Source organism: Nocardioides bruguierae (assembly GCF_023554635.1).
Lineage (GTDB): Bacteria > Actinomycetota > Actinomycetes > Propionibacteriales > Nocardioidaceae > Nocardioides > Nocardioides bruguierae.
In genome coordinates this window covers 115344-173014 of the sequence record NZ_JAMJPH010000028.1, presented here as the reverse complement: position 1 = coordinate 173014, position 57671 = coordinate 115344, and the positions used below count along the sequence as shown (strand labels likewise).

Genomic DNA, 57671 nt, shown 5'->3' with positions numbered 1-57671 from the left:
GACAAGTCCAAGTCTTCCCTGTTCAGGAAGTACTCCGGTGCTTCTACACCCGGCTCAGGCCGACGAGCCGTGAACGATCCGGGCTAACTCGTGGACACTTGTCCGTGTCACGTACCAGTGCCCTGGTCACGGAGGGCATATTGCTCTTCGTCCGCCGGCTGAAACTGTAAACCAACAAGGACGACGAAACGATGATCGTACGGTTCCTCGATAGCCCCTATGAACTCGAAGAGTCCGTCGAGGAACCACTGTGGCAACCGTTCGACCGGGTCGACGTGGTCTCCCCGGAGTCGGTGATAGGCGATGTCCCTGACAAAGGCGTCCCTTAGTCGAGTGGGCGAGATGACGAAGAGTCGCGAGCCGCTCTCGCCCCGCTGCTGGAACTGCAGACCACCCACTGCAGCGCGGTACATGCCGTACTTGCCCAACTCCCCCAGGAACTGAGCCCACAGCGTGCCTTCCGGGGCAACGGCGGAATCAGCCTGGACAATGGCCTGCGAAGGCAACTCCTGGCGCTCCTCCACTAGAATTGAACGCCCAAGCAGTAGCTTTTATTACGTGGAAACGCCGTCATGATCCGCACACCGGTCTTGCCGAGGAGCGCGACCACGTAACGAGTCACGGCTTCGCCGTTCGCGTTGGTGAAGTTGAACGGCTTCTCGTAGCAGAATCGGTTAGCGTTCTGAACGGTTCGTAAGGAAGGCTCAGACATCACCCATCGCAATGCCCAATGCATCCAGTTTCCCCACGTGGACCCTTGCCAAGATGCCAGTTTTGCAAACTGGGACTTGTGATATGCGCGTATATGCCGGATTCCGAAAGCCGCCTCCGACAACGGCTCCTCGCTGTCGCGGTCCTTCTTTCCGCAGTACATCCGAGCGTAAGTTCGCTCCATGCGGGAATGCGCCTTTTCCCGCGGATAGTCCTTGACGGTGGCATATCTGCTCTCTCCGTCGGTGCACACCCCGTCCCACCATGTACTGGCAGCACGCGATGCCACATCTGCGGGGAAGTAGACGCGTGCCCCGGACGCATCTAGAACATATGAGCGCGTCCCCGATACCCGGAAACTGGCTGGTAGGGTGACGCCTTCGAGGCTGAACGCGCTTTCGTCTGTCGTGATCGAGTCGGACTCAACAGCGGCGTCCGTGTCGAGAGTTAACGCCGGGCCTTCTGTCGGCGCCGCCGACGAGCCCGCAGCCGCGTGATCAGGGGCTGGAGAAGGTTTAGCAACGGCCGGATAGGTGGTAATCCCTAGGAGAACAAGGCTGAACAACGACACGACAAGGCGCCGAGGCAGCCAGTGGAACTTGGCGATCCCGGGCATGCTGGTTCCCCGCACGGCTAGGTGTTAGAGACTCCCTGAGTTATATGCCTGCTCAACGCTGGCCGTCAAGGTTGAGCGACGGAGTGGATGGGCCATCTCGCGGGGTACGCAACTCGCGACTCATTATCTCCCTCACCGACCACGGCGGCGCACCCTACGCAGCTTCTGCACGGCCCTTGAGGACCATCTCACGAGTGGGCGAGACACTCTCCAAGACCACAGCTCACACGCTGCGTCGCACGGTCGGAACTCTCATCGCCCACGAGGTGGGGCTCGACGCCGCACCGCCGAGCTGGCCCGGCACGGCTGCCCGCTCCGGTTGGTCCGGGACCAGCTCGGCCATTCCTTTGCCCGTCCCGGCGAGGTCGTGGAGCAGCGGCAGGGCAGATCCTCCGACTCGAGGTAGCGGTTGATCGCCGCGGCGTCACCGAGCAGCGCAATGCCGTCCCCGTCGTTGACCAGTGTGATCTCGTGCTCGATGACCGGCCTCCTCGTGACTTGATGGCGTCTCCGAATCGTAGGTGTCCCGCCCGGTTGTCGGGCGTGGCTGCCGGACTTTACCGCCAGAACCAGCCGCCTCGGGGTCGAGCTGGCTCACCGCGAGCCGCCTCGTTGCTGATGGCACCCGAGCTCTCAGGGGACGTACCGTCGAGCCGTGACCGAAGATGCAGAGAGCACGCCACCAAGCCGTCCGCACGGCCCAGCGTGGGACGTCGAGGTGACGATCGACGTCGGAACCCCCACCTACGTCACGCTCGCCGAGCAACTGCACGGCTGGGAGAGCAAGGTCTGGTGGGAGAACCTCGGCGACCTCCTGGGAGGCCGGCCCGGCTGGCACTGCGAGTTCACCAGCGAGGGGCTCCTGTGGTCCTTCGGTCCGCTCGGCTCGTCGTTGTTCAACCTCTCCGCACCTGAGAACCCCGACGACTACTCCTCGGGCGTCTACGAGGTGTTCGACTACGAGGCCGACACCACCCACCGGCTGGCCAGCACAGCCGATCTCCTGACCTGGCTCGAAGGCAACGAACATCGCCACGTTGACCACGTTCGCAGGATGAAGGGGCTCGCGTCGGCATTCGACTGGCGGGTACTCAAGAACCTCGGCGTCGAGCTGCGAGTCACCCACGACGGTTCGTCATACATCGGCACCTTCCCGTCGCTGCCCTTCGAGAGCGCCATGGAGACCGACTTCTTGACCCTTCTGACCCACGCTCGGCAAGCCGTCGCGCGAGCACACGACGCCCCCGAGGCGATCGCCGCCGACATCGACCTCGTCGTACGGCTGGACCCCCGCGCCTCCGCCGCACTATCGACGTAGGGGCGTGCCGACTTCTGGCATGCATCAGTTGCGGTTGAGGCCGTGGCGCCGCGAGTCGAGTGCGTGCTTCTAGATGATGGCGTTGTCGGTGATGAGCGGCCCGGTGTTCGTGATGCTTGTCATGCCTGGATCTGCTGCACGATGAGGGCGACTTCTTGGTCGGCTGCTTCGGTCGATGCCTTCCGGGCTCGAACGTGAAGTGCACCCGCTGGCCCAGACACACCAGGTCGTAGGTTCGACTTCTCCCGGGGGCGCCCGGGTCAGCCACATGCATCCTCGGCTCCTGCAACGATTCGGTGTGCAGAGCACGACCAGCCCTACGTCATGGTACAGCCCGTCGTGCTGCTCGTCGGCGCCCACCGGACCGCGTGGCAACACGGCTCGCTGGTCAGGGCGGGTCGGGAGGCGGGGAGGGGGACCGGACCGAGCGTCGCGCGGGCTCGGGTCGGGAGCCCGGGCGCAGCGACGAGACGAGGTCGTCGGCGTCCTCGGGGTGCACCGGACCGAACCAGGCGTCGTCGGGCTGCACGCAGACCACCGGCCCCCGGTTGCACGGCGAGAGGCAGGCGGTGTGGGTGAGCAGGACGTCGTCGTCCTCGAGGCCGCGGGCGACCATCGCGAGGACGATCGCCTCGGCGGTGCGGTCCGACCCGCGGGCCGTGCATCGCGGGCCGCGGCAGACCAACAGCTGGTGGCGGTGGCGAGGCGGTTCCTGCCAGGCCGGCGAGTCCAGGGCCCCGGCGTCGTCGGCGACGACCCGGCAGGCCCCGTCGGCGACGAGCGCCAGCACGCGCTCGAGCGTGTCGGGGGTCGGGCCCAGCGTGGGCGCAGCCAGGTGGACGACGGGAGCCGACAGCCCGCGGACCGACCGTTCGTCGAGCCACGCTGCGGCCACGCGTCCTGCCCAGGAGACCCCGGGCGCCAGCGACCCGAGCGAGACCCCGACGAGCAGGACGTCGGTGGGAGCGCCGGGGGCGTCGGCGAGGGAGTCCAGGACCATGTGCAGTGAGGGGGTGCCGACCTGCAGGAACGCCACGTGGGCACCGGTCGAGGCGGCCGCCTCGGCCAGCTGGTGGCGCTCCTCGACCTCCCGCACGGACAGTCCGACCAGCACCACGGTCGCGGCACCAGGAGGGGGAGACGTCACCCACCGATCCTGACTCATGACCCGGACGCAGGACCACGAGGGGGACCGGGCACGGCTCGGCGTCCCGGGTCGTGCCCTAGGGTGACGACACACGTCTCGTGGTGATCAGGAACCCGGTGCGACCTCACGGTCCATTCCGGGGCGGTTCCGCCACTGTGAGTCCCCGCCGCGAGGCCGGGACGTAGCCAGACACTGGCCACGGGACCTCCGTCGAGCAGGGGCGAGAACCCCGAGGAGAAACCCATGACCCGTGGCGTCCGGATCGCCCTCCTGTCCACCTCCGACACCGACCTGCTTTCCGCGCGGGCCAGCGATGCCGACTACGTGCTGGCGAACCCCTCGAGGCCCGGCCACCAGTCGATGGCCGAGACCCTCGACGGCTGCGACCTGGTCGTCGGCCGGCTCCTGGGCTCGGCCGAGGACCTCTGCTCCGGCTTCGAGAGGGTCAAGGCGTCCGGCACCCCCGTCGTCGTCCTCGGCGGCGAGCAGCAGCCCAGCGCCGAGCTGATGGAGATCTCCTCGGTTCCCCTGGGCGTCGCCGCGCAGGCCCACCGCTACCTCGCCGAGGGCGGCCCGGAGAACCTGCGTCAGCTGCACGCCTTCCTCTCCGACACCGTCCTGCTCACCGGTGAGGGGTTCGAGCCGCCGGCCGAGGTGCCGCAGTGGGGCTTCGCGGAGCGCCCGGCCGCGGTCGCCGTCCAGGGGGCGCAGGACCTGCCGCGCGTCGGCATCCTCTTCTACCGCGCGCACGAGGTGAGCGGTAACGCCGCGTTCGCGCACGCGCTCGCCGACGCCGTGGACGCGACCGGTCGAGCGGTCGGCGTCCCCGTCTTCGCGGGGTCCCTGCGCTCCGCGCCCGACGCGCTCTACGAGGCGCTCGGCACGCTCGACGCCGTGGTCGTGACCGTGCTCGCGGCCGGCGGCACCACCCCGGCCGAGGCACAGGCCGGGGGCGAGGACGACACGTGGGACGTCGCCCGGATGCGCGCGCTCGACGTCCCGGTGCTGCAGGGGCTCTGCCTGACCTCCAGCCGCGCCGAGTGGCTGGCCAACGACGACGGCGTGACCCCGCTGGACTCCGCCACCCAGGTGGCGATCCCCGAGTTCGACGGCCGGGTCATCACTGCCCCGTTCTCCTTCAAGGAGGTCGACGAGGACGGTCTGCCGCACTACGTCGCCGACCCCGAGCGCTGCGCCCGCGTCGCCGGGATCGCGGCCAACCACGCCCGGCTGCGGCGCCTCGCCCCCGCGCGACGGCGGCTCGGCCTCGTCCTCTCGGCCTACCCGACCAAGCACAGCCGGGTCGGCAACGCGGTCGGGCTCGACACGCCCGTCTCGACGGTCCGGCTGCTCCGCCGGCTCCGCGAGGAGGGCTACGACCTGGGCGCCGACAACGTCGTCACCGACGTCCTCGCCCTCGCCGAGACCGACGGCGACACCGCCGCAGGGGACGCGCTCATCCACGCGCTCATCGACGCCGGCGGCCAGGACGAGGAGTGGCTGACCACCGCCCAGCTCGGCGACGCCCACGTCCGGGTCCCGGGCGAGACGTACCGCCGCTGGGCCGCCGACCTCGACCCCGACCTGCTGGCCGGGATGGAGGCGGCCTGGGGTCCCGCGCCCGGCTCGCTCTTCGTCAACGACGACGGCGAGCTCGTGCTCGCCACCCTGCGCGCGGGCAACGTGGTGCTGCTGATTCAGCCGCCCCGCGGCTTCGGCGAGAACCCAGTCGCGATCTACCACGACCCGGACCTCGCGCCCTCCCACCACTACCTCGGCGCCTACCGCTGGCTCGAGGCCGAGGAGGCCGACGGCGGGTTCGGCGCCCACGCCCTCGTGCACCTCGGCAAGCACGGGTCGCTGGAGTGGCTGCCCGGCAAGAACGCGGCGCTCTCGGCGTCCTGCGCCACCGACGCCGCCCTGGGTGACCTGCCGCTGGTCTACCCGTTCCTCGTCAACGACCCCGGCGAGGGAGCGCAGGCCAAGCGCCGCGCGCACGCCACGATCGTCGACCACCTCGTGCCGCCGATGGCGCGCGCCGAGACCTACGGCGACATCGCCCGGCTGGAGCAGCTCCTGGACGAGCACGCCAACGTCGCCGCCATGGACCCGGCCAAGCTGCCCGCCGTCCGCGGGGAGATCTGGCAGCTCATGCACGCGGCCCAGATGCACCGCGACCTCGGCCTCGACGAGCGTCCGGACGACGAGGAGTTCGACGACTTCCTGCTCCACGTCGACGGCTGGCTCTGCGAGATCAAGGACGCCCAGATCCGCGACGGCCTGCACGTGCTCGGCCAGGCGCCCGACGGCGAGGCGCGGGTCAACCTCGTGCTCGCCATCCTGCGCGCCGCCCAGGTCTTCGGCGGCCGGCAGCACGCGGTACCGGGCCTGCGCGCGGCCCTCGGGCTCAAGGACGACGAGGCGACCGTCGTCGTGGACGAGGCCGAGCAGCGAGCCCGGGCGCTGGTCGAGGCCATGGAGGCGCACGGCTGGGAGCCCGCTGCCGCCGAGGGCCTGCACGACGACCCGGAGGTCGTCCGGGTGCTGCGCTTCGCGGCCACCGAGGTGGTGCCGAGGCTGGCTCGCACGACCGACGAGCTCGACGCCGTCCTGCACGCGCTCGAGGGCGGCTTCGTGCCCGCCGGGCCGTCCGGCTCCCCGTTGCGCGGCCTGGTCAACGTCCTGCCGACGGGGCGCAACTTCTACACGGTCGACCCGCGTGCGGTGCCCTCGCGACTGGCCTGGCAGACCGGCCAGGCGCTGGCCGAGTCGCTCGTCCGTCGTCATGTCGAGGACACCGGGGAGGTGCCGCGCTCGGTCGGCATCTCGGTGTGGGGCACCTCCGCGATGCGCACGTCGGGCGACGACGTGGCCGAGGTGCTCGCGCTGCTCGGCGTGCGCCCGGCCTGGGACGAGGCGTCGCGGCGCGTCACCGACCTCGTGCCCGTGCCGCTCGAGGAGCTCGGCCGCCCGCGCGTGGACGTGACGGTGCGGATCAGCGGGTTCTTCCGCGACGCGTTCCCGCACGTCGTGGCCATGCTGGACGACGCCGTCCGGCTCGTGGCGGGGCTCGAGGAGTCGGACGAGGACAACCCGGTGCGCGCGCACGTCGCCGCCGACCTCGCCGAGCACGGCGACGAACGGCGCGCGACGACCCGGATCTTCGGCTCCAAGCCCGGCTCGTACGGCGCGGGCGTCCTGCAGGTCGTCGAGTCCGGCGGGTGGCGTAGCGACGCCGACCTCGCCGAGGTCTACACGGCCTGGGGCGGCTTCGCCTACGGCCGCGGGCTGGACGGCCGCCCGGCCGCCGACGACATGCGCACGTCCTACCGGCGCATCCAGGTGGCGGCGAAGAACGTCGACACCCGCGAGCACGACATCGCCGACTCCGACGACTACTTCCAGTACCACGGCGGGATGGTCGCCACGGTCCGCGCGCTGACCGGCGCCGATCCCCGGGCCTACGTGGGCGACTCGACCAGTCCGGACGCCGTGCGCACCCGGACGCTGCAGGAGGAGACCAACCGCGTCTTCCGCGCCCGCGTGGTCAACCCGCGCTGGATCGCGGCCATGCAGCGGCACGGCTACAAGGGCGCCTTCGAGCTCGCCGCCACCGTCGACTACCTCTTCGGCTTCGACGCCACCGCCGGCGTCGTGCACGACTGGATGTACGAGGCGCTGGCGCAGGAGTACGTCCTGGACGAGACCAACCAGGCGTTCCTGCGACAGTCCAACCCGTGGGCGCTGCGCGGCATCGTCGAGCGGCTGCACGAGGCCGCCGAACGAGGTCTGTGGACCGAGCCGGACGCCGACCTGCTGGCCGCCATGCAGGCCGTCTACCTGGAGACCGAGGGCGACCTGGAGGACCGGGCGTGACCACCCCGCTCGCGCCTCCCCGCAGGGTCGCGGCGATCGGGATCGGGATGGGGCCGCAGCACCTGACGCCGCAGGCCGTCGCCGCGCTGCGGTCGGTGGACGTCGTCCTGGCCTTCGCCAAGCGCGAGGGCGACCCGCTGCTGGCCGTGCGCCGGGCCATCTGCGCGCGGCACGACGTGTCGCTGGTGGTCCTGGACGACCCCGAGCGCGACCGGAGCCCGGGGCTCGACGGGCCCGGTTACGCCGCCGCCGTGGACGCCTGGCACGCCGCGCGCGCAGCCGCCTGGGACGCCGCGCTCGACGAGCACGCCGGCGACGTCGGCGTCCTCGTCTGGGGCGACCCGAGCCTGTACGACTCCACCCTGCGGCTCCTGGACCGGATGGATCGGCCCGACCGCCCCTTGGCCGTCGAGGTGGTGCCCGGCATCTCCAGCCTGGTGCTGCTGGCCGCGCGACACCGGCTCGTCCTGCACGACGTCGGCGACCCGCTGCACGTCACGACTGCCCGGCGCCTGCCGGAGGCGTTGGCCCAGGGGCAGCGCAACGTCGTGGTGATGCTCAGCCGCACCGTCGACCTGGGCGGGCTCGGCGTCGACGACTGGACGATCTGGTGGGCCGCCAACCTCGGCGCCGACGGGGAGCGAGCCGTGGCCGGCCGGGTCGGCGACGTGCTGCCCGACATCGCCCGCGCCCGGCGGGAGGCCGACGCGGTCGATGGCTGGGTGATGGACCTCTACCTGCTCCGGGGCCCGGCATGAGCGCGACGCCCGGCGCGTGGACCGCGGCGTCCGGCAGGCGTGGGCACACGGTGCTCGCCGTCCCCGTGCCGGCGCTCGACGACTGGGTCCGCCGGCGGACGGCGCACCACGACGCCTCCTTCGTCTCCGTCGACCCGGACTTCTGCCACGCGCACGTGACGGTGCTGGCGCCCTGGGTCGCCGAGCCGGACGAGGAGCGGATGGAGCGTGTCGCCGGCCTCGTCGGCGCGGTGAGCACGTTCGAGCTTGTGCTGGAGCGGGTCGGGGTCTTCCCGGACGGGCTGCTCCACCTCGTCCCCGAGGACGACGGGCCGCTGCGCCGCCTGGGCCGGGTGCTGACGGCGGCGTTCCCCGAGACCCCGCCGTACGGCGGCAGGCACGCCGACCCGGTGCCGCACCTCACGCTGGAGCAGGCGGCCGACGGCGTGGACGCGGAGTGGGTGCGGGCCTCGCTGGGCACGCTGCTGCCGGTGAGGCACACCGTCGACCGGGTCGACCTGCAGTGGTGGGCCAACGACGACTGCCGGCTGCTGCGGACGTTCCCGCTCGCAGCCGTGCCGTCGCCGGCCTCCCCGCGCGGGACGGTGGACGCATGACCGGCCTCCTCGTCGCCGGCACCACCTCGGACGCCGGCAAGAGCACCGTCGTCACCGGGCTCTGCCGCGCGCTGGCCCGCCGCGGGGTGCGGGTGGCGCCCTTCAAGGCGCAGAACATGTCCAACAACTCGATGGTCGTGGACGCGCCCGGTGGCCTCGTCGTCCGGGGTGGGGACGACGACGGGCAGCCGCTCGGCGCCGAGATCGGCCGCGCGCAGTGGACCCAGGCCGTGGCCGCGCGGGCGGTGCCCGAGGTCGCGATGAACCCCGTGCTGCTCAAGCCCGGCGGCGACCGGCGCAGCCACGTCGTGCTCCTGGGGCAGCCTGGGGGAGACGTCGACTCGACCACCTGGGTCGAGGGACGTCGCCACCTGGCCGCCGCCGCCCACGCCGCGTACGCCGACCTCGCCTCCCGCCACGACCTCGTAATCGCCGAGGGTGCGGGCTCGCCCGCCGAGGTCAACCTGCGCTCCGGCGACTACGTGAACATGGGCCTGGCCCGCGCCTTCGACCTGCCGACCGTCGTCGTCGGCGACATCGACCGCGGCGGCGTGCTGGCCGCCTTCGTCGGCACCCGCGAGCTGCTCGACACCGAGGACCGCGCCCTGCTCGCGGGCTGGGTCGTCAACAAGTTCCGCGGGGACCTCGGCCTGCTGCAGCCGGGCCTGGACGTGCTCACCGAGCGCACGGGGCTGCCCGTCCACGGGGTGCTGCCCTGGCACCCGGACGTCTGGCTGGACTCCGAGGACACTCTCGACCTGGAGTCGCGACGGGCGACGGCGGGTGGGCGCCGGCGGGCCGCGGTGATCCGGTTCCCGCGGGTCTCCAACGTCACCGACGCCGACGCGCTCGGCCTCGAGCCCGACCTCGACGTCGTCCTGGCCTCCTCGCCGCGCGACCTGTCGGGCGCCGACCTCGTCGTGCTGCCCGGCACGCGGGCCACCCTCGAGGACCTCGCCTGGCTGCGCTCCCGCGGCCTCGACCGGGCCGTGCGCGAGCACGCCGCCGCGGGACGCCCGGTGCTCGGGATCTGCGGCGGCTGCCAGATGCTCGGCCGGACCATCGAGGACCCTCACGGCGTCGAGGGTGAGGCCGGCGCCCGGGTCGAGGGCCTCGGCCTGCTCGACGTCGTCACCGTCTTCGGCCCGGAGAAGGTGCTGCGGCGGCACGCGCCCGCCGGCTACGAGATCCACCACGGGCGGGTTACGGGCGACGCCTCGCTCGGGGACGACGGTCGACGGGAGTTCGTCTCCGCCTCCGGGCTGGTGACCGGCACGATGGTCCACGGCCGCCTCGAGGACGACGCCCACCGCTCCGCCTACCTCCGCGAGGTGCTCGGCGTGGAGTCGCGCGCGAGCTTCCCGGCAGCCCGGGAGCGGCGGATCGACGTGCTCGCGGACCTCGTCGAGGCCCACCTCGACGTCGACGGCCTGCTCGCGCTCGCCACCGACGGGCTCCGCGGGGCGCGGCCGTGAGGGTGCTGCTCCTCGGTGGCACCGGCGAGGCGCGCGCCCTGGCCGCCGCGCTGGTGGAACGGGGCGTCGACGTCGAGACCTCCCTCGCCGGACGGGTGGCCGACCCGGTCCTGCCCGTCGGCGGCCTGCGCGTCGGCGGCTTCGGCGGGGTGGACGGACTGGCGGCCCACGCGGACGCCTTCGACGCGGTCGTCGACGCCACCCACCCGTTCGCGGAGACGATCAGCGGCAACGCAGCGCGCGCGCTCGCGGAGCCCGGCTCGCCGCCCCTGCTCCGGCTGGCCCGCCCGGGGTGGAGCGAGCCCGCCGGGACGGGCGTGCGGCCGTGGGTGCGGGTGCCCGACCACGAGACGGCGGCGGCCGCCGTCCTGGGGCACGGGGAGCGACCGTTCCTCACGATCGGTCGCCAGCACCTGGCTGCGTTCACCGGTCCGCTGGCGCACCTCCCGGTGCTGGCCCGGGTCGTCGACGCCCCCGAGGTCGCGGTGCCGGGAGCCTGGACGCTGCTGCGCAGCCGCGGCCCCTACGAGCCCGCCGGCGAGCGGACGCTGCTGACGGAGCACCGCGTGGACGTCCTCGTCACGAAGGACTCCGGCGGGCCGCTGACCTGGCCGAAGATGCTGGCCGCGGCCGAGGCCGGCATCGCCTGCGTGGTCGTGGAGCGGCCCGCGCCGCCCGCCGGCGTCACCCTCGTCGAGGACGTCGCCGCAGCCGTGGCCTGGGTGTCGGCCCTGGCCGCGGAGACCGGCGAGGGGACGTCCGGTGCCTGATGGGTCGTGCGGTGGCGAGGCCCCACGCGGTGGCCGCAGCGAGCAGCGCGGCGCCCGCGTCGACCCGGCGCGCGAGGCGGCGGGCCCGGACCAGGTCGGGAGTGGCCGGCGGCGGGCCGTCGCCCAGCAGGTGCCGGTGCTCGGTGCGGGCGTCGTCCCCGGTGCCGTAGACCAGCGTGCCGCCGAGCCGGACGCCGAGCGCGCCCGCGAAGGCCGCCTCCACCGGCCCGGCGTTGGGACTGGGGTGGCCGGACGCGTCCCGCCGCCAGACCGCCGCGGCCTCGCGGGGGCTGCCCGCCTCGGTGGGGGCCAGGGCGGTCGCGAGCGCCGCGGTGACCCGGGCGCCGGGCAGGCCGAGGACGTCGTCGAGCCGGGCCGAGGCCCAGCCGAAGCGTCCGTGCCGGGCGCAGCGGTGGCCGACCATCGCGTCCAGGGTGTTGGCGGTGCGGTGGGCGACCAGGCCCGCGGGCCCGGCGAGAGCGCCCCAGACCAGCGAGCAGACCACCGCGTCCGAGGTGTTCTCGGCGACGGTCTCGACGCCCGCGCGAGCGACGCCGGCCTCGTCGAGGAACCGGGTGTCGCGGCCGACGACGCGGGCGACCTGGGTGCGGGCCGCCGGCAGGTCCCCGGCGACCAGGTGCCGCTCCACGGCCGCGACCTCGCGGTCGAGGCTGGTGCCGCCGAGCACGGTCCAGGTGGTCAGCGCGGTGAACGCGGCCCGGGGCACGGGGTGTCCATGCAGCGCGCGGTCGACCGCCCACGCGGCCGCCGTCGGCACGCCCACGAGCAGCGCGGTGTACGCCGTGCCGACGGCGCGGCTGTCGCGCCAGGCGGTGCGCTCCAGGCCGTTGCCGACGGCGCCGAACCAGGCCACCGGGTGGTGACGCTGCGGGTCGCCGAGGAGACGGTCCGTGGCCACGCCGAGCAGGATGCCGATCGCCCGGGCGCTCATGGGCGCCCTCTCTCGTCGCAGGAGGACGGATGAGCAGCAACCACCACGGCGCCGGCGGCGCCCGCCGCGTCCTGGTCACCGGCGGCGTCCGCTCGGGCAAGTCCCGGCACGCCGAGGAGCTCGTGCGCGGCTGGGCCGGCGACGGCCCGGCCGTCTACGTGGCGCCCGGCCCGACGGCCGCGGAGGACTCCGATCCCGACTGGGCCGCGCGGCTCGACGCGCACCGCCGTCGACGCCCGCCCGCCTGGACGACGGTGGAGACCCGCGACCTCGCGGGCGTGCTGGGTGGTGTGCGGGGTGCCGGCGAGCCGGTGCTCGTCGACTGCCTCGGCACGTGGGTGACCGGCGTCCTGGACGAGGAGCAGGCGTGGGACCGTCCGTCCGCCGCGCTCCTGGCACTGGTCGAGGCGCGCGTGGACGCGACGCTCGCCGCGCTGACGGCGACCGACCGACCGGTGCTGCTGGTGACGAACGAGGTGGGCCTCGGGGTGGTGCCCGAGCACCGGTCCGGCCGGGTCTTCCGGGACCTGCTCGGCACCGTCAACCAACGCCTCGCCACGGCGTGCGAGGAGGTGCACCTGGTGGTCGCCGGGCGCGTCCTGGTGCTCTGAGGCCGTCGGTCCCGGCCGAGCGCTCATGCCACGACCGCCGCGAGACCGACGAGCACGATCGCGCAGGACGCCTCGACGCAGGCGCCCAGGACGTCCCCGGTGATGCCGCCGAGGCGGGCGGTGCAGCGGCGGACCAGCAGGACCGAGGCCCCCGCGGCCACCGCGGTGACCACCAGTGGGCCGAGGGCACCGGACGGCCCGGCCGCGAGCGCGACCAGCGCGAGCAGCAGGGCCCCCAGCGTCCAGGAGCCGACGGCGGCGGCGACCGGCACGGTGCCCGCGACGCCCGCGCCGAGCCCCTCGGGCCGGGCGGACGGGACGGGTCGCGCGCAGCAGGTGGCGAGTGCGCAGCGAGGGACGAGGACGGCCAGGCCGACGAGCAGCCAGCCGTGCTCGGCGCGCGTCAGGGCCGCGACGCCGGCGGCCTGGAGACCGACCACGAGGACGGTGGCGAGGGTGCCCGCCGGTCCCGACGTCCCGGTGCGCATGACCGCCAGCGAGCGCTCGCGGTCGTAGGAGGCGGTGAGGCCGTCGGCCACGTCGGAGAGACCGTCCCAGTGCAGCGCCCGGGTGCCGAGCGCCAGGGCCGCGACGACGAGCAGGCCGATGGCCGGCGTCGGAAGGCCGAGCGCGCCGCCGACGAGGACGACCAGCGCCGCGAGCAGGCCCAGCGGCAGCACCGCGACGGGCGCGAGCAGCATCGCGAGGCCGGCGACGCGCGGGTCGAGCCGGGGGACGAGCGAGGCGCGGCTCGGCGGCGGCACGGGCACCGCGGAGAGGGTGCCGACGGCGAGGAGGAGGGCGTCCCGCACCGACCCCACCCGGGACGGGGTCGCTGCGGGTCTGCCGGTCACGGGAGGACGTCCCCCAGCAGCGCCGTGCCCGCGAGCAGGGCCACCGCGGAGCGGACGACCGGGACGGCCGCCACGGCCCCGCTGCCCTCGCCCAGCCGCAGGCCCAGGTCGAGCAGCGGCTCGAGCCCGAGCTTCTCCAGCGCCATCGACTGGGCCGGCTCCGTGGAGCGGTGACCGGCGGCGAACCATGCGGCCGCCCCCGGTGCGAGCGCGTCGGCGGTGAGGGCGCAGGCCACGGACATCAACCCGTCCAGCAGCACGGGGACGCCGAGGCCGGCCGCCTCGACGAGGAACCCGACGGCCGCCGCCAGGTCCGCGCTGCCGAGGGCGGCGAGGGTGGCGAACGGGTCGTCGTGGACGTCGAGGGTGCGGTCCAGCGCCGCTTGCACGACCGCGGTCTTGCGGGCCAGCCCCTCGTCGTCCACGCCGGTCCCGCGGCCGACGACCTGGTCGGCCGGCAGCCCGAGCCGGGCCGCGACGAGCGCCGCGGCCGGGGTGGTGTTGCCGATGCCCAGGTCGCCCGTCATGAGCAGGCGGCCGCCGGCGGCGACCTCCTCGCGGGCCACGACGCGGCCGGCCTCGAACGCGGCCGTGGCGTCGTCGTGGCTCAGCGCGTCGACCAGGTGGATGGCGCCGCTGCCGCGGGTGACCTTGTGGTCGCGCACCGCAGCGGGGGCGCCGTCGAGGTCGTCGTCCACGCCGACGTCGAGCACCCGGACGCTCACTCCGTGCGCGGCGGCGAGCGTCGAGACGCCGGACCGGCCGGCGACGACCAGGTGGACCATCGCGGGCGTGATCGCGGCGGGGTAGGCAGAGACGCCGTGGGCGCTCACGCCGTGGTCCCCGGCGAGGACGACGAGGCGCACCTCGCCGGGCCCGTCGAGCAGCGGCGGGGGCACCGACCCGAGGGCTGCGGAGGCCCAGACGGCGAGGTCGCCCAGCCGTCCGAGCGCGCCCGCGGGCGTGGCCAGGCCGGCCAGCCGGTCGGCCGCCAGGCCGGCGACCACCGGCTCCGGCGGGGCGACCGGCCCGAGCGGCCCGAGCAGTGCGGGGGAGGCGGTCACAGGCCGGCCGCCAGCTCGCGTCGTGCCGCGGCCCCGGACGCCTGCCGGTGCAGGGCGCCGACGGCGCCGGTGAGGGCCGTGCCGAGCACCGCCCACAGCGTGGCCAGGGTGACGAGCGAGGCGGTGCGGAACTCCCACAGCGTCGAGGCGGGGAAGTCGCCCACCTCGTCCACCGTCGGCATGACGGCGCCGACCGCGACGACGACCGCGAGGTAGCCCAGCGTGCAGGCGACGACGGCCGCGAAGGCGTCGTGCCGGCGAGCCAGGCGCACCGCGAGGACGACGGCGGCGACCGCCGCCACCAGCGAGATGCCGGCGAAGCCGAAGTAGCCGGCCGTCCGGATGCCGATGGTGTCGCCGGACCCGACGGCCGGCGGGTTGGCCGGGTACCTCCAGAACGGGACGAGGGCGAACGCGACGAAGCCGACCAGGCTGACGACCGCGGTGGACTGGGCGGGCGTCAGCGAGCCCGTCCGCCCGGCAGCGGCCGCCGCCGCGATCGCGACGAGGCCGCCGAGGGCGAGACCGGCGCAGACGGTGGCCAGGCCCAGCCCGACGGTGCTCTGGACGGACCGGGGGACGAGGGCGTCCTCGCCGTGGGAGTGCGAGTGCTCCTCGGTCGCGGCCGCGCCGGCCGTCTCCTCGGAGTCGTGGCTGTGCGTGTGCGTGCTCTCGGCGCTGGTCTCGGCGCTGGTCTCGAGTGCGATGGCTCGCTCGACCGAGGGCTCACCGACGGTCCACGCCACCGCGAAGGTGACGAGACCGGCGAGGAGCCCGGCGAGGAGCCCGCGGACCAGGAAGGCGCGGGCGGTCATGTCCGCGCCTCAGTGGCAGGGGTAGCCGAGCAGGTGACGGCCGTCGTGCACGAGCTCGTGCACGAAGGAGCCCGCCGGCAGCGAGACGGCGCCCTGGTCGGCACCGACGAAGAACAGCAGGAGGAGGCCGAGGAGACCGAGGAAGAAGGCCCAGGGGGCGAGCTCGCGGAGCGGGACCGCGACGGTCTCCGGGGCGAGTGCGGGGCCGGCGACGGTGGTGCCGGCGAGAGAGGTCGACTGCGACATGAGTCCTCCTCAGGGATGAGTGCGTCCCTGTTCGATGGGGTGGAAGCGGACCTTCGGGTCTGACTTCCGCCCCACTGGCCCCCGGTCGTGCCGGAGCCAGGAGGACGGTCACAGTAGCGCGACTGTGTCGGAATCCCACCGACTTCCTCGTGCCCGCCGAGGCAGCCTAGGGCACGACCGGGGCACGTGCCCACAGGGTCCTCCGTCCGGATGCCCTGGACGGTGCGTGAGGACCGGACCCCCGGGAGGCGCCCCCGGTGAGAGGCGTGGCGAGAGGTGTAGCGTGCTGTCCGCCAGCGACGGGAACCCGGTGAGAGTCCGGGACTGACGCGCAGCGGTGTGGGTGACGGGCCGGGCACGACGCCACTGGGGGAGACCCTGGGAAGGCGCCCGGTTCGAGTGATCCCGAGTCCGAAGACCTGCTGGTCCTTGCGGCACCCGCCGCGAGGTCGACTGAGGGCTTCGCGCACGAGCCCCGGACCTCCCGAGGAGCCTCGTGGTCACCCCTGCTGCACCCTCCGTACGCCCTGCCGGCACCACCCGGGTCCGGCGTGACCTCTGCCCGGCGGTGTCGCGGCCGTGGCCCGCCACCGACGGGCTCCTGGTCCGGCTGCGCCTCGTCGGCGGCCTGCTCCCCGCCCGCGCCCTGGGGTCGCTCGCGGAGGCGGCCGACCGCTTCGGTGACGGCGCCGTGCACCTCACCGGTCGCGCGAACCTGCAGGTCCGCGGACTGCCCGCCGGGAGGGAGGGCGGCCTGGCTCCGGCGGCCGACCGCGCGCTGCGGGCCACGGGACTGGTGCCTCACCCCGCGCACGAGCTGGCTCGCAACGTCCTGGTCTCGCCGCTGTCGGGCCTCGTCGGCGGACGCGCCGACCTGCGTCCCGTCGCCGCGGCGCTCGACGCGGCGATCGTGGCCGACCACGCCCTCGCGGCGCTGCCTGGCCGCTTCCTGCACGTCCTCGACGACGGGCGTGGCGACGTCCTCCCCCGGGGAGGAGACCTGAGCCTGGTGGCCCTCGACGACGTCCGGTGCCAGGTGCGCGCGGGCTCGACGTGGGGCCCGGTGGTCCCCTTGGACCGGGCCGCCGAGGTCCTGGTCGCGCTCGCCCGGGCGTTCCTGGAGTCCCGCGGGGACGGCCCCACGGCGCCCTGGCACGTCGACGAGCTGCCGGGCGGCGGCGCCGCGCTCGTGACCCCGTCCGCCCCCGACCCCCGGGCCGAGGTCGCGTCACCGCCGCTGCCGTTCGGCCCCGTCCGGGCGCGCGGCACCGGTGCCGTGGTGGTCGACCACGTGGAGGCGCCCGACGGCCTGCTGGACGCCGCGGCGGTCGGCGGGCTCGTCAGCCGTGGTGACGTCCTCGTGGTCACGCCCTGGCGGGGGGTCCTGGCGCCGCCGGGTCCGGCCCATCCGGCCGCCCGCTCGACGGAGGAGGACCGATGACGGCACGTACCGACGGCTCGAAAGGGCCGCAGGCCCCGACGCGACACTACGAGTACGCCACCAGTGGACCGGCGATCTACCTCGAGTCCTTCGCCACCATCCGCCGGGAGGCCGACCTGTCGCTGGTGCCGCCGTCGGCCGAGCGGCTGGCGGTGCGGATGGTGCACGGCTCGGGCCAGGTCGACCTCGTCCCGGACCTCGTCGTCCACCCCGACCTCGTCCCGGCCGCCCGCGCCGCGCTGGACGCCGGCGCGCCGGTCCTGTGCGACGCGCGGATGGTCGCGATGGGCGTCACCGCCTCTCGGCTGCCCGCCGAGAACGAGGTGCTCTGCCGGCTCACCGACCCGGCCGTCCCGGAGCTGGCCGCGCGGTGGGGCACGACCCGCAGTGCCGCAGCGGTCTCGCTGTGGGCGGACCGGCTCGAGGGGGCGGTGGTGGCCATCGGCAACGCCCCGACGGCGCTGTTCCACCTGCTGGAGATGCTCGTGGACGGCGCGCCCCGGCCGGCCGCGATCGTCGGCTGCCCGGTGGGCTTCATCGGCGCGGCGGAGTCCAAGCAGGCGCTGGTGGACCTGCGCGAGCAGCACGGCATCGACGTCCCCTTCGTGACGGTGCGGGGGCGCCGTGGCGGGTCGGCGATCGCGTCCTCGGCGGTCAACGCCCTGGCCCAGGAGGCCGAGTGAGCGCCCCCGGCTCCGGGGCGACGCCCGGGCCCGGCCGCCTCTGGGGCGTCGGCGTCGGACCGGGCGACCCCGAGCTCGTCACGCTCAAGGCCGCGCGGCTCATCGGGTCCGCGGACGTCGTCGCCTACCACTCGGGCGTCGGCAAGCCGTCGAACGCGCGGGCCGTCGCGGCCGACCTGATCCCGGCGTCCGCGACCGAGGAGTGCCTCACGTACCCGGTCACCACGGGCCGCACCGACCACCCGGGCGGCTACGCGGGCGCTCTGGAGGACTTCTACGTCGAGGCCGCCGGTCGCCTCGCGGCCCATCTCGAGGCAGGCCGCGACGTGGTGGTGCTCGCCGAGGGCGACCCGCTCTTCTACGGCTCGTTCATGTACCTGCACGACCGGCTCGCCGAGCGGTTCGAGACCACCGTCGTGCCTGGCGTGCCCGCGTTCGCGGCCGCCACCGCGACGGTGGCGTGGCCGCTGGTGAGGCAGACCGACGTCCTCGCCGTGCTGCCCGGCACCCTGCCCGAGGCGGAGCTCGCGCGCCGCCTGGCCGACACCGAGGGGGCGGTGATCATGAAGCTCGGCCGGACGTTCCCCGCCGTGCGTCGTGCGCTCGAGGCCGCCGGGCGGCTCGACCACGCGATGTACGTCGAGCGGGCCTCCACCGACGTCGAGCGGCGGATGCCCGTGCGGGACGTGGACCCCACCTCGGTGCCGTACTTCTCGATCATCGTCGTCACCGGCGACTCGCTGCACGGGGCCGGACGACGCCCCGCCACCGCGCCCGCCGCAGCGCCAGCGACCCCTGCCGAGCGGACCGGCGCGGACGTGGCCGAGCTGCTCGTCGTCGGCCTCGGCCCCGGCCCGGGCGGCTGGCTCACGGCGGAGGCCACCGCGGCTCTGGCGCAGGTCGACCACGTGGTCGGCTACGCGCCCTACGTGCACCGGGTGCCGCAGCGCGCCGGGCTGACCCGGCACGCGTCCGGCAACGGGGTGGAGATCGACCGCGCCCGCGCGGCCCTCGACCTCGCCCTGGCCGGTGAGCGGGTGGCGGTCGTGAGCGGTGGGGACGCCGGCGTCTTCGGCATGGCCACCGCCGTCCTGGAGGCCGCCGAGGACCCGTGCTACGCGTCCGTGCCCGTCCGGGTGCTCCCGGGGGTGAGCGCGATCCAGGCGGTCGCGGCCCGCGCCGGCGCGCCCATCGGCGGCGACTTCGCGGTGCTCTCCCTCTCCGACCGGCTCAAGCCCTGGGAGGTCGTCGAGCGGCGGCTGAGCGCGTTGTCCGAGGCCGACATGGTCGTCGGCATCTACAACCCGGCCTCGCGCAGCCGCACCGAGCAGGTGGTGCGGGCGCAGAAGCTGCTCCTGGAGCACCGCGACCCCGACACCGTCGTCGTGGTGGGGCGGGACGTTGGTCGGGCCGAGGAGTCCCTGGAGGTCACCACGCTCGGGGCGCTCGACGCGGAGGCGATCGACATGAAGTGCCTGCTGCTGGTCGGGGCGTCGCACACGCGCGTGGACGCGGCCGGCCGCGTCTGGACGCCGCGGTGGATCCGGTGAGGTGCGTGCGGTGACCGTGCACGTCGTCGGCGCCGGACCGGGCGCCGCGGACCTGCTGACGCTGCGGGCGGTGGGCCTGCTGGGCGTGGCCGACGTCGTCCTGTACCCGGGCACCTACCTGGACGAGGCGGTGCTCTCGCACTGTCGGTCGGGGGCGCGGCTGGTGGACACCGCCCGGCTCGACCTGGACGCGATCCTGGCGGTCATGACGGAGGCCCACGCCCGGGGGGAGGACGTGGTGCGGCTGGTGTCCGGGGACCCGTCGCTGTACTCCGCGCTGCACGAGCAGGCCGCACGGCTCGACGCGGCCGGCGTGCCGTGGGAGGTCGTGCCGGGCGTCCCGGCGTACGCGGCCGCGGCAGCGCTGGTGGGCCGGGAGCTGACGGTGCCGCTCGTCGCCCAGTCGGTGGTGCTCACCCGCACCCGGGCGCGCTCCTCGGCGATGCCGGAGGGGGAGACCTGGGAGGCGTTCGCGGCCACGGGGGCCACCCTCGTCCTGCACCTCGCGATCACGCGGCTGCGTGAGCACCTCGACCGGCTGCTGCCGACGCACGGCGCCGACTGCCCCGTCGTGGTCGTGCACCGCGCCAGCCAGCCCGGGGAGCTGGTGCTGCGCGGCACCGTCGGCGGGCCGGCCTGCGTGGCGGACGCCGTCGAGGCGGCAGGCCTGCGGCAGGCGGCGGTCGTGCTGGTCGGACGGGCGCTCGGGGAGTCCGTCGACGCGGCGGGTGAGTCCTGGTTGTACGCGGCGCACCGCCCGCGGGGTGCGCCGCACTGATGCGTCGCCCCGGGGTCGGCGGTGCTGCCCGCCCCACGGAGCCGACCGCGGTCAGGCGTGGGGCTTGGTCCAGGTCCACTGGGTGACGGTGCGTGCGGGGGTCCAGCCGGTGAACCGTCCCACGGGCGCAGCGTGCTCGACCGCGAGGCGGGTCAGCTCGCCGCCGTGCCCGGCGTACGCCTCGGCGAGGACCGCCTCGGTCTCCAGGGTCACGCCGTGGACGACCAGCCGGCCGCCGGGGCCCAGCCGCTCGCGGCACTCCTCGAGCAGCCCGTGGGCGGTGGCGCCGCCGCCGACGAACACGGCGTCCGGGGCCGGGAGGTCGGCGAGGGATCCGGGCGCCCCGCCCTCGACCACGACCAGGTCGGGCACACCGAGCCGGGCGGCGTTGCGGCCGATCCTGGCGACGCGGTCGGGGTGCTGCTCGATGGCGATCGTGCGGCACGTGGGGTGCGCCCGCATCCACTCGACGCCGACGGACCCGGCCCCCGCGCCGACGTCCCACAGGAGCTCGCCGGGGCAGGGCGCGAGCCGGGCGAGCGCGGCAGCGCGGAGGTCGCGCTTGGTGAGCTGGCCGTCGTGCTCGAAGGCGTCGTCCGGGAGGCCCGCCACCCAGCCGATCCCGTGGGCCGCGGCCGAACGAGGCACCTCCACGCAGACCAGGTTCAGCGCCGGCAGGTCGACCAGGTCGTCGCGGGCGGCGAAGCCCGTGGCGGTGGTGTCCCAGCGTGCCTGGGTCGGGGCGCCGAGGTCCGCCAGCACGGTCAGCGCCGCGGCGCCCTGCCCCGTCGCCACCAGCAAGGCGGCCAGGACGGCGGGGGTGGTCGCGTCCGAGGACAGCACGACGACCCGGCGGCCCGGGGCGACCTCGCGCAGGACGCGCTCGACGCGACGTCCGACCACGGTGACGACCGCACAGGACTCCTCGCCCCAGCCCATCGCGGCCCGGGCCAGCGCCACCGAGGAGACCGCCGGCAGCACCTCGACCCGGTCGGCGCCGAGCAGGTCCACGAGGGTTGCTCCGACCCCGGAGACCAGCGGGTCGCCCGAGGCCAGGACCACGGCGTCGGGATGCGTCGCGAGCAGGTCCACGAGGCTCTCGCGGAACGGGCGGCCCCAGCTCTCGCGGACCTGGTGCTCCGCGCGGCTCGTGGGCGGGGGGAGCAGCGCGAGGTGCCGCTGCGCGCCCAGCACGGAGGGCGCTGCGAGGACGCGGTCGCGTCCGGCCGCGGTGAGGTCGCCGTCCGCGCCGATGCCGACGACGGCGACCCGGGGAGCCGTGCCGGCACGCAGCGCGCGCAGGGCGGGCAGCACGGCGTCGCGGGTGAGCGGGGCGAGGCCGTGGCCGCCGGGCACCGCGGGATCGGCGTCCGCCGGGTCGAGCCAGCAGAGCTCCTCGATCTCGCCGGCCACGACGGGCACGACAACGGCGCCGGCGGAGTCCCGCGGCAGGTCGGCGACGAAGACGGTCGAGACCACGGTGCGGCCGGGCTCGTTGGCGGCGGCCGCGGTCCAGTGGCCCAGCGGACGGGCCACGAGGTTGGTCAGCCCGACCTCCTCGGCCACCTCGCGGCGAGCGGCGGCCAGCGCGGTCTCGCCCGGCTCGAGCTTGCCGCCGGGAAGCATGAACGCGGTCGTCCCGCGCTTGCGGACGACGAGTAGCCGCCCCTGCTCGTCGAGGAGGCAGAAGGCGGCGACGACGATCGGGGCGTGGGCGGCGGACGAGGACATGGGCGCCGACGCTATCGTGAGCGCACAGCCACGAGGTGCCTCGAGCCACGGTCCGCGAGACCGGGGTGCGGAGGAGAATCTGGGAAGCCGGTGAGAGTCCGGCACAGGCCCGCTGCGGTGACCGGACGTGCACGCCATGCACGAGACCGGAAGTCCGAAGACCGGCCTCGCGGCGTCCTATCCGATGGCGGACGAGCGGGAGCCTCTCATGCCACAGCAGTCAGACCTGTCCTACCCACTCTCGGCCGTCGTGGGCTCCGAGGACATGGTCCTCTCCCTCGTCCTGGCCAGCATCGCGCCCGCCCTCGGCGGCGTGCTCGTGCGTGGCGAGAAGGGCACGGCGAAGTCCACCGCGGTGCGGGCGCTGGCGCGCGTCCTGCCGCCCGTGCGGGTGGTCGAGGGTGACCGGTTCTCCACGGACCCCGACGACGAGGCCGAGGTCTCGCCCGACGGCCCGTTCGGCGTCGACGCCGCGGTCACCAGCCGGCCGGTGCGGCTCGTCGAGCTGCCCGTGGGCGCCGGCGAGGACCGCGTGACCGGCTCCCTGCACCTCGAGCGGGCGCTGGCCGACGGCGTCGCCGAGTACGAGCCCGGCCTGCTCGCCCGCGCCCACCGCGGCCTGCTCTACGTCGACGAGGTCAACCTCCTCCACGACCACCTCGTCGACCTTCTCCTCGACGCCTCCGCCACCGGCCGCGCCACCGTCGAGCGCGACGGTGTCTCGCTGACCCACCCCGCGCGGTTCGTGCTCGTCGGCACGATGAACCCCGAGGAGGGCGAGCTGCGCCCGCAGCTGCTCGACCGGTTCGGCCTCGCCGTCGACGTCGCCGCTCCCCGCGACCCGGCGACCCGGGTCGAGGTCGTCCGCCGTCGGCTCGCCTACGAGGCGGACCCCGCCGCCTTCGTCGCCCGCTTCGCCCAGGACGAGCACCTGCTCGCCTCCCGGATCGCCGACGCCCGGGACCTCGCCGCCTCCGTCGTCCTGGGCGACGCGATGCTGCTCGCCGTCGCCCAGGTCTGCGCCGCGTTCGAGGTCGACGGGCTGCGCGCCGACATCGTCACCGCCCGCGCCGCCGTCGCCCACGCCGCCTGGTGCGGCCGCACCGGCGTCACGCGCGAGGACGTCCGGGTCGCCGCCCGGCTCGCGCTCCCGCACCGGCGCCGCCGCTCGCCCTTCGACAGCCCCGGCCTCGACGACGACCTGCTCGACCAGGCCCTCGACGACGCCCTCGGCCCGGACGACGAGCCCGAGCCCCCGACCCCCGACGGCGGCACCGACGGCGGCGGCGGCGGCGACGGCCCCGGCGACTCGGACGGCCCCGCCACCGACGAGCGCCCCGGCACCGCCCCCGAGGGCGGGACGTCATCCACCCCGGACGTCCCCTCCGCACGGACGGATGACGTCCCTGCCCCGCAGCCCCACGCGCCGCAGCCCGAGCCGCCGCAGCAGCCCGCCGGCCCCACGACCACCGCCGCCGCGGACGCGCCCTTCCGCACCCGCCTGCTCCAGGCGAGGGGCACGACCCGGGGGAGGTCCCGCAGCGACGCCGGCCGCCGCAGCCGCGCCGAGTCCGCCACCGGCCGCCGCACCGGGGCCCGCCCGGCGTCCCGCGGTGGGTCGCTGCACCTGCTGGAGACGCTGCGTGCGGCGATCCCGCACCAGGCCGCGCGGGGCCGCGGCACGGGTGCCGGGGGCGGCGACCGCCTGCTGATCGAGCGGTCGGACCTGCGCGAGGCGGTCCGCGAGGGGCGCGAGGCCAACCTCGTCCTGTTCTGCGTCGACGCGTCCGGCTCCATGGCGGCGCGCAGCCGGATGGCGGCCGTGAAGGCGACGATCCTGAGCCTCCTGCTGGACGCCTACCAGCGCCGCGACACCGTCGGCCTGGTGACGTTCCGCGGCAGCGCCGCGGAGCTGCTGCTCCCGCCGACCGGCTCGGTCGACGTGGCCGCGGCCCGGCTGGAGCAGATGCCCGCCGGCGGGCGCACCCCGCTCGCCGAGGGCCTCGCCGAGTGCGCCCGCGTGCTCGACCGGGAGCGCCGCCGTGCCGGCGCGCGACGTCCCCTGCTCGTCGTGGTCACCGATGGCCGCGCCACCAGCGGTCCCGACGCCCTCACCCGCTCTCTCGAGGCCGCCGACGTGCTGGCCGCCGACGGCGTCGACACCGTCGTCGTCGACTGCGAGGCCGGCCCGATGCGCCTCGGCCTGGCCCGCACGCTCGCCGCCCGCCTGGGCGCCGAGCACCTGCCCGTCGGCACCGTCGACGCCTCCGCGCTGGACGCCGCCGTGCGGGGCTCGATCCTCCGCGGACGCGCGGCGTGACGGCGGCGACCCGTCCCGCCCGCCACCCGCTCTACGACGTCATCGAGGCCCGCAGGGACGTGCGGGCGGAGTTCACCGGCGAGCCGGTGGCGGACGAGGTGCTGGGCCGCGTCCTCGAGGCGGCGCACGCCGCGCCGAGCGTCGGGATGACGCAGCCGTGGGACTTCGTGCTGGTCCGCGAGCCGGCGACGATCGTGCGGTTCGCCGAGCACGTGGCGGCCGAGCGGGCGGCGTTCGCGGCCGAGCTGCCTCCCGACCGGAGGGCGGTCTTCGAGCCGATCAAGACCGACGGGGTGCGCGAGAGCGGGCTCGGTGTGGTCGTCACCCACGACCCCGGTCGCGGCGGACACCACGTCCTGGGCTCTCGGACGGTCGAGGACACCAGGCTGTTCTCCAGCGTCCTGGCGATCCAGAACCTCTGGCTCGCCGCCACCGCGGAGGGGCTGGGCCTGGGCTGGGTGTCGTTCTACCGCGAGGAGGTGCTGTCCGCGTTGGTCGGCGCTCCGGAGGGGGTCCGTCCGATCGCCTGGCTCTGCCTCGGTCACGTCGGCCACCGCCAGACCGTTCCCGACCTCGAGCGCCACGGCTGGCGCTCGCGGCGTCCGCTGGCCGACGCCGTCCACCACGAGACCTACGGCGGCCGCGCGCGCGGCGTCGGTGAGGAGATCTGATGCCCCAGGGCAAGCCGCTCGTCGTCCCGGACGACGGGCTCACGACCGCGCAGCGCCGCTCGCTGCCGTTGCTGATGGTCCACACGGGTGACGGCAAGGGGAAGTCGACCGCCGCCTTCGGCCTCGCGATGCGCGCCTGGAACCAGGGCTGGGACGTCGGGGTCTTCCAGTTCGTGAAGTCCGCGAAGTGGCGGATCGGCGAGCAGACCGTGCTCGAGCGGCTCGGCGAGCTGCACGAGCAGACCGGCGAGGGCGGGCCCGTGACCTGGCACAAGATGGGCGCCGGGTGGTCGTGGTCGCGCAAGGCCGGGGAGGAGACGGACCACGCCGCCGACGCCGCCGAGGGCTGGGCCGAGGTGCGCCGCGCCATCGCGCAGGAGCGCCACGACCTCTACGTGCTCGACGAGTTCACCTACCCGATGGAGTGGGGCTGGGTGGACGTCGAGGAGGTGGTCTCCACCCTCCGCGACCGTCCCGGTCGGCAGTACGTGGTGGTCACCGGACGTCGCGCGCACCCGGCGCTCGTCGAGGCCGCGGACCTGGTCACCGACATGACCAAGGTGAAGCACCAGATGGATCGGGGGCAGAAGGGGCAGAAGGGCATCGAGTGGTGAGCGCTTCCCACGCCCTGGCCCGCGTCCTGCTGGCCGCCCCGAGCACCGGCGCCGGGAAGACGACCCTCGCCACCGGCGTGATGGCGGCGCTGCGCCGCCGTGGGCTGGAGGTGTCGGGGCACAAGGTCGGCCCCGACTACATCGACCCCGGCTACCACGCGCTCGCCACGGGTCGTCCCGGGCGCAACCTGGACCCGCACCTGGTCGGCGAGGAGCGGGTCGCCCCGCTGCTCCTGCACGGAGCGAGCACCCCACGCCCGGCCGACGTCGCCGTGATCGAGGGCGTCATGGGGCTCTTCGACGGCCGCGTCGGCACGGACGGCTTCGCCTCCTCCGCCCACGTCGCCACCCTGACCCGCACGCCGGTCGTGCTGGTCGTCGACTGCGCCCGTGCCTCCCGCACGGTGGGCGCGGTCGTCCACGGGCTGGTGACGTACGACCCGTCCGTCCAGGTGGCGGGGGTGATCCTCAACCGCGTCGGCAGCCCGCGGCACGCCGCCGAGGTGGCGTCGTCGGTGCGGGTGCCGGTGCTCGGCCAGGTGCCGCGGGACGAGTCCGTCGCCACCCCGTCGCGGCACCTGGGGCTCGTGCCGGCCGCCGAGCGCGGGATGGTCGAGGCCGAGCTCGATCCGCTCGTCGCGCTGGTCGAGGCACACGTGGACCTGGACGCCGTCCTGGACGTGGCACGCAGCGCCCCGGAGCTCGAGGTCGAGCCGTGGAGCCCGCCGCTCGCCCCGCCCCGGCCCGCGCAGACCCGGGCCGGCGCGCTCCCCGTGGTCGCCGTCGCCGGCGGCCGCGCCTTCACGTTCCGCTACGCCGAGACCGAGGAGCTGCTGCGTGCGGCGGGCTGCGACGTCGTCGTCCTCGACCCCACGAGCGCGCCGGCCCTGCCGGCCGGGGTGGCAGGGCTGTACCTCGGCGGGGGCTTCCCCGAGGTGCACGTGAACGCGCTCGCGGAGAACGTCTCGCTGGTGGGCCAGCTGCGCGACGCGGTGCGCTCGGGCCTCCCGACCGTCGCCGAGTGCGCCGGGCTGCTCTACCTGTGCCGCACCCTCGACGGGGTGTCGATGATCGGCGCGATCGACGCCGACGCGGCGATGCACGAGCGGCTGACGCTGCGCTACCCGGAGGCCGTCGCGGTCTCGGACTCGCTGCTCACCCGGGTCGGCGAGAGCGTGACCGGGCACGAGTTCCACCGCACCCGCGTCACCCCGACCGCCGGGGCGGCGCCCGCGTGGAGGGTGGCCGACGGCCCGCACGGCGCCGGCTTCGGAGCAGGAGGCGGGGTCGAGGGCTTCACGAGCCCCACGCTGCACGCCTCCTACCTGCACACCCACTGGGCCGGTCAGCCGCAGATGGCGCAGCGCTTCGTGGAGGCGGTGCGCGCGTGGTGAGCGTTCCCGGGGTCGCGGGCGACCCGGGCACCGACCTCCTGCACCACGGCGACGTCGAGGTCCGGGGAGCCGGGCTGCTCGACCTCGCCGTCAACGTCCACCCCCACGGTCCGCCGCGCTGGCTCGCCCAGGCGTTGCGCGACAGCGTCGAGGACGTCGCCGCCTACCCTGACGCGCGCGCCGCCGAGGTCGCGCTCGCCCGAAACCACGGTCGCGACCCCCGCGAGGTGCTGGCCACTGCCGGCGCCACCGAGGCGTTCACCCTGCTCGCCCGGATGCGCCCGTGGCGGCGGCCCGTCGTCGTGCACCCGCAGTTCACCGAGCCGCACGCAGCGCTGGAGCAGGCCGGGCACCGCGTCGAGGTCGTGCTGACCTCCGGCGACCACCGCCTGGCCACGGCGGCCGTCCCCGAGGACGCCGACCTGGTCGTCCTCGGCAACCCGACGAACCCCACGGGGGTCCTGCACCCGCGCGAGGACGTGCTGGCGCTGACCCGGCCCGGCCGGCTCGTCGTGGTCGACGAGGCGTTCATGGACGCGTTGCCCGGGGAGCCCTCCTCGCTCGCGGGATCTCCCGTGGAGGGCGTCGTGGTCGTCCGCAGCCTCACCAAGACCTGGGCGATCCCGGGCGTGCGCGCGGGCTACCTGCTGGGTGGCCCGGACGACGTCGACACACTCCGCGCCGCCCGCCCGCCGTGGTCGTTCTCGGCCGCCGCGTGCGCGGCGGTCCTCGCCATCAGCACGCCGCAGGGGGCTGCCGAGCAGGCCCGGCGTGCGACCGAGCTGTCGGACTGGTCGGCCTCGATGGCGACGCAGCTCCGCGCGCGCGGGGTGGAGGTCGTGGCGGGCAGCGCGCCGTTCCTCCTCGCCAGGCTCGGTGAGGGGACGCACCGGCGTCTGCGCGAGGTCGGCGTAGCGTCGCGGCGTTGCGACACCTTCCCCGGGCTCGACGACGGCTGGGTCCGCCTGGCCGCGAGACCGCCGGCCACCGTGGCCGTGCTGCTGCGGGCACTGGAAGCATGCGGAATGCGCGGTTGCGGCCCGTGACCGGGGTTCGCTGCGTTCACCTCGGCCCTGGTAGGCGTCACTGGTGAACGGCCGGACGCTGACCGCGCGGCACGCTCTGAGGCGGTCCAGCAGGCGCGGTGGATCTGGCCACCGTCGCCGACAGTCCTCGCCGCACGCCACGGCCGCTGGCTCACCAGTCCCCACACGGTCCGAGCGCGCTTGGGTTCCGTTACCCCGCGCACCGCGCCTGACTGGTTCGGCTGACCGCTCTAGCGGTAGGTCCGTCTGATCGCGCCATCATGTGCTTGACATCGGCAATCAATGCTGCCAACTTTGTCCTGACATTGTCTCGGGAGGAATTGGCTCGTGATGCGGATGACCTCGCCCCCCTCATCGTGCGCGAGACCGGCAAGCGTCACCCCGAGGCGATGGCGGAGGTCGAGATGAGCGCTGCCTACTTCGACTGGTTCGCCTCGGTCGCGGAACGACTCGAGCACGAGTGGACCGATGACCGGGCACAGGTTCATCGCGTGCCTGTCGGCGTGGTCGCCGCCATCACCGCCTGGAACTTTCCGCTCTCGCTGCCGGCGCGCAAGCTCGCTGCCGCTTTCGCCGCAGGCTGCCCTGTCGTGCTGAAGCCTTCTCCGCTGTCACCGCTCAGCGCCATCGCCCTCGCACGCGCCTGCGACCGTCACCTGCCCGCCGGCTGCGTGGGCGTCGTCCTGGGTGGGCGGGACCAGGCCCACGAGCTCGTGGACAGCGACCACGTGCGGGCGGCCTCCTTCACCGGGTCGACGGAGGTCGGAGTCGGCCTGGCGACGCGTCTCGGCGCCACACTCAAGCGCAGTGTGCTCGAGCTCGGCGGACGAGCCCCGTTCGTGATCCTTCCGGGGGCGAACGTCGGCCGGGCGGTCGACCACCTCATGGTGGCGAAGTTCCGCAACAACGGGAGCTCCTGCATCGCTGCGAACAACGTCTTCGTGCACGAGTCCCTGGTCGACGAGGTGTGGGAGTCCGTCGTGGCCAGGGTGTCCTCCATGGTCACGGGCGACCCGTTCGATCCCGAGTCCGATCTCGGCCCGCTGCGCACGGATGAGCTTGCGGACTCCGTCAGAGCACTGGCCGACATTGCCGTGCGTGATGGTGGGGAGTCCGCAGTGGGGACCGCGATGAGCGGGGGTACGCGCAACGTGCCTGCGACCGCGGTGCGGGTGCGATCCGACTCCGCGTCGTGGGCCGCCGAGGTGTTCGGACCGCTCCTCCTCCTGCGCGGCTTCGACAGCCCGGAAGAGGTGTCCCGGGAGGTCAACGGGTGGCGCAGAGGGCTCGGCGGATACGTGGCAGGGAGGTCCCGCCAGGAGGCGTCGAGCTTCGCGTCGCGGTTGCGGGTGGGCATGATCGGGATCGACACAGGATCGCCCAATGCGCCCAGGCTCCCGTTCGGCGGCTTCGACGAGGCGGGCTGGGGACGCGAGGGTTCGGCCCTGGGCGTCGATCCCTTCCTCGAGACCCGGACGCTGTCCTTCGGCTCCGGCGTCGCACCGACGGTGGGGGAGGCGCGGTCATGACCAGCGAGCACGTCCGGCGGCCTCGGTGGGTCTACGACCAGGGCGACGAGCCGGACTACCGCTTCAGCTTCGCGAACGAGCGCACCTTCCTGGCCTGGATCAGGACCGCTCTGGCTTTCATTGCCGGCGGCGTCGGAGCGGACCTGCTCGCGCCGGCCGGTGCGGGAGCCGCCGGCACGGTGCTCGCCTCGGTCCTGGTGCTGCTGGGCGTGCTTCTGTCCGGCATCGCCACCCTGCGGTGGGCGCGGGCCGAACGTGCGATGCGGGAGGGGCGTGCCCTTCCCGGCTTCCTGTGGGTGGGGGTTCTCCCGGTGGGGCTCGTGCTCGCTGGTGTGCTTCTGTGGGCGGCGTTCTGGTGAGATACGCCCGCGTGCCGGCCCAGGACCCGGGCCTGCAGAACGAGCGGACCGCACTGGCCTGGCGGAGGACGGCGTTCTCCGTGGCCGTCGTCGGCCTGGCGATGGTGCGACTCTCGTTCCACGACTGGGGACCCGCCGCCGCGGTGTGGGCACTCGTCACGATGCCCGCCGTCGTGCTGGTCCTCGTCGGGTCCTCCAGGTCCTACTCGGGCCGACACCTCGACGCGCACAGGGTCGGCGCTGATGTCGCGGTGCTGGCAACAGGGTCCACGGTGGTCGTGCTGGGGCTCCTGGGTGCCGTGTTCCTCTGGGCGCGATGAGGGCAAGGGTCGCTGAGGTGGATACGACGTGTGAGCAGTACGGGCTCCTCCAGCGCCGACAGCCGCCCTCGGCAGGCCGGGTGCCGCAAGCCATGCAGCGACCTCGTGCGACCTGCCTCCACCCCTCCATCATCCCGCGCGCGCACGCAAGGGCGCGGTCGGCCGATCCACGAGGTAGGCGGCACCGAGCACGGCCGCGTCCGGTCCGAGTGTGGACGTGCGGACCTCCGGCAGCGGCTCGGCGGCACGGGTGACGAGCCGGTCGCCCAGCGCGCGCTCGACGGCACGGGAGAGCAGCGTGCCGGCCGCGGCCACGCCGCCGCCGAGCACCACGACCTCCGGGTCCAGGAGCAGGACCGCGTGGACGAGCCCCTCCGCGACAGCGTCGGCGAACACGTCGAGTACGGCGATCGCCGGCAGGTCTCCGGCGGCCGCGGCGGCCACCAGGCTGTGGGAGTCCGGCCAGCCGCGCTCGCGGGCCAGGCGGCCCAGAGCGGTGCCGGAGGCGTACTGCTCGTAGCAGCCGCGGCCGCCGCACCCGCAGGGCAGCCCGCCCGGCCGGATCGGCACGTGTCCGATCTCCCCGGCGGCCCGGAAAGCGCCCCGCACCAGGGCGCCCTCGTGGACGACGGCGCCCCCGATACCGGTGCCGAGGCAGACGTAGAGGAACGAGTCGGAGCCTCGTCCCGCCCCTGCTCGGGCCTCTCCCAGGGCGGCGACGTTCGCGTCGTTCTCGAGCCGGACGGGCACGCCCCACGCCTGCTCCAGCTCAGTGCGCAACCCGCGTCGGCCGAGGCCCGCGAGGTTCGGCGCCACGCTCAACTGCTCGCCGGTGGGGTCGAGCGGTCCGGGCACGCCCACGCCCACGCCGTCCACGGCGGCGGGGCCGCCGAGGTCGGCGATCAGCTGCGCGACGTGCGCGAGAAGGGTCTCGTAGGGCGCCGGGTCACCGACCGTCGCCCACGAGGTGCGCGAGCGCACCGGCCCCTCCGGCGCGGCGACGACGCCGGCGAGCACCTTGGTGCCGCCGACGTCGACGCCGACCCTCACACCCACCGGCCCGCGTGGGTCGTACGCGGGCTCACTGGGCGGGCTCCTTCTCGGCGTCCTCGCCGAAGATCATCCGGGCCCACTGGTGGTGCCGCTCGGGCGTCCAGGACGGCTCCTGTGCATGCCAGGAGACCGGCGTCGCGCCGGACGCGGCCGCCAGCCGCTCCATCAGGTCATCGGCGAGGTGGGCACGACCGGTGTCGCGCAGGTGCTGCGCGTAGGTGACCGGGTCGTTGTAATAGGTCGGCCCGGTCTGCAGGGTCGTCTGCATGGGGTCCGGCAGCGCGCCGGGACGCCCGGCGAGCTCGTTCCACCACTCGGTGAGATGGGCACGCATCTCGTTGGCGAGGACGGGCTCCTTGTCCAGCAGGTTCTCCGTCAGGTGCGGGTCGCTCGGCACGTGGTACAGCGACTCCCACTCCACGAAGTTGGCGCCGGGGTGGTACGTCCGCACGTAGAGGTGCTCCCTGGTGCGGACGGCGCGCTGGTAGGTGTGCGCGCCGTGGCCGAGCACCAGGTACTCACGGTCCTCGATCTCGCCACCGGAGATCGCGGCCGCGAAGGACCGCCCCTGCCAGCCGGAGCCGGGCGCGATGTCGAGCATCTCGCACAAGGTGGGCGCCAGGTCGATGTTGTAGAGCATCTCGTCCCGGTGTCGGGCCTCGTCGGGGAGGTCGTCGGTGACGCCCGGCCAGTACATGACCAGCGGCAGGCGGTGCACCGGCTCGTTTGCGTTGCCGTGCTCGGCGTAGGAGCCCATCTCGCCCAGCGACTCGCCGTGGTCGGCGGAGACGATGATCGCGGTCTCTTCCGCGATGCCGAGCTCGTCGAGGGTGGCCAGCAGCTCGCCGAAGAGCGAGTCCCAGTACATGATCGAGCCGTCGAAGCCGTTGATCAGGTGCTCGAAGTCGGCCCGGTCGCCGATCTGCTCGGGCATGTTCGCGGGCACCGGGCTGGGCAGCGGGAAGCCGGCGTAGTGCAGGTCGCGGGCCGTGCGCGGCCCGTAGACCTCCTGGTGCGCTTCGATCGTGGCGGCATCCGGCCACTCCTGGACGGGGCCGGACTCGGCGGCCTTCCGCGTCCAGGACGGGTCTGCCAGGTAGGGGGTGTGGGGCTCCCAGTACGTCAGGTGCAGGTACCAGTCGTCCTCGTCCGCGTGCCGGCGAATCCAGTCCAGCCCGACGCGGTTGATGTCGGCGCCGTCCTCGTCGTTGAGCTCACCCGTGGCGCGGATGGTCTCGCGGAAGTTGCCGAGGAAGTAGTAGGCGCGGTGGCGCTCGGCGAACATCGACACGGCAGCGGTGTAGGTGCCGTGGGCCTGGAGCAGCTGGCCGAACAGAGGCCGGGTCGGGTGCGGCGCGTGACCGGAGTCGAGCCGGTAGCGGGCCGCGTCCCCGAAGTGACCGATGACGCCGTTGGTGATGCCGAACTGGCTGGAGTACAGCGCCGTGCGGGAGGGCAGGCACGGAGAGTCCGAGCCGTAGTAGCGGTCGAAGGTGACGCCCCGGTCGGCCAGGGCCTGGAGGTTCGGCGTGGTGTCGCGGTGGTACCCGTACGGGGTCGTGTGGTCCGCCCTCAGGGTGTCGACGTCGATGTAGATGATGCGCACGTGGGGTCTCCTCGTGGTCTCGGGCGTGCTCAGGCGGTCGGGGCGGCGAGCTCGCCCGGGAAGTGGCAGGCGGCCATCTGGCCGGTCGCGGTCGGCGTCAGCGTCGGCGCCTGCTCGATGCAGACCTGGCGGTCGTCGCGGAAGAGCGGCCCGATGGGGCAGCGGGTCCGGAAGCGGCAACCGGTCGGCGGGTTCTTGGGGGACGGCAGGTCACCGGTGAGCACGATCCGCTCGCGGTCGCGCTGGGCGACGTCCGGCTTCGGGGAGGACGCCATCAGCGAGGCCGTGTAGGGGTGCTGCGGGTCGCTGTAGACCTGCTCGGCGTCACCGATCTCGACGAAGGTGCCCAGGTACATCACCGCCACGCGGTCGCTGATGTGCTTGACCACCGACAGATCGTGGGCGATGAACAGGAAGCCCAGGTCGAGCTCGTCGCGCAGGTCCGAGAGGAGGTTGATGATCTGCGCCTGGATGGAGACGTCGAGCGCGGAGACGGGCTCGTCGCACACCAGCAGCCGGGGCTCGGCAGCCAGGGCACGCGCGATGCCGACGCGCTGGCGCTGGCCGCCGGAGAAGGCGTGGGGGAGCCGGTCCAGGTGGAGCGGGTTGAGCCCGACACGCTCGGAGAGCCGCAGGATCTCGGCCTCCCGCTCCTTCGCCGGCACGCCACGGACCTCGAGGGCCTCCTCGATCGACTGCCGCACCGTGCGGCGCGGGTTGAGCGAGGCGAAGGGGTCCTGGAAGACGTACTGGACGGTCTCACGGATGCGCTTGGACCCGGCCCGGTCCTTCGGGCCGAGCTCCTGGCCGCCGATGCAGACCGAGCCGCCGGAGACGGGGTTGATCCCCATGATCGCGCGAGCCAGCGTGGACTTGCCGCAGCCGGACTCGCCGACAAGGCCGAGCGTCTCACCGGGGCGGACCTCGAGGCTGACGCCGTCCACCGCGTACACCGGGTCGGCCTTGCCGAGCAGCCCGCCGCGTCCGCAGTTGACGTCGACCCGCAGGTCGGTGATCTCCAGCAGTGGCTCGCCGCCGATCTCGCGACGGGCGGCCGTGGCCTCCGCCGGAGGCGCCGGGGTCAGCGGCGCGCCGTCCCCGGTGACGTGGCAGGCGGCACTGTGCTCGGGTCCACGGATCGTCAGCACCGGCACGGACTCGCGGCACCGGTCCTCGGCGAAGCGGCAGCGCGGGTTGAACGAGCACCCGGTGGGCAGGCGGGACGGGTCCGGCGGGGCGCCCGGGATCGCCGGGAGTCGGTGCTCCTCCCCGTCCTCGAGCTTGGGCATCGCGGCCAGGAGATCCGCGGTGTAGGGCAGCTGGGGCGCGCTGAAGATCGCCTCGACCGGCCCGCGCTCCATGACGCGCCCGCCGTACATGACCACGACGCGGTCGCACATCTCGGCGACGACGCCCATGTCGTGGGTGATCATCAGCACCGCGACGCCGAGATCCTCGCGCAGCTGGGCGAGGAGCCGGAGGATCTGCGCCTGGATGGTCACGTCGAGCGCGGTGGTCGGCTCGTCGGCGATGAGCAGCTTGGGTGAGCTGGCCAGCGCGATGGCGATGACCACGCGCTGGCGCATGCCGCCGGAGAACTGGTGCGGGTACTCGTCGAGCCGGCGCGGCGCGTCCGGGATGCCGACCTGCTCGAGCAGCTCCAGCGCGCGAGCACGCGAGGCCTTCTTCTCGCCGCCGTGCACGATGAGTGCCTCGGCGATCTGGTCGCCCACGGTCATCACGGGGTTCAGCGCCGACTGCGGGTCCTGGAAGACCATGGCGATCTCCGAGCCGCGCAGTGCCTGCATCTCCTTGTCGGAGACACCGAGCAGGTCCTGGCCGCGGTAGAGCACTTCGCCGCCGACGACGCGGCCCGGCTTGTGGATCATCCGCAGGATCGAGCGGGCGGTGACCGACTTGCCGGAGCCGGACTCGCCGACGATGCCGACGACCTCGCCGGGGCGGACCGTGAAGGAGACGTCGTTGACCGCCCGGACGATGCCGAACTGGGTCTCGAAGTGGGTCTGGAGACCGCGGACGTCGAGCAGCAGGTCCGTGTCCAGGGAGCCGGCGGGCTCGGTCGAGGGGGTGGTGATGGTCATCGTCGGTTCGCCGCCTTGTTGAGCGCGTCGGAGAGGAGGGTGAAGGCCAGGGCCAGGAGCAGGAGCACCACGCCGGGACCGATGACGTAGGTGGGCAGGGTCTGGACGTAGCGCGCGCCGGTGTTGAGCAGCGCGCCCAGCGAGGGCTGCGGCGGGTTGATGCCCAGGCCCACGATCGAGAGGCTGGCCTCGATGAAGATCGCGGCCACCGTGTAGATCGCCGCGGTCACCAGCAGCGGGTCGACGACGTTCGGCAGGATGTGGCGGACCATCACCGTGCGACGCGGCACACCGAGCGTCCGCGAGGCCACCGCGTACTCACGGTCCTGCTGGGTCAGCAGGCCGGCGCGCGCCAGGCGACCGAACTGCGGCAGGCCCGCGATGACGATGGCCGAGAACAGGGCGAACCATCCGGCGCCGATGACCAGCACGATCATGATGCCGAGCAGCAGTCCGGGGATGCCGAGCACGATGTCGAGGGCACGCTGCACGAACAGGCCGAGGCGACCGTTGAGGTAGCCGGTGAGGCCCAGCAGGGTGCCGATCGCGAGGCTGACGGGCACCGCGGTGATGATGAGCGTGAGGTCGGTGCGCAGGCCGTAGATCGTGCGGACGAGGATGTCGCGGCCGAACTCGTCGGTGCCCAGCCAGTGGGCGGCCGACGGCCCGGCCAGCGCGCCGCTGCTCTGCTCGTCGTACCCGCCCGGGAAGAGGGCGGGCGCGAGCAGAGCCAGCGCCACGAGGGTGCCGAGCAGCACGAGAGCGGTGATGCCGCGCCCGCTCTTGAGCACCATGAGGTAGCGGTGGAGCGTGGGGAACCGGGGGGCCCGGCGGACGTCCTTGGTCGCCCTGCGCGCGGGAGCGCTGGTGGCAGACATGGCTTCTCCAGTCGTGTCGCGCGGCTCAGGCGAGCCGGATGCGGGGGTCGAGGGCGGCCAGGGTGATCTCGGTGAGCAGCTGCGCCATGACGGCGACGAAGACCGTCCCGACGATCACCACCTGGATGACGGCGTAGTCGGAGGCCTGCGCCGAGGTGACGGCCAGCTGGCCGATGCCGTTGCGGGCGAAGATGGCCTCGATGACGACGGCACCGGCGAGCAGGTCGCCGAAGCGGATGCCGATGGCCACGACGGCCGGGCCGAGGCTGTTGCGCAGGACGTGGCGCCGGTAGATGCGCCCGGACGGCACGCCCTTGGCCGTAGCCAGGTCGACGAAGTCCTCCTGCTGGACCGAACGCATCTGGGTCTGCACCAGCCGGGCGATGCCGGCCGCCATGGGCAGGGCCAGGGCGATCGCGGGCAGGATCAGGTACTGGATGCCGATGACCGGGTCGGAGAGCACCGAGACCTCGCCGCTGATGGGGAGGACGGGCAGCGCGACGCCGAAGACCAGGATGAGCAGCAGGCCCGCCAGGAACGGAGGCATCGCGAGCATCGTGGTGTTGGTGCCCTCGGTGAGGAATCGCGACCAGCGTCGGTTCGAGGAGCCGGCCGCGACGCCGAGACCGATGCCGGCGACGACCAGCAGCAGCCCGGCCAGCACGGCAAGCTCGAGGGTCGAGCCGATCCGGTCCCCGATCAGTTCGGAGACCGGCCGCCGGTACTGCAGCGAGGTGCCGAGGTCACCGGTGAACAGTCCCTGCATCCAGTGCAGGTACTGCGTCACGTACGGCTGGTCGAGGCCGAGCTCCGCGCGGATGGCTGCGATCGTCTGCGGCGAGGCGTCCGGACCGGCGAGCAGTGCCGCGGGGTCACCGGGCACCAGGCGCGGCAGGCTGAAGGCGATGACGCTGGTGACCAGGAGGACCAGCACCACCGAGGGCAGCTTGCGGACGAGGTAGCGGATCACTGGGTCACGCAGGCGTCGTAGTAGTTGGTGCCGCCCAGCGAGTAGGCGATGCCCTGGACGCTGGAGTCGACGACGGACGGGAACGGCGCGGTCACGAGCACGTCGAGGAACGCCTGCTCGTTCATGTACTCGGTGAGGGCGGCGGTGGCCTCGGCGCTGTCCTCGCCGGCTGCGATGACCGCGTTCACGAGCTTCTCGTACTCGGGGGTGTCGAACACGCGGTGGGCACCGGCGAGGCGCAGGTCGGCGTTGGTCTGGAGCATGAACGCCGTTCCGCCGTTGGAGCCGCGGAGGATCAGGTAGTTGCCGGCGGCTTGCTCGGCGGCACGCGCCTGGAAGTCGGGACCGGCCAGCGGCGTTGCCTTCACCGTCAGGCCGATCGCCTCGAGGTTGTTGGCGATGATCTGGTACTCGGCGGCCAGTGTCGGGATGTTGAGGTAGGTGATGGTGACGGTCTCGCCCTCCGCACCGGCCTCCTTCACGAGCGCCGAGGCGGCGTCAGGGTCGTACGTGAAGCCGGCCTGGTCGGTGGGGTAGTCCGGGCTGGACGGCGACCAGTACAGGCCGTCGGTGTCGCCGAGGCCTGAGAAGACCTGCTCGTTGATCCGGTCCCGGTCGATCGCCATGGCGATGGCCTGGCGGACCTTGACGTCCGCGCCGGCTCCCTTGGTGGTGTCGATGACGAGGGGGAAGACGGCGTCCGCCCCGGAGGACAGACTGAACGAGTCGTCGCCGTCCACCAGGGTCGTGGCGTCCTGGATGGTGAGACCGGAGGCGATCGCCGTGCTCCCGGAGCGCAGGGCCGAGATCTGGGCGGTGGAATCGGCGATGGTGTCGACCTGGACCGTGGCCAGCGACGGCTCCTCGCCCCAGTAGTCGTCACGACGCTCCAGCGTGATGCCGGCGCCGGCGGTGTAGTCGCTGACCACGTACGGCCCGGTGCCGATCATCTGGCTGCCGTCGAGCAGGCCGTCGTAGGTCTCGGAGTCCACGATCGGGGTGAGGTCGAGGGTGCTCGCCAGGACCGGCGTCAGCGGGTTCTGGCCCGTGATGGTGACCTCGAGGTCGCCGGTCTTCTCGATGTCCCACGTAGCCAGGATGGCCTTCACGTCCGACGGGGACGTCTCCGAGGCAGCCGTCTCGAAGGTCCACACGACGTCGTCGGCAGTCATGTCGCGCCCGGTGCTGAAGGTGACTCCCTCGTTCAGCGTGATGACCGCGGTGAGGTCGTCGTCGGAGAGGGAGATGTCCGAGGCGAGGACCAGGTCCAGCGCCGTGGGGTCCTCAGCCGTCCCGTAGGCCAGCGGCTCGAAGACCCCGCGGGCCCACCACTGGTTCGCGGCACCCTGAGCGAGCACGCGCTCGGGGATCGGCGCCTGGGCGTTGGCGATGGTGAGCGTTCCACCGTCGACGCACTCACCCGAGCCGCCGGACGCCTCCTGCTGGACGGCGGAGGCGCAGGCCGTCAGGGAGCCGCCGGCGAGCACGAGGGCGGCGATGCCGACCAGGGCCCGACTGACGGGCGCGAGACGAGTCTGGGACATGGCTGTTCTCCTTGGATGACGAGGTGCCCTCCGACCGGCCGCAGTGCGGGTCGGTGGCGTCGGACTCTCAGGTCCGTGACGTGGCACACGTTACTTAATGCTCAGTAAGTGAGCAAGCGCACGCGGCGATCTTTATCCGATGGATGTCCCTCAGCGTTACTCCACGAAGGCGACGACCACGAGGACGCCGAGCATCCCGAGGCAGCAGCAGACAGCCAGCACGGTGACGGGGACGCCGGCCCGCGCCGGCCCCACCAACTCGTCGTGACGGTGCAGGGACCGGGTCACAGTGCGGTACCGGAGGGCGGAGGCGCCGGTGGCGAGGGCGGCCAGGGCGAAGGCCAGGGCCGCCGCGAGGGCGACCCGCGGCGACGCGGGGGCGAGGACGCGGCCGGCTCCCGCGGCCGCCACCGCCAGCGAGAGGGCGGTGCGGCGCCAGCTGAGCGCCGTGCGCTCGGCCTGCACGGCGACGTCCCAGAGTCCCGCGTCGCGGGCGTTCCCGCGGTCACGCTCGTCCACCGGCGCTGCGCTCACAGGCTGCTCACGACGAGGGCGACCAGCAGCACGCCGAGGACGACGGCCGTGCCGCCCGCGAGCACGGGCGAGAGGAGCGCGGACGGCAGCGGCCGCTCCTCGCGCAGGGCACGCTCGGTGCGGACCCAGCCCCACCAGCCCTCGAGAGGAGCGAGCGCGCCCAGCAGGACTAGGCCCAGGGCCAGCACGCGCTCGAGCCACGGCTCGATCGGCAGGTCGAGCGCGACGAGCGCGACGCCGGCCGCCCCCAGCGCCAGCGAGGTGCGGATCCAGGCCAAAAACGTCCGCTCGTTGGCGAGGCTGAAGCGGGGGTCCGGCTCACCGCCGGCGGCGTAGACCCCCGCCGGGAAGCGTCGGGTGCCACGGTCGGTCGCCCCGCTCATGCGCCGACCACCGTGGTGCCGAGGTGCGCGCGGAACTGCTCGACCGACGGGTCCTTGACGTCCTCCATCCACCGCAACAGCGCCGCGCGGCACGCCGCGAGGTCGTCGGCGTGCTCCGGGGAGGAGGCGAGGTCGTGCAGCGCGTCCGGGTCGACCTGGGTGTCGTAGAGCTCCTCGGGGGCACGGCGCAGGTAGAAGTCGGTGCGCGCCGCCATCGCGGGGTCACCCTCGGCCGCCTCGACCATGGCCGCCCACGAGCGGCCCCACATGTTCTCCGCCCGGTAGCGCGGCGTCCCGTCCGCCCAGGCGTTCCACACGTAGGTGCGGTCGGGGCGGTGCAGGCCGCGCATCTCCAACCGCATGCCGCCGGAGTTCTCGTGGAAGACGGAGACGACCTCCTCGCGCCAGGTCGAGACCTCCCCGCGCAGCAGCGGGCCGAGGCTGTGCCCGTCCACCCCCTCGGGGACCCGTGCGCCGGCGGCCTCGCACAGCGTGGGCAGCAGGTCCAGGGTGGAGGTCCACGCATCGATCCGCGTCCCGGGCTCGACCTCTCCCGGCCAGCGCAGCACGACGGGCACGTGGATGCCCGGTCGGTAGCAGCTCGCCTTCGCCCACGGCAGGGCGATGCCGTGGTCGCCGTGGAAGACCACAAGGGTGTCCTCGACCAGGCCCTCCTCCTCCAGCACCCGGAGCAGGGCCCCGATGGTGTCGTCGCAGCGACGCACCGAGGAGAGGTACTCCCGGTACTCGCGCTCCACCTCAGGGAGGTCCGGGAGGTATCCCGGCAGCCTCACCTCGTCGTCCGGGGGGCAGGTGCGCGAGGGCTCCGGGAAGGCATCGCGGACCTCCGGCGGGTAGAAGGTCTGCTCCTCGTCACTGCCGTGGAAGGGCCGGTGCGGGTCGTGGGAGTTGGCGAGCAGGAACCACGGGCGGCCCTGCTCACGGGCACCGCGCACGAACGTGCGGGCGCTCGACCCGTACGCGGCGGCGTCGCGACCGTCGGCGAGGTTGGCCCGGTCGCGGGTGAAGTCCCAGGCGAGACGAGCCTGGGGCTGGAGGTGCTCGAGCTTGCCGAGCGCACCGGTCAGGTAGCCCTGCTCGCGCAGGACGTCCGTGAGCAGCTCGACGTGCTCGTCCATGGGTTCGAACCCCATGGCGCCGTTACGGTGCGGCCAGCGGCCGCTGAGCATGGCCGCCCGGCTGGGCTGGCACACCGCGATCGGGACGAACGCGTGGCCGAGAACTGCCCCGGATGCGCCCAGCGCGTCGAGGTGGGGCGTCGTCCAGGACGGCCCGCCCAGGCAGCCGGGCGCCTCGGCCCCCATGTCGTCGGCGGTGATGACGAGGATGTTCAACGGCATGGGCGCTCCTGGACCTGCGGGTCGTGTCTCAGGACACGTTACCTAATGGTCAGTAAGTCGCGCACCAGCCGGAAGCCGAGGTTGCCGCCGGCGCTGTCCGGCGAGTTCCGCGTGCGGGCCGCGACCCGGTACCGGTTGCAGTAGGAGTCGTGGCAGAGGTAGGAGCCGCCGCGCATGACCCGGTCCTCACCTGTCGCCGGCCCTCGCGGGTCCCGTGCGCCCGCAGGGGCGTGCGTGGTGCCCCACCGGTCGGCGCACCACTCCCACACGTTGCCGGCGACCTGGTGCAGCCCGTAGCCGTTCGGCGCGTAGGCGTCGACGGGCGCGGTGCCGCGGTAGCCGTCCTCGACCGTGTTGCTCACCGGGAAGCGGCCCTGCCAGATGTTGGCGCGGTGCTCGCCCCCCGGCGTCAGCTCGTCACCCCACGCGAACCGGGCCTGCTCGAGGCCGCCTCGGGCCGCGTGCTCCCACTCGGCCTCGGTGGGCAGCCGGGCACCGGCCCAGCGGGCGTAGGCGTTCGCGTCCGCCCACGAGACGTGGACGACGGGGTGGTCGGCGCGCCCGTCGAGGTCGCTGCCCGGCCCCTCGGGGTGGTCCCAGGTGGCGCCCGTGACGGCCGCCCACCAGGGTGTGACGTCGGGCCGCGGCGAGGCCTTGCGCAACGGCCCGGGCAAGAACGAGGCGAAGACGTAGGACCAGCCGATCCGCTCGGTCTCGGTGACGTACCCGGTCGCCGCGACGAACGCGGCGAATCGGTCGTTGCTCACCGTGTACCGGTCGACCTCGAACGGACTGAGCACGACCTCGCGGATCGGCCCCTCTCCGTCGGAGGCGAACCCCGCGGCATCCTCGGTGCCCATGAGGAAGGGTCCGCCTCGCAGCGCGACCCAGGAGGCCCCGTCGTCCGCCGTGGTCGCGGCGGGCAGGGCGTCCGCCGCCGGGGCCGCGCCCTCGCCGCCGGGTCGCCCCGGCATGCAGCACGAGCTCATGAGTCCTCCTGACCGAGTGCTTGGTAGGTCGGGGGACAGTGTGCCCCGTCACGCCCACCGGGCCCAGGCTGGGGCCCGGTGGGACCGCCTGCCTGGCGGGGCCGAGGCTCGGTCAGGCGGCGCCCGTCCGGTAGCGGCGGACGTGGGCCATCAGCAGCCCCACGAGGTCGACGTCCCCCGCCGAGAGCCAGAAGAGCTGCAGCCCGTTCATCATCGCCAGGACCTCGATGGCCACGACCTCGGGGTCCAGGTCGGTGTGCACCCGGCCGGCCTCCTGGTCGCGTCGCACGATCGCCGTCAGCGCGGCACGGCTGTGGAGGTGACGCTGGCTGAAGTACTCGTGCGCCGGGTGGTCGGCGTCCAGGCTCTCCGCCGCCGTGAGCGTGAACAGTCGGACCAGGCCGGGCTGCCCCAGGTTGCGCTCGGCGATCACCCGCACCCACGTCTCGAGCGTGACGTCGTCGGGGTCCAACGCCCCGGCCATCCACTCCTCGTCCTCCGCGTCGCGCTGCTGCAGCACGGCGAGGATGAGGGCGTCCTTGGTCTTGAAGTGATGCAGAAGGCCGGGCTGGGAGACGCCGACCTCGGCCGCCACCTCCGCGAGCGAGGTCGCACGGAAGCCGGTCTTGGCGAACACGCGCGCCGCTATCTCAATGATCTCCTCGCGGCGGGTGCGGCGCGGCGCGATCGTCACGTGGCCTCCTCGGGTGTCGAGCAAGTGTAGGCGCTGTCGTAGCGGGAGACGCACGCGGTCGCGCCCGGTCTCTGCGCCAGTACGACCACATGACCGGGGCGAGCTCGTCCGGCGGCGATCAACGCCGTAATCGGAATCCCTCGATCCGTTCGACAGTAGCCCAGGGGCGGTGGCGCCCCTCGCGTGGGTTGGCGGCCACACTGCTCGCGGCGCCTCCTTGTTCTGCGAGAGACACCTCCCGTGGAAACTGCAAGGCTGAACCCGAGGACGTGCCGGGCCAAGGTGGCGTAGGTGAGGACAATAGTGTTCGGCCCTCCACGCCTTGCGCCGGAAGCGCCTGGATGTCACAGTGTGATCCACATCAATCGAATCGGTTCGATCAGGGGGTATGCATGGTCACGATCAGTGACGTGGCCAAGCGCGCCGGTGTCTCGCGTTCCACGGTCTCCTACGTATTTTCCGGTCGTCGAGCCATCTCGCCGGAAGTGCGGGCTCGTGTCGCGGACGCTGCCCGCGAGCTCGGCTACACCGCGAACGCGGGTGCCCGTGCGCTGAGGACCTCGCAGACGCGGGTGATCGGCCTTCTCGCCCAGTTCCTCGATGACGAGTTCGCTCCGGCGATGCTCCAGTACATCCAGGGAGTCACGGACACGGCCCGAAAGCTCGGCTACGACGTGCTCCTCGTGACTGACCCGGACGGTCCTGCGGCGCTGCGTCGCGTCACAGACTCGCGGATGGTCGATGGGGTGGTGCTGTTGAACGTCGCAGAGGATGATCCCCGAATACCTCTGCTCCGCAATGCGGAACAGCCAGGAGCCCTCGTCGGTCTTCCGCGCGACGGTGCGGGTGTCGACGTGTTCGACCTTGATTTCCCTGAGGCCGGGCGACTCATGGTCGAGCAGATGGTGGAGGCAGGCCACGAGGAGATGCTGCTCATCTCGCAACCTCACGACGTGGTCGAACGCGGCGGTGCCTACGTGTGGCGACTGCGTGACGGATGCATGCAGCGCGCCGAGCAGCTCGGGGTTCGCGTACATCACAGCTTCGCTCCCTCCCGCGCTCCCGAGATAGGGGAGTGCCTCCATGATCTTCTCGACGAGCACCCCGGGGTCACGGCCCTCCTGCTCAACAACGAGGCGGCGGCGACAGCGTTGCCCGGCGTCCTTCACCAGCGCGGGCTCAGCGCTCCCGACGACCTTTCAGTGATCGGCCGCTACTCCGAGGAATTCGCTCGTGTCTTCTCTCTTCCGTTCAGTTCGGTCGAGAGCGCACCCGACTTCCTGGGACGTCTCGCTGTCCAGCACCTCGTCCATCGCATAGAGGGGCAGCGCCCCCACGACTCCGCCTACATCGCCCGACTGGTCGCGCCGGTGTTCCGCGACCGCGGCAGTGTCGGCCCCGCCAAGAGAATCTGACCCGCTCAGCGTCCTGCAACCCGGGCAGACGTCCGTCGTTGCACCCGGCCGCTGCGCTCCGAGAAGGAAGGTCTCCTATGACATCCGTCGACGAACCCCTGGCGCGAGCAGCCCGCGCCACCTCGCCAGTCTCTACCCGGGCCCGCGCTGTCCCTGTCTCTCCGCGTACCGGGCGACTCCATCCGCTGCCACTGGACGCCCTGGTGCTGCACGGCGGACTGTGGCGTCAGTACCAGTCCGTCAATGCCGACCGGACCTTCGACCACGTCATGCACTGGCTCGATCACGAGGGCTGGCTGTCGAACTTCGACCGCGTCGCCTCGGGTGAACCGATGGGCGACAGGCCTGGGTGGGTCTTCTCCGACTCCGAGGTCTACAAGGTCGCCGAAGCGATGGCCTGGGAGTACGCCCGCACTGGCGACAAGACCCTGCCCGTGCGGCTCGAGGCGCTCGCCACCCGGATCGCCGCGGCACAGGATCTGGACGGCTACCTCAACACCGCGTTCGGGCACGGGGAGCAGCGGCCTCGGTGGAGCGACCTGGCGGAAGGACACGAGCTCTACGTCGCCGGCCACCTCCTCCAGGCCGCCGTCGCACACGTGCGCACGATCGGGGAGGGCACGCTGGTGCGTGCTGCGGTGCGGGCCGCAGACCAGTTGTGCGAGGAGTTCGCGGACGGGGCACGTGAAGCCATCTGCGGACACCCGGAGATCGAGGTGGGACTGGTCGAGCTCGGCCGGGCGCTCGACGAGCCGCGCTACATCGACATGGCCCGTACGTTCGTGGACCGCCGTGGCCACGGCTCCCTGGGCGAGGGCAACTTCGGTCGTGCCTACTTTCAGGACGACACGCCCGTGTTGACGGCCGACGTGCTGCGGGGTCACGCCGTCCGAGCGCTCTATCTCTCGGCGGCTGCGATCGACCTCGCCGTCGACCAGTCCGACACCGAACTGCTCGACGCTGTGCAGCGCCAGTACGACCGCACCGTCTCCCGCAGGACCTACATCACGGGCGGCATGGGGTCGCGGCACCAGGACGAGGGGTTCGGCGAGGACTGGGAGCTCCCCAACGATCGTGCCTACTGCGAGACCTGCGCAGGGATCGGTTCGATCATGGTGGCCTGGCGCCTCCTCCTTGCGACCGGGGAGGTCAGATATGCCGACCTCATTGAACGCACGCTGTACAACGTGGTGGCAGCCTCGCCGTCCGACTCCGGGGACGCCTTCTTCTATGCCAACCCCCTCCATCAGCGCGTGGAGGGTGAGCCCGTGGACCCGGTGCGGGCCAATCCCCGGGCCGAGAGTTCCGACCGTGCCCCCTGGTTCGAGGTCTCCTGTTGCCCCACCAACCTCGCCCGCACGTTCGCCTCACTGAGTGCGTACTTCGCTACCGTCGACGAGCGTGGGGTGCAGTTGCACCAGTACGGCGACTACGTCCTGCGGACGCCGTGGCGCGGTGGCTCGTTGGCGCTGAGTGTCCGTACCGACTACCCGGATGACGGCACTGTCGTCGTCGTTGTCGAGGAGGCTCCCGAGACGCCGTGTGAGCTTCGGTTGCGGGTTCCTGAATGGTGCGAGGGAGCCACGTTCCGGGTGCGCGGAGCCGCGCCCGTGGACGTGAGCCCTGGCTGGGCCACCGCGGTGGGCCCGTGGAGCCCGGGGGACCGGGTGGAGCTGCATCTGCCGCTGCGGCCCCGTGTGATCGAGCCTGACCCCCGCATCGACTCGGTGCGAGGGTGCCTGGCCGTGCAGCATGGCCCGGACGTGCTGTGCTTGGAAGGCATCGACCTGCCGGCCGGCTGGTCCCTCGACGACGTGGCCGTAGACGACCCGTCCTCGGAACTCCGCGAGGGGATGCCGGCACGGGTGTCGCTCCGCTCGCGCTCTGCACTCGACGCCGCGTGGCCCTACCGTCCTCGGGTGCGTGGGGCGGCCGGTCGCCTCATCGCGGGTCGTGCGACGAGCTCAGGCGAGGGCGCGGTGTCGTCCAGCCCCGGGCCGTACCGCGAGACGCATCTGGGGCCCGCGGACCCTTCGGGTGGTGCCGAGGACCGTGTGCGGGTCGCACTGAGGCCCTATCGCGGATGGGGCAGGCGGGGACGGACCACCATGCGCATCTGGCTCCCGACGAGCTGAACCGTCTGCCGGATCACGGCGCTTGCTTCTCGATCGCCGCAGGTCATGCAAGGTTCTCGGCCAAATCCTTAGTAACCGCTTGATAGTAGATGTGATCGTGGTTACATTAAGCGAACCGATTCGACGAATCGTTTCGACTGCATCGAATCGGTTCGACAGTGAAGTCAGGCGAGCAGGACGCGGCGACCGAGCCGGCCCCGCCCGCAGGCCGACGGGCAACCGTCCGGCGAACTGAATACCGGCCAGAACGTTTACCCGGCCGAACGGCCGAACCGAACGGCCGTCCTTCGTCACCCTGACGCCCGCACAACAGGCAAGGCGCAACGGTGGTCCGGCCCGAGATCGGCCGACCAGGCGTGGCACAGAGCGGCCGGACCATCGGTCGCAGCTGCTCACAGGCTCACACGGCGCGCACGGGAACGCCGCGACAGTCGGCCAGCACAGCAAGGCCAACACCAGAAACGCGGACCACGGTCACCGATGGGACACCGGCGGTGACCGACACAGACACGGCTGAGGGGCACTCGGGTTCCTCACCGCCGACCCCACAAGGCGCCCACCGTCCACCCGGACAGCGCGGCAGCAGACAGAGACACCGGCCCCTGCCGGTCCCACGAGGAGGAACAATGAACACCAAGCGCACCCGTCGTACGGGCCTCGCCGCGACCGCCGTCCTGGCGATCGTCGGCCTGGCCGCGTGCGGTGGCGACGGCAGCGGGTCGGCCAACGGCGACTCGGGTGAGCCGCTGACCACCGTGAGCTTCTGGGATCCCTACCCCCAGTACGACGACAGCTCCGACTGGGCGAAGTACGTCGAGGGCTGCGCGCCGGAGGGCACCACCCTCGAGCGGACCACGGCACCCAACGGCGACCTGCTCAACAGCCTCACCAGCGCCGTCCGCGAGGACAACGCCCCGGACGTCGTGCTCCTCGACAACCCGGCCGTGCCGGACGCGGCCGCGTCCGGCCTCCTGGCCTCCTCCGACGACGTCGACTTCGAGATCGGTGACGCCGACGAGAACCTCGCCGGCCCCGGCCTCATCGACGGCAAGACCTATGGCGTCCCGATCGGAGCGAACACGCTCGGGTTGTACTACAACGCCGACGTGCTGAAGGCCGCCGGTGTCGACCCGGCTTCGATCACCGACTGGGCCAGCCTCAACGACGCGCTCGCCGCGGTCACCGACAACGGCAACTCCGGCATCACCTTCGCCGGTATCGCCGGCGAGGAGGGCACTTTCCAGTTCCTGCCCTGGTTCTGGGGTGCGGGCGCCTCCCTCACCGACCCGGGGTCGTCCGAGGCCGTCGAGGCCGGGCAGCTCCTGTCGGACTGGATCGGTGACGGCTATGCGCCGAAGTCGGCCATCAGCGACAACCAGTCCGCCTCCTGGGACCTGTTCTTGACCGGCGGCTACGGCTTCGCCGTGAACGGCTCCTGGTTCGCCAAGTCTGCCGCCGACCTGGATTTCGACGCCGTCATGATGCCCATCCCGGCCAAGGACGGCGGCGCCGCACCGGTCCCCACCGGCGGAGAGTTCGCGGTCGCGCCGATCCACCAGAGCAACGCGCAGGCCCGCTACGACGCGGCCAACGAGATCATCGACTGCCTCGTCGGCAACGGCAATCAGGTCGAGACCGACGACCAGCTGGGGTACTTCGCCGCCAACGGTGAGGAGCGCCAGACGCAGATCGACGCCGACGCCGTCTGGACCCCGTGGACCGACGCCATCAACAACGCCCAGGGCCGCACCAGCGACCTCGGCGCCGACTACACCGCCACCTCGGGTGCGCTCTCCGCAGCCGAGCAGGCCGCCCTCAACGCAGCCGGTGACGAGGACGCCGTCGCGCAGGCGTTCGAGGAGGCCGGCCAGTCCGTCGGCCAATGATCCATCATCTCGCCGGTCCGGCGGCCGCATCGGGCGCCGGACCGGCGTGAGACCCCCGAAAGATCGATCGAGACGGCCGCGAGGTCGAGAACCAGGAGAGGGTGACCAGCCATGGTCCACCAGACCGAGGACGTGCAAGGCCTCGTCCGGCGCCCGCCCGCGCCCGAGGCCCGCACAGCCGAGGCCGCCGGTAGCGACACGACGAGCCCGAAGCGGCCCCGTCGCCCACGGATCTCCCGTCCCACGCTGGCAGGGCTCGGCTTCATCGCTCCGCTCGCGGTCTACATGGTCCTCTTCTACCTGTACCCGCTCGTTGAGAACGTCTCGATGAGCCTGCACCGCTTCACCCGTGCCACCTACGTCACCGGTGAGGCGCCCTTCGTGGGCACTGACATCTACCGCGAGGTGATCGGCTCCGCCACCTTCGCGCCCACCATCGTCCAGACGGGTCTGTTCGTCGTCATCTCTCTGGTCTTCCAGTACACGATCGGCCTGACCCTGGCCGTGTTCTTCCAGCGCCACTTCCCCCTCTCGGGGGTCCTGCGAGGCCTCTTCCTGGTCCCCTGGCTGCTACCGATCATCGTCTCCGGCACGACCTGGCAGTGGATGATGGACGCCGACTCGGGAGTCATCAACGGTCTCCTCGGGGTCATCGGCATCGACTCGGTGTGGTGGCTCAACGCCGACAACGCCCTGTGGGCAGTCATCATCGCCAACATCTGGCTCGGTATCCCGTTCAATCTGGTCATCCTGTACTCCGGCCTGCAGAACATCCCGACTGACCTGTACGAGGCGGCGTCCGTGGACGGCGCCAGCCCCTGGCGCCAGTTCTGGTCGATCACTTTCCCGCTCCTGCGGCCCGTCACGGCCATCACCCTGCTCCTCGGCTTCGTCTACACGCTCAAGGTCGTCGACATCATCTGGATCATGACCACGGGCTCAGGGTCGTCGCAGACCCTCGCCACCTGGGCGTACTCGATGGCCTTCGGAAAGGGTTCCTCGGCCATCATCCGCTACTCCGAAGCCTCGGTGGTCGGCACCGTCCTGCTCCTCATCGCAGTCGCGATGGGATTCGTCTACCTCGCTGTCCAGCGCCGTCAGGAGGCCTGAGTCATGGCCATGCAGGCCCTGCCGGAATCGACCGGCACTACGCGAAGCTCGGCTCCCCGCCGGCTCGGTCGTCCCGGCCGCACCGGTGGTCCGACCAAGGCTGCGGCCGCTCGCCCGCGTGGGCGAGGTTTCTGGAAGACGGTCCTCGGGCTCGTCCTGACCGGCCTCATGCTGTTCCCGCTCTACTGGATGGTGAACGTCTCGCTCACTGAACGCAGCGCCATCCGTGAGGCCAGCTTCTACCCCCGCGCCTTCACCCTCGACAACTACCGGACCGTGCTCGGCGACCAGCTCCCCTACCTGGGGACCAGCGTGATCATCGGCTTGGGAACGGTCGTCCTCACGCTGATCATCTCTGCCCCCGCCGGATACGCACTGGGGAAACTGCTGACCCGTGGCAAGCGTGCGCTGAGCTTCCTGTTGATCGTTGCCCAGATGATCCCGGCTGTCGTCATGGCGCTGGGTTTCTACGCCGTCTACACCGACCTCGGCGTCCTGGACACGTTGCCGGGGCTGATACTGGCCGACTCGACCATCGCTGTCCCGTTCGCCGTGATGCTCTTCTCGGCCTTCATGAGCGGCATCCCCAAGGAGCTTCTCGAGGCAGCCCAGATCGACGGTGCGTCCCATACCAGGACGTTCTTCACCGTCGTCCTGCCCCTGTCCCGCAACGCTGCGGTCACGGTCGGCCTCTTCGCATTCCTGTGGGCTTGGTCGGACTTCCTGTTCACCTCGACCCTGAACAGGGGGGGAGGGGATCTCCGGCCGATCACCATGGGTCTCTACGACTACATCGGGTCGCAGAACCAGGAGTGGGGCCAGCTCATGGCGACCGCTGTGCTGGCGTCCATCCCGACCGCCGTCCTCCTCGTCGTGGCCCAACGTTTCGTCGCCGCGGGCCTCACCGCCGGCGCGGTCAAGGACTGACGCGTCGTGATCCCCACCAGCTGGGCAGCACGTACCCCTCAGCCCATGGATGCTTCGTGCATACGCTCCTCTCAGAAGCGGATCACGACGCGACCGGAAGCGAGCACGCTGCCGCCGTTGAATGTTCGACAGGTGCCCTTCTCTCATCGTGGATCGTGGACCAGCCTCTCCCCGGTCACCGGGACTTGCTCGATCTCCGACACCATCCACCTGGTGTCGCACGTGAACGGCATGCACGCCGTGCTCGCTCTCCGGCCGGAGGTCGCGGGTCGGTCCGTCGACCTGCGATGGGACGCCGACCCGGCCGAGTTCAGGTGGGTCTACCGCGATGAAGGTGGGCCTACGATCCGCGCCGCGTTCGCCGGCGCCGAGACGATCCGACTGCGCGGCGACGGTAAGACGGTGCTGCGGATCAGCGACGCCGCCGGCACCCTCACCCCGTTCACCGGTACCTATTTGTTCGACGACCCCGTCGACGACGCACCGGTGTTCACGTCCTACGAGACCGGACGCCGGTACCGGGTCACGCTCCTGGAGGGTTCCTGCGAGGTGACTGGTTCAGGTGTGCTCGGTGAGACGCCCCGGTCGGTCCTCCTGGGCGGGTGCGGCGGACCCTGGGAGGCATCCATCGAGGAACTCACGTCCCACCGTGCCCCGTACCGGGCGGAACGACCCTTCGACGATGTTGTGTCCGCCAGCGCCGCCGCGTTCGGGACCTACCTCGACACGATCGCCCCGTGGCGGGACGAAGGCACACCCGCTGTCGACCTGGCCGCCTACGTCCTCTGGTCGGCAACCGTGGCCCCCAGCGGCTACCTCACCCGCGAATCGGTCCTGATGTCGAAGCACTGGATGGACAAGGTGTGGAGCTGGGACCACTGCTTCAACGCGCTGGCGCTCGCACCCGGGCTGCCCGACGAAGCACTCGACCAGTTCCTGGTGCCGTTCGACCACCAGGACGGGAGCGGCGCCCTACCGGACTCCGTGACCCAGTCCGAAGTGCTCTACAACTACGTCAAACCACCGATCCACGGCTGGGCCCTAGCCAGACTGCGGGCCACGGCCGCCCGCACCCTGACCCACGAAGAGCTCAGCTCCCTGCACGACCGGCTCGCAGCGTGGACCAACTTCTGGCTGGAGCACCGCCGCGTCCCCGGGTGGCGGATACCCCACTACCAGCACGGCAACGACAGCGGTTGGGACAACTCCACGACGTTCGATCGCGAACGGGTAGTCGAGTCCCCGGACCTCGCGGCGTTCCTCGTCGTCCAGCTCGACGTCCTCGCCGGGCTCGCCGACGAACTCGGACGCCCGAGCGGCCAGTGGGCGCGGGAACGCGACGACATGCTCCGCGCCCTCACAGATGAGCTCTGGACAGGGGACGGGTTCGTCGCGCGTGGTGTGCGCGACGGTCGCGCCAGCAGCGGTTCGAGCCTGCTCAACACCCTGCCCCTGGTCCTGGGCGACCGGCTCCCCGTGGCCTCTCGGGACGTGCTCGTCACGGACGTGACCGAGCACCTCACACCGTGGGGGCTGGCCACGGAGCCCGTCGGGTCGCCGCTCTACGAGGACGACGGATACTGGCGCGGCCCCATCTGGGCGCCATCGACGGCGCTGGTCGAGGACGGACTCCGGCGTTGCGGGGAGAGCGATCTTGCCGACCAGGTGAGCGCACGCTTCCGACACCTCTGCGAGGCGTCCGGTTTCGCGGAGAACTTCAATGCGCGCACCGGAGAGGGACAGCGTGACCGCGCCTACACCTGGACAGCCGCGGTCTACCTGATGCTCGCAGCCGACCACCAGCGGCGAGAAGGCTCCGAGGTCCATCAACACCGGACGCGCGCTGCCACCCGGGACCGGGTGTAGGTCACCTCCGTCGGTCCGCAGCTGGCGCCGGGACGGGATGCTCGTTGACCAGGTGGCACGCGTTCGTAGCCGGCTGTCTATGACCTTCGATGTGAACGCTCACATAACGATCCCTGCCTCACCCGGGCAGTGCTCGAGCCACACCCGGACGGGACCCGATCGAAGCCCGAGCAAGCCCCCCAGAAGTACCCGAAGAGAAGTACCCACAGAAGAGAGAGCACCTGCAATGAGGAACCCTCCGATGTCCAACCGGCTGCCACGCCTGGCAGTAGTGGCCACGGTCGCAGCCGCCTCGATGGCACTGCCCACCGCGGCTCCCACTCAGGCCGCCGAGGCCACAGCCGCAGCCGCCTCCGTCCCCGACCCCGTCGTCCACTACGAGTTCAGCGACGACCCATCCACCGGAGTCATCGCCGACTCGAGCGGCAACGGCCTCAACGCGACCCTCCTCAACCCCGGCACCGCCACCTCGACTGGCGACGCCCTACGGTTCTCCGGCGGAGCACCTGCCTCGGGCACCTCCGTACGTCTTCCGGCCGGCGCGCTCGGCGGCGCCGCTGACATGACAGTGTCCATGCGCCTGACCTGGAACGACGACGAGCGCTCCTGGGAACGGCTCTTCGATCTGGGCAGCGGGACCAGCAGATCCTTGTTCGTCACCCCCCGCTCCGGCGACGGGAGCATGCGCAACGTCATCACGGTCAATGGGGCTGGCGGCGAGAGACGCGTGAACGCCTACGACTCACTTCCCGCGTCTCAGGAACACACCGTCACCGTCGTCCTCGACGCGACCGACGACACCATGACCCTGTACCTCGACGGTGCGCGCGTCGGCACGACCGCCACGACCATCACCGCACAGGAGCTTGCCGGAGGCAGCACCGCGGGCTGGATCGGGCGCTCCTTCTACCCGGACTCCCTCCTGCCCGCCACGGTCGACGACTTCGTCATCTACGACGCAGCACTCGACGCCGACCAGGTCGCTGCGCTGATCCCCGGTACCGTCCCGACTGCCACCACCCTGGTCGAGACCGAGTTCGAGCGCCGCACCACCATCGGCGTGGCTCCCCAGCTCCCCACCAGCGTCCGATCGGAGTTCACCGACTCCTTCGACCGTGACGTCCCCGTCGAGTGGGACGAGGTCACCCCTGACCAGTACGACCACCGGGGCGACTTCGTCGTCGACGGTACGGCCGGCGGCCAGCCCGTCACGACCACGGTCATCGTGACCCGCGAGGGCGAGATGACCATCGACCTCGGCTCCGACACCGGCGACTTCACCGGCGGAGCCGCCGGTAGCCTCTACGGCCTCTACGACGACGGCATGCCCACCGACAACCTCGTCGAGGGATTCGGTCTCCAAACCACCGCCACGAAGGCCCAGGACGGCGGTCAGCACCCCGGGTCGGACGCCCTGGAGATCCTCGAGCCACTGGCCCGCACCACCGGCGGCAAGGTCTACATCCGACCCACTGACTACTACCGAGGCTTCCCCTACCAGTGGCCAGGCAACACTCCGCAGGAGAAGCTCGACGACTACTTCTCCAAGCTGCAGATACAGCTGGACCAGATCGACGCATTGCTCGCCACCAAGCCCGACCTCGTCGACAGCATCGTCATCGAGCCGTTCAACGAGCCCGAGGGCAACATGTTCGGCACCGGCCAGTGGAGCCTGAACGGCGTCAGCTGGCTCAATGACCCGACTGACTACTTCGCTGCGTGGGACAAGGCCTACCGGATGATCCGGGAGCACAACCCCGACATCCCGATCGCGGGCCCCAACACCAGCGTCCTGTTCAACCAGGTGCGCGGCTTCCTCGTCCACACCAAGGAGCAGGGCACGGTCCCCGACATCGTCACGTGGCACGAACTGAGCGACCCCGCGTCCGTCCGACGCAACATCGACCGGTTCCGTGGCTGGGAGGACGACGTCCTCGGCACCGAATCCGACCTGCCCATCAACATCGACGAGTACGCGTTCAACTACCACACGTCGGTCCCCGGCCAGATGATCCAATGGATCTCCGCGCTGGAGGAGAAGAAGGCCGACGGCATGATCGCCTTCTGGAACTTGAACGGCAACCTCACCGACTCGGCCGTGAAGACCAATCGCGGCAACGGCCAGTGGTGGCTCTACAACGCCTACACCCGCATGACCGGGCACACCGTCTCGGTCTCACCGCCGCAGCCGGACGTCAGCTACACGCTGCAGGGCACCGCGACGTACGACTCGGACCGCACCATGGCCAAGGCCATCATCGGCGGCAAGTCCGGCGACGCTTTCGTCGCCTTCGACAACGTCCCCGACGCCCTGGGCGGACAGGTCCGCGCCAACATCGAGGAGATCCCGTGGACCGGGCAGCTCGGTGACTCCACGCAGCCCCGTCACGTGGCCGACATCGTCCTCCCGGTCCAGGGCGGCTCCGTGTCCCTCGACTTCGGCGGCGACCTGCCCGATCTCGTGGAGTCCTCCGCCTACCAGATCACGCTGACCCCCGTGGGAGCGTCGCCCACCACGGAGGTCGCCCCGACCACCTGGCAGCAGACCTACGAGGCAGAGGACGCCGGGCACACCGGGAGCGGATGGTCCAACAACGGCCCCGAGGGCAATCCGAACAACGTCGGCGGGTTCTACACCTCCAATTTCCGCAACGTCGGCGGTCTGCGCACCGACTCGGACGTCAAGCTCAACTTCAGCGTCGACGTGCCCGAGGATGGCACCTACGACCTGCAGCTGTTCACGAGCACCCTGAACACGTTCTTCCGCGTCGCCGACAGCGGTCCGACCAACGTGTTCCTGTCCGTGGACGGTGACCAGGAGCAGGAGCTGTTCCTCCCCCTGGGCTACAAGTGGGTCGTGTGGGACCACACGGACACCACCGTCGACCTGACGGCCGGCGACCACACCATCACCGTCGCCGCTCAGAGCCTGGACGGAACGAAGAGCACCGTGGGCGACGCCATCGTCGACCGGATGGTCCTGTCCAAGGCGGACCCCTCCGCGACGAGCTCGGTCTACGAGGCTGAGTATGCCCAGCTCGACGGCGCCACAGCCTTCTACGGCGGCGACGGCTCGGTCTCCGGACCCGGTGGCGCCACCCTGGACGAGGGCAAGGACGTCACGTTCTGGGTCTACTCCAAGGACGACGCGCCGGCGAAGGTCCTGGTCGACAGCGCCGGCGGCACGCCGACGCTGCAGGTCAACGGCCGCCCTGTCCTGCTCAACAAGCGCACCGGCACGGTCACCTTGTCCGGTGGCGTGAACAAGGTCGTCGTCTCCGGGACCGCAGTGGCACTGGACCGGATCGTCGTCACCCCTGACTCCACCGTCCTCCCCGGGACGACGTACCAGGCGGAGAGCGCCACCCTGGCCGGCGACACGGAGGTCGTCGACCTCTCGCTCGCCGCGGGGGGCAAGGCCGTGGACCAGATCGGCGGAGCGCCGGGCAACGGAAACACGGTCACCTTCGACGTGCGCGCGGCCAAGGCAGGCCCTCACGCGGTGACCATTCGATTCTCCAACCCGGAGCAGGTGCCGGCGACTCACTACAACCCGAACCCGGTCGCGCGTCACGCCGACATCTCGGTCAACGGGGAGCTGGTGGCTCCGGGCACCATGTTCGTGCCGACGTTCCACGAGAACCAGTTCTGGGAGCGGACCGTGGTCCTCGACCTCGCGAAGGGCGCAAACGCCATCGAGTTCCGTTCCGAGGAGGAGCCCAACTGGGACCAGGAGACCTACGCCTCGAACGTGTGGGGCCCGGGCTGGCCCGGTCTGGTGCTCCGTGACGACATGGCACCAGTCCTGGACCAGATCGTGGTGCGACCGTTCGCGGCCCAGGTGAAGGCACTCGCCCCGACCCTGACCGCTCGGGAACGGCCCTCCATCTCCGGGGTCGCCCGGGTCGGCGGTCGGCTCCGTGCGAACCCGGGTACGTGGGGCCGTGGAGTCGAGTTCACCTACCGTTGGTTGCGTAACGGCGACCCGATCCGCAAGGCCGTGGGACGTGTCTACCGCCCCACGGTCCGCGACAAGGGCGACCGTATCCGCGTGCGGGTGACCGGCCTGCGGACGCGGGACGGCGCCAAGGGCACGGCGACCTCCAAGCCGGTCCGCATCAAGTCCGCTCGGTCGCGTCACAGCCGCTGAATCGCACGGTCCCGGGGCCCGGCTGGTCGGGCCCCGGGACCGCTGGGGCAGCGAAGGTGGCCGCCGCGAGGCCCACGGCGAGCCAAGGCAAGGATGGGAGCCTTCCGCGGTGTTCGTGACCAGATCGCCAGCGCACGGTTGATGCCGGCGACGACTTCGGACGCGCTGCTCGTGAGCGTCTCATCGCCGCTTCATCCCTGCCCCGCCAAGCTGTTGCCGGCTGGGCGTGCACGCACGCACCACACGCGGAGCGGGGGCGAGCTACTTCATCGGGCTCGAACGCCCTGGCTGATGTGCCCGTGGCGAGGAAGGCTCGCGCGGCCGTCACAGAGCCTGATCATCATGGTTGGATCGCGGTGACTCGTGTCTGTTGCTCAGGCCCTCGATCATCAGCGTGAGCCCGTAGCGGAATTCCTCCACCAGGTCGATCGAGCCCGGGGGTCGGGCCGTGCTCCCTCGCGCGGTAGTGGGGTCCACGCTGCTCGCGGCGCCGCCTGGACCGGCGAGAGACGCCTGTCGCGGAACCTGCATGCCGAACCCGAGGACGTGCCTGGCCAAGGTGGCGTACGTGAGAAGAGCTTCGTCCGGCTCGAAGCCACGCTGCTGGAGGACCTCGAGCGTGCGCTCACGGAGTCCGACTGCGTGGGGGCCGGACGGGAAGTCTGCCAGGAGCAGTGGGGCGACGTTCCTGTGCGCCTGCAGCGTTGCAAACATGGCTTCGGCGACGTGTCGCAGACTGACGTCCCACGTGGCCTGCGTCAGGAGGGTCTCGTCGAGCTCCACCTCTCCAAAGACCTGGTCGACCACCGCGCGGATGAGCGCTGCGCGATCGGAGAAGTGCCGGTACAAGGTCGCTGTGCTCCCTTTGAGTCGAGCAGCGAGGGACCGCAGGGTCAGGGCCTCTGCGCCCTCTTCATCGACGATCCGCAGCGCGGCCGAGACGATCCGCTCCAGGGGTACCGGGGGGCGGCCAGGCCCTCTGTCAGAGGTCGAGCGCGCATCAGGAGAGGCAGTCGGCATCTCGTCAGTATGCCGCCCGGGCTTGGCCGGCTGGCCAGCCATGCCAATAAGGGATACAGTGTGGTCATTATTGGCGCCGGTGGTGAGCGGGCCTCGCCGGCATGCCCACTCGTCGGCCCGCACGTGTCGGAGGTGTGACCCATGTCCACCCATTCCTCCACTTCTGTGCTCGTCGTGGGCGCTGGTCCGGCGGGGCTGACTCTCGCCTGCGACCTGCGCCGCCGTGGCGTCGATGTCCGCATCATCAGCGCGGCTACCGGGGTCTTCCCGGGGTCCCGTGCCAAGGGGGTGCAACCGCGCACTCTGGAAGTTCTCGACGACCTGGCCGTACTGGAAGATGTCGCTGCCCATGCCACGACCTACCCCAAGCTCGGAATACATCTCGGCCCCGCGGTCATCAAGCGCAGGATGATCTCGCTGCACCAGGCCACGGAAGACGTCCCGTATCCCAACACTCTTCTGTCCGGTCAGTACGACACGGACGCCGCACTTCTCCGGCGGCTCGAGCAGCTCGGCGGTTCCGTCGAGTTCGAGACTCGTCTCACCGGCCTCGCCCAGACCGACGGTGCTGTCACGGGGACCCTGGAAGGGCCCGGCGGAGTCGAGCAGTGCTCAGCTGACTACCTCGTCGGCGCCGATGGTGGCTCGAGCGCGGTCCGCAGGGCGGCAGCCATACCGTTCGAGGGGACGACGGACGAGACCGACCGGATGATCGTGGCAGACCTGGTGATGTCCGGGCTCTCCCGAGACCTCTGGCACATCTGGCCGGGGCTCAACGGTCACTTCATGGCGCTGTGTCCGAT

The 57671-nt window shown here is 72.4% G+C and carries 46 protein-coding genes, 2 pseudogenes and 3 riboswitches (1 of these 51 only partly in view); of the genes and pseudogenes, 27 read left to right on the top strand and 21 right to left on the bottom strand.

Features of this window, described 5'->3' with window-relative positions; all coding sequences use genetic code 11:
* Positions 1-107: 107 nt before the first annotated feature.
* Both M8316_RS16315 and M8316_RS16310 read right to left on the bottom strand, forming a co-directional pair.
* Positions 108-524 carry a hypothetical protein gene (locus M8316_RS16315; RefSeq protein WP_250056309.1) on the bottom strand — a complete coding sequence of 139 codons (417 nt, stop codon included), beginning with the start codon at positions 522-524 and terminating at the stop codon, positions 108-110.
* Positions 524-1327: a hypothetical protein gene (locus M8316_RS16310; RefSeq protein ID WP_250056307.1), complete on the bottom strand. Its 804-nt coding sequence runs from the start codon at positions 1325-1327 to the stop codon at positions 524-526. The genes M8316_RS16315 and M8316_RS16310 overlap by 1 nt, the downstream gene beginning before the upstream one ends.
* Before the next feature lie 655 nt (positions 1328-1982).
* Between M8316_RS16310 and M8316_RS16305 the strand changes: the two genes are divergently transcribed.
* The gene (locus M8316_RS16305; protein WP_250056305.1) at positions 1983-2645 is read left to right on the top strand and encodes a hypothetical protein; all 663 of its coding nucleotides are present in this window, start codon (positions 1983-1985) and stop codon (positions 2643-2645) included.
* 388 nt (positions 2646-3033) lie between these two features.
* Here M8316_RS16305 and M8316_RS16300 read toward each other — a convergent pair whose 3' ends face one another.
* The gene (locus tag M8316_RS16300) at positions 3034-3792 is read right to left on the bottom strand and encodes a (2Fe-2S) ferredoxin domain-containing protein (RefSeq protein WP_250056303.1); all 759 of its coding nucleotides are present in this window, start codon (positions 3790-3792) and stop codon (positions 3034-3036) included.
* A 62-nt stretch (positions 3793-3854) separates the two neighbouring features.
* A riboswitch (cobalamin riboswitch) is annotated at positions 3855-4007 on the top strand.
* Between the two features lie 28 nt (positions 4008-4035).
* Between M8316_RS16300 and cobN the strand changes: the two genes are divergently transcribed.
* The 5 genes from cobN to M8316_RS16275 are packed head-to-tail and all read left to right on the top strand — an operon-like array spanning position 4036 to position 11267.
* Positions 4036-7668, top strand: coding sequence for a cobaltochelatase subunit CobN (gene cobN / locus M8316_RS16295; RefSeq protein WP_250056301.1), 3633 nt, complete (start codon positions 4036-4038; stop codon positions 7666-7668).
* The gene (cobF, locus tag M8316_RS16290) at positions 7665-8426 is read left to right on the top strand and encodes a precorrin-6A synthase (deacetylating) (protein WP_250056299.1); all 762 of its coding nucleotides are present in this window, start codon (positions 7665-7667) and stop codon (positions 8424-8426) included. Before cobN ends, cobF begins: the two co-directional genes overlap by 4 nt.
* On the top strand, positions 8423-9022 hold the full coding sequence (locus tag M8316_RS16285) for a 2'-5' RNA ligase family protein (RefSeq protein ID WP_250056297.1): 600 nt from the start codon (positions 8423-8425) through the stop codon (positions 9020-9022). The genes cobF and M8316_RS16285 overlap by 4 nt, the downstream gene beginning before the upstream one ends.
* A complete protein-coding gene (locus M8316_RS16280) occupies positions 9019-10497 on the top strand; it encodes a cobyric acid synthase (RefSeq protein ID WP_250056295.1) in 1479 nt (492 codons plus the stop codon). The genes M8316_RS16285 and M8316_RS16280 overlap by 4 nt, the downstream gene beginning before the upstream one ends.
* Positions 10494-11267: a cobalt-precorrin-6A reductase gene (locus M8316_RS16275; RefSeq protein WP_250056294.1), complete on the top strand. Its 774-nt coding sequence runs from the start codon at positions 10494-10496 to the stop codon at positions 11265-11267. The genes M8316_RS16280 and M8316_RS16275 overlap by 4 nt, the downstream gene beginning before the upstream one ends.
* Here the strand turns inward: M8316_RS16275 and M8316_RS16270 are convergent.
* The gene (locus tag M8316_RS16270; protein ID WP_250056291.1) at positions 11182-12219 is read right to left on the bottom strand and encodes a CobD/CbiB family cobalamin biosynthesis protein; all 1038 of its coding nucleotides are present in this window, start codon (positions 12217-12219) and stop codon (positions 11182-11184) included. The genes M8316_RS16275 and M8316_RS16270 overlap by 86 nt on opposite strands.
* Positions 12220-12248: 29 nt before the next feature.
* On the opposite strand from M8316_RS16270, the gene M8316_RS16265 reads away from it, so the two are divergent.
* Complete coding sequence (locus M8316_RS16265) at positions 12249-12830, top strand: bifunctional adenosylcobinamide kinase/adenosylcobinamide-phosphate guanylyltransferase (RefSeq protein WP_250056289.1); 582 nt, start codon at positions 12249-12251, stop codon at positions 12828-12830.
* A gap of 23 nt (positions 12831-12853) precedes the next feature.
* Here M8316_RS16265 and M8316_RS16260 read toward each other — a convergent pair whose 3' ends face one another.
* Genes M8316_RS16260 through M8316_RS16245 form a run of 4 tightly spaced genes read right to left on the bottom strand, consistent with a single transcriptional unit; the run spans position 12854 to position 15809 of the window.
* Positions 12854-13642 carry an adenosylcobinamide-GDP ribazoletransferase gene (locus M8316_RS16260; protein ID WP_250056287.1) on the bottom strand — a complete coding sequence of 263 codons (789 nt, stop codon included), beginning with the start codon at positions 13640-13642 and terminating at the stop codon, positions 12854-12856.
* A gap of 38 nt (positions 13643-13680) precedes the next feature.
* Entirely contained in the window at positions 13681-14748 is a 1068-nt protein-coding gene (gene cobT, locus M8316_RS16255) for a nicotinate-nucleotide--dimethylbenzimidazole phosphoribosyltransferase (protein WP_250056285.1), read from the bottom strand.
* Positions 14745-15563: a CbtA family protein gene (locus tag M8316_RS16250; RefSeq protein WP_250056283.1), complete on the bottom strand. Its 819-nt coding sequence runs from the start codon at positions 15561-15563 to the stop codon at positions 14745-14747. The genes cobT and M8316_RS16250 overlap by 4 nt, the downstream gene beginning before the upstream one ends.
* A gap of 9 nt (positions 15564-15572) precedes the next feature.
* Positions 15573-15809 (bottom strand): CbtB domain-containing protein, encoded by a 237-nt coding sequence (locus tag M8316_RS16245; protein ID WP_250056281.1) that lies wholly within the window; start codon positions 15807-15809, stop codon positions 15573-15575.
* 301 nt (positions 15810-16110) lie between these two features.
* A riboswitch (cobalamin riboswitch) is annotated at positions 16111-16229 on the top strand.
* Between the two features lie 76 nt (positions 16230-16305).
* Here M8316_RS16245 and M8316_RS16240 point away from each other — a divergent pair.
* The 4 genes from M8316_RS16240 to M8316_RS16225 are packed head-to-tail and all read left to right on the top strand — an operon-like array spanning position 16306 to position 20261.
* Entirely contained in the window at positions 16306-17250 is a 945-nt protein-coding gene (locus M8316_RS16240) for a ferredoxin-like domain-containing protein (protein WP_250056279.1), read from the top strand.
* Positions 17247-17933, top strand: coding sequence for a precorrin-8X methylmutase (locus tag M8316_RS16235; RefSeq protein WP_250056277.1), 687 nt, complete (start codon positions 17247-17249; stop codon positions 17931-17933). Before M8316_RS16240 ends, M8316_RS16235 begins: the two co-directional genes overlap by 4 nt.
* Positions 17930-19483 (top strand): precorrin-2 C(20)-methyltransferase, encoded by a 1554-nt coding sequence (locus M8316_RS16230; protein WP_250056275.1) that lies wholly within the window; start codon positions 17930-17932, stop codon positions 19481-19483. The genes M8316_RS16235 and M8316_RS16230 overlap by 4 nt, the downstream gene beginning before the upstream one ends.
* 10 nt (positions 19484-19493) lie before the next feature.
* Positions 19494-20261 (top strand): cobalt-precorrin-4/precorrin-4 C(11)-methyltransferase, encoded by a 768-nt coding sequence (locus M8316_RS16225; RefSeq protein WP_250056273.1) that lies wholly within the window; start codon positions 19494-19496, stop codon positions 20259-20261.
* A 51-nt stretch (positions 20262-20312) separates the two neighbouring features.
* Here M8316_RS16225 and cbiE read toward each other — a convergent pair whose 3' ends face one another.
* Entirely contained in the window at positions 20313-21992 is a 1680-nt protein-coding gene (gene cbiE, locus M8316_RS16220; RefSeq protein ID WP_250056271.1) for a precorrin-6y C5,15-methyltransferase (decarboxylating) subunit CbiE, read from the bottom strand.
* A gap of 46 nt (positions 21993-22038) precedes the next feature.
* Positions 22039-22176, top strand: a riboswitch (cobalamin riboswitch).
* A 24-nt stretch (positions 22177-22200) separates the two neighbouring features.
* On the opposite strand from cbiE, the gene M8316_RS16215 reads away from it, so the two are divergent.
* The 7 genes and pseudogenes from M8316_RS16215 (at position 22201) to M8316_RS16180 (ending at position 30245) form a co-directional block, all read left to right on the top strand.
* Entirely contained in the window at positions 22201-24312 is a 2112-nt protein-coding gene (locus M8316_RS16215; RefSeq protein ID WP_250056269.1) for a VWA domain-containing protein, read from the top strand.
* Entirely contained in the window at positions 24309-24983 is a 675-nt protein-coding gene (bluB, locus tag M8316_RS16210) for a 5,6-dimethylbenzimidazole synthase (RefSeq protein WP_250056267.1), read from the top strand. The genes M8316_RS16215 and bluB overlap by 4 nt, the downstream gene beginning before the upstream one ends.
* The gene (cobO, locus tag M8316_RS16205) at positions 24983-25597 is read left to right on the top strand and encodes a cob(I)yrinic acid a,c-diamide adenosyltransferase (RefSeq protein WP_250056265.1); all 615 of its coding nucleotides are present in this window, start codon (positions 24983-24985) and stop codon (positions 25595-25597) included. The genes bluB and cobO overlap by 1 nt, the downstream gene beginning before the upstream one ends.
* Positions 25594-28037 (top strand): annotated as a pseudogene (gene cobBC / locus M8316_RS21330) (bifunctional hydrogenobyrinic acid a,c-diamide synthase/histidinol phosphate aminotransferase CobBC). The gene cobO and the pseudogene cobBC overlap by 4 nt, the downstream one beginning before the upstream one ends.
* 266 nt (positions 28038-28303) lie before the next feature.
* Positions 28304-29566 (top strand): aldehyde dehydrogenase family protein, encoded by a 1263-nt coding sequence (locus M8316_RS16190; RefSeq protein ID WP_250056259.1) that lies wholly within the window; start codon positions 28304-28306, stop codon positions 29564-29566.
* The gene (locus M8316_RS20805; protein WP_272495367.1) at positions 29563-29925 is read left to right on the top strand and encodes a YidH family protein; all 363 of its coding nucleotides are present in this window, start codon (positions 29563-29565) and stop codon (positions 29923-29925) included. The genes M8316_RS16190 and M8316_RS20805 overlap by 4 nt, the downstream gene beginning before the upstream one ends.
* Positions 29926-29936: 11 nt before the next feature.
* Positions 29937-30245, top strand: a complete 309-nt coding sequence (locus M8316_RS16180; RefSeq protein WP_250056257.1) for a DUF202 domain-containing protein — start codon at positions 29937-29939, stop codon at positions 30243-30245.
* A 129-nt stretch (positions 30246-30374) separates the two neighbouring features.
* On the opposite strand, the gene M8316_RS16175 is transcribed toward M8316_RS16180, so the two are convergent.
* The 11 genes from M8316_RS16175 to M8316_RS16125 all read right to left on the bottom strand — a co-directional run bounded on the left by M8316_RS16175 (position 30375) and on the right by M8316_RS16125 (position 42359).
* Complete coding sequence (locus M8316_RS16175) at positions 30375-31301, bottom strand: ROK family protein (RefSeq protein ID WP_250056255.1); 927 nt, start codon at positions 31299-31301, stop codon at positions 30375-30377.
* A gap of 25 nt (positions 31302-31326) precedes the next feature.
* Complete coding sequence (locus M8316_RS16170; protein ID WP_250056254.1) at positions 31327-32904, bottom strand: sulfatase family protein; 1578 nt, start codon at positions 32902-32904, stop codon at positions 31327-31329.
* A 29-nt stretch (positions 32905-32933) separates the two neighbouring features.
* On the bottom strand, positions 32934-35006 hold the full coding sequence (locus M8316_RS16165) for an ABC transporter ATP-binding protein (RefSeq protein WP_250056252.1): 2073 nt from the start codon (positions 35004-35006) through the stop codon (positions 32934-32936).
* Positions 35003-35884 (bottom strand): ABC transporter permease, encoded by an 882-nt coding sequence (locus M8316_RS16160; protein ID WP_250056250.1) that lies wholly within the window; start codon positions 35882-35884, stop codon positions 35003-35005. Before M8316_RS16160 ends, M8316_RS16165 begins: the two co-directional genes overlap by 4 nt.
* Before the next feature lie 25 nt (positions 35885-35909).
* On the bottom strand, positions 35910-36854 hold the full coding sequence (locus M8316_RS16155) for an ABC transporter permease (RefSeq protein ID WP_250056248.1): 945 nt from the start codon (positions 36852-36854) through the stop codon (positions 35910-35912).
* Positions 36851-38398, bottom strand: a complete 1548-nt coding sequence (locus M8316_RS16150) for an ABC transporter substrate-binding protein (RefSeq protein WP_250056246.1) — start codon at positions 38396-38398, stop codon at positions 36851-36853. Before M8316_RS16150 ends, M8316_RS16155 begins: the two co-directional genes overlap by 4 nt.
* 156 nt (positions 38399-38554) lie before the next feature.
* The gene (locus tag M8316_RS16145; RefSeq protein ID WP_250056244.1) at positions 38555-38932 is read right to left on the bottom strand and encodes a DUF202 domain-containing protein; all 378 of its coding nucleotides are present in this window, start codon (positions 38930-38932) and stop codon (positions 38555-38557) included.
* Positions 38929-39315 (bottom strand): YidH family protein, encoded by a 387-nt coding sequence (locus tag M8316_RS16140; protein ID WP_250056242.1) that lies wholly within the window; start codon positions 39313-39315, stop codon positions 38929-38931. The genes M8316_RS16145 and M8316_RS16140 overlap by 4 nt, the downstream gene beginning before the upstream one ends.
* Positions 39312-40676: a sulfatase family protein gene (locus M8316_RS16135; protein ID WP_250056240.1), complete on the bottom strand. Its 1365-nt coding sequence runs from the start codon at positions 40674-40676 to the stop codon at positions 39312-39314. Before M8316_RS16135 ends, M8316_RS16140 begins: the two co-directional genes overlap by 4 nt.
* 38 nt (positions 40677-40714) lie before the next feature.
* Positions 40715-41665: a formylglycine-generating enzyme family protein gene (locus M8316_RS16130; protein ID WP_250056238.1), complete on the bottom strand. Its 951-nt coding sequence runs from the start codon at positions 41663-41665 to the stop codon at positions 40715-40717.
* A gap of 112 nt (positions 41666-41777) precedes the next feature.
* Entirely contained in the window at positions 41778-42359 is a 582-nt protein-coding gene (locus tag M8316_RS16125; RefSeq protein ID WP_250056236.1) for a TetR/AcrR family transcriptional regulator, read from the bottom strand.
* Positions 42360-42448: 89 nt separating this feature from the next.
* On the opposite strand from M8316_RS16125, the gene M8316_RS16120 reads away from it, so the two are divergent.
* The 8 genes and pseudogenes from M8316_RS16120 to M8316_RS16090 all read left to right on the top strand — a co-directional run bounded on the left by M8316_RS16120 (position 42449) and on the right by M8316_RS16090 (position 55848).
* Positions 42449-43774 (top strand): LacI family DNA-binding transcriptional regulator, encoded by a 1326-nt coding sequence (locus M8316_RS16120; protein WP_372490608.1) that lies wholly within the window; start codon positions 42449-42451, stop codon positions 43772-43774.
* A 77-nt stretch (positions 43775-43851) separates the two neighbouring features.
* Positions 43852-45138 (top strand): annotated as a pseudogene (locus tag M8316_RS21325) (glycoside hydrolase family 127 protein); the annotation flags it as partial.
* A gap of 99 nt (positions 45139-45237) precedes the next feature.
* Positions 45238-45909: a glycoside hydrolase family 127 protein gene (locus tag M8316_RS21320; protein ID WP_372490223.1), complete on the top strand. Its 672-nt coding sequence runs from the start codon at positions 45238-45240 to the stop codon at positions 45907-45909.
* 626 nt (positions 45910-46535) lie between these two features.
* Positions 46536-47795 (top strand): sugar ABC transporter substrate-binding protein, encoded by a 1260-nt coding sequence (locus tag M8316_RS16110; RefSeq protein ID WP_250056230.1) that lies wholly within the window; start codon positions 46536-46538, stop codon positions 47793-47795.
* Positions 47796-47906: 111 nt separating this feature from the next.
* Positions 47907-48905 carry a carbohydrate ABC transporter permease gene (locus M8316_RS16105; protein ID WP_250056228.1) on the top strand — a complete coding sequence of 333 codons (999 nt, stop codon included), beginning with the start codon at positions 47907-47909 and terminating at the stop codon, positions 48903-48905.
* Positions 48906-48908: 3 nt separating this feature from the next.
* The gene (locus M8316_RS16100; protein WP_250056226.1) at positions 48909-49832 is read left to right on the top strand and encodes a carbohydrate ABC transporter permease; all 924 of its coding nucleotides are present in this window, start codon (positions 48909-48911) and stop codon (positions 49830-49832) included.
* Positions 49833-50045: 213 nt separating this feature from the next.
* Positions 50046-51698, top strand: coding sequence for an amylo-alpha-1,6-glucosidase (locus M8316_RS16095; RefSeq protein WP_250056224.1), 1653 nt, complete (start codon positions 50046-50048; stop codon positions 51696-51698).
* Between the two features lie 295 nt (positions 51699-51993).
* Complete coding sequence (locus M8316_RS16090; RefSeq protein ID WP_250056222.1) at positions 51994-55848, top strand: LamG-like jellyroll fold domain-containing protein; 3855 nt, start codon at positions 51994-51996, stop codon at positions 55846-55848.
* 324 nt (positions 55849-56172) lie between these two features.
* Here the strand turns inward: M8316_RS16090 and M8316_RS16085 are convergent, their stop codons facing one another.
* On the bottom strand, positions 56173-56868 hold the full coding sequence (locus M8316_RS16085; protein ID WP_250056220.1) for a TetR/AcrR family transcriptional regulator: 696 nt from the start codon (positions 56866-56868) through the stop codon (positions 56173-56175).
* Between the two features lie 141 nt (positions 56869-57009).
* Here M8316_RS16085 and M8316_RS16080 point away from each other — a divergent pair, with 141 nt between their 5' ends.
* Positions 57010-57671, top strand: the 5' end (the start) of a protein-coding gene (locus M8316_RS16080) for an FAD-dependent monooxygenase (RefSeq protein WP_250056218.1). 844 nt of this gene lie beyond the right edge of the window; the window shows 662 of its 1506 coding nt (coding positions 1-662); it begins with the start codon at positions 57010-57012; its stop codon lies beyond the right edge, outside the window.

Excerpts from the sequence above, each read along its gene's own strand:
- M8316_RS16310 (WP_250056307.1), bottom strand. The coding sequence starts at position 1,327 with ATGCCCGGGATCGCCAAGTTCCACTGGCTGCCTCGGCGCCTTGTCGTG.
- cobN (WP_250056301.1), top strand. The coding sequence starts at position 4,036 with ATGACCCGTGGCGTCCGGATCGCCCTCCTGTCCACCTCCGACACCGAC.
- M8316_RS16285 (WP_250056297.1), top strand. The coding sequence starts at position 8,423 with ATGAGCGCGACGCCCGGCGCGTGGACCGCGGCGTCCGGCAGGCGTGGG.
- M8316_RS16280 (WP_250056295.1), top strand. The coding sequence starts at position 9,019 with ATGACCGGCCTCCTCGTCGCCGGCACCACCTCGGACGCCGGCAAGAGC.
- M8316_RS16270 (WP_250056291.1), bottom strand. The coding sequence starts at position 12,219 with ATGAGCGCCCGGGCGATCGGCATCCTGCTCGGCGTGGCCACGGACCGT.
- M8316_RS16265 (WP_250056289.1), top strand. The coding sequence starts at position 12,249 with ATGAGCAGCAACCACCACGGCGCCGGCGGCGCCCGCCGCGTCCTGGTC.
- M8316_RS16250 (WP_250056283.1), bottom strand. The coding sequence starts at position 15,563 with ATGACCGCCCGCGCCTTCCTGGTCCGCGGGCTCCTCGCCGGGCTCCTC.
- M8316_RS16245 (WP_250056281.1), bottom strand. The coding sequence starts at position 15,809 with ATGTCGCAGTCGACCTCTCTCGCCGGCACCACCGTCGCCGGCCCCGCA.
- M8316_RS16235 (WP_250056277.1), top strand. The coding sequence starts at position 17,247 with ATGACGGCACGTACCGACGGCTCGAAAGGGCCGCAGGCCCCGACGCGA.
- cbiE (WP_250056271.1), bottom strand. The coding sequence starts at position 21,992 with ATGTCCTCGTCCGCCGCCCACGCCCCGATCGTCGTCGCCGCCTTCTGC.
- M8316_RS16215 (WP_250056269.1), top strand. The coding sequence starts at position 22,201 with ATGCCACAGCAGTCAGACCTGTCCTACCCACTCTCGGCCGTCGTGGGC.
- cobO (WP_250056265.1), top strand. The coding sequence starts at position 24,983 with ATGCCCCAGGGCAAGCCGCTCGTCGTCCCGGACGACGGGCTCACGACC.
- M8316_RS20805 (WP_272495367.1), top strand. The coding sequence starts at position 29,563 with ATGACCAGCGAGCACGTCCGGCGGCCTCGGTGGGTCTACGACCAGGGC.
- M8316_RS16165 (WP_250056252.1), bottom strand. The coding sequence starts at position 35,006 with ATGACCATCACCACCCCCTCGACCGAGCCCGCCGGCTCCCTGGACACG.
- M8316_RS16160 (WP_250056250.1), bottom strand. The coding sequence starts at position 35,884 with ATGTCTGCCACCAGCGCTCCCGCGCGCAGGGCGACCAAGGACGTCCGC.
- M8316_RS16150 (WP_250056246.1), bottom strand. The coding sequence starts at position 38,398 with ATGTCCCAGACTCGTCTCGCGCCCGTCAGTCGGGCCCTGGTCGGCATC.
- M8316_RS16140 (WP_250056242.1), bottom strand. The coding sequence starts at position 39,315 with ATGAGCGGGGCGACCGACCGTGGCACCCGACGCTTCCCGGCGGGGGTC.
- M8316_RS16135 (WP_250056240.1), bottom strand. The coding sequence starts at position 40,676 with ATGCCGTTGAACATCCTCGTCATCACCGCCGACGACATGGGGGCCGAG.
- M8316_RS16130 (WP_250056238.1), bottom strand. The coding sequence starts at position 41,665 with ATGAGCTCGTGCTGCATGCCGGGGCGACCCGGCGGCGAGGGCGCGGCC.
- M8316_RS16120 (WP_372490608.1), top strand. The coding sequence starts at position 42,449 with ATGACCGGGGCGAGCTCGTCCGGCGGCGATCAACGCCGTAATCGGAAT.
- M8316_RS16110 (WP_250056230.1), top strand. The coding sequence starts at position 46,536 with ATGAACACCAAGCGCACCCGTCGTACGGGCCTCGCCGCGACCGCCGTC.
- M8316_RS16105 (WP_250056228.1), top strand. The coding sequence starts at position 47,907 with ATGGTCCACCAGACCGAGGACGTGCAAGGCCTCGTCCGGCGCCCGCCC.
- M8316_RS16100 (WP_250056226.1), top strand. The coding sequence starts at position 48,909 with ATGGCCATGCAGGCCCTGCCGGAATCGACCGGCACTACGCGAAGCTCG.
- M8316_RS16090 (WP_250056222.1), top strand. The coding sequence starts at position 51,994 with ATGGCACTGCCCACCGCGGCTCCCACTCAGGCCGCCGAGGCCACAGCC.
- M8316_RS16085 (WP_250056220.1), bottom strand. The coding sequence starts at position 56,868 with ATGCCGACTGCCTCTCCTGATGCGCGCTCGACCTCTGACAGAGGGCCT.